This is a genomic window from Hyphomonas oceanitis SCH89 (assembly GCF_000685295.1).
GTDB lineage: Bacteria > Pseudomonadota > Alphaproteobacteria > Caulobacterales > Hyphomonadaceae > Hyphomonas > Hyphomonas oceanitis.
Map to the genome: position 1 here is coordinate 1 of NZ_ARYL01000008.1, position 55,027 is coordinate 55,027.

Here is a 55,027-nt window from a genome sequence, read left to right on the forward strand (position 1 = left end):
AGCCTGTACCGATCATCGCAACGCGCATGGATTAGTCCTTTTCGAAAGCCCGCCCGGTTTGGCGCAGGGGGTGCGATTTTTGGGCCGTCAGGTCAAGGCAAGTGCACTGTGACGTATATATACAAACCCAGCACCCGTAACCGGAGACACTATTGACGACGAAGTGAATTCGGGGCACGGGCACGTCATGCATTATGTTCCCCGCATTCTCGTCACCGGCGGCGCCGGCTTCATCGGCTCCTTCCTGTGCGAACGCCTGCTCGAAACGGGGGCGGAAGTGCTCTGCGTCGACAATTTCTTCACGGGCCGGCGCACCAATGTCGCGCACCTGCTGGATAATCCGAAATTCGAAGTGATGCGTCACGACGTGACGTTTCCGCTCTTTGTGGAAGTCGACCAGATCTACAACCTGGCCTGCCCGGCAAGCCCGATCCACTATCAGTTCGACCCCGTTCAAACGACCAAGACCAGCGTGCATGGCGCCATCAACATGCTGGGCCTCGCCAAGCGTACCCGGGCACGCATCCTTCAGGCCTCGACATCCGAGGTCTATGGCGATCCGGCGATCCACCCGCAGACTGAAGACTATTGGGGCAATGTGAACCCGATCGGGATCCGCTCCTGCTATGACGAGGGCAAGCGCTGCGCCGAAACGCTGTTTTTCGACTATCACCGCCAGCACAAGGTGGAGATCAAGGTCGCGCGCATCTTCAATACCTATGGCCCGCGCATGCATCCGAATGATGGCCGGGTCGTCTCCAACTTCATCGTGCAGGCGCTGAAGGGCGAGGACATCACGCTCTATGGCGACGGAGAGCAGACGCGCAGCTTCTGTTATGTGTCCGATCTTGTGACCGGTCTGGTGTCGCTGATGGGAACGGGACCTGATTTCGTGGGCCCGGTGAATATCGGCAATCCGGGCGAATTCACGATCCGGCAACTGGCCGAGCGCGTGATTGCGCTGACCGGGGCGAAGTCCAAGCTCGTGCACCGGCCGCTCCCGCAGGATGATCCCAAGCAGCGCCAGCCGGACATTTCCCTTGCGCAGGAGAAGCTTGGCTGGGCGCCAACGGTATCGCTGGACGAGGGACTCAAGCCTACGATTGCCTATTTCGAGGAAGAAATCCGGGCGATGAGCTGATTGGGTTTGCCAGTGGGCCCGGCAGGACTCGAACCTGCGACCAAACCGTTATGAGCGGTCCGCTCTAACCAACTGAGCTACAGGCCCCACTGAGCCCCCGGTTTAAGCGGGCCTAGAACCTGTGGCAATGGCGCAAATCACCCTCTTTGGCCATGTATTTGCATTGATGATAAATCATCGGTCAACCGAAACGCCGTAACGTGCTGGTTTGACATTGAATCAGCCGATTTGGGCTGCAAGGGTATCGTTATGAAGCAAGTTTTGGTGACCGGCGGAGCGGGCTATATCGGCACGCATACTTGCGTGGAACTGATGGCCCAAGGCTATTCGCCGGTTGTTGTGGACAATTTCTGCAATAGTAGCCCGGCTTCCCTGGACCGTGTGCGTCGCCTGACCAATCATGAACTGCCGTCTTATGAAGCAGACATTCGCGACACCGCGCGGATCACCGAAATCCTGAAGAAGCATAATTGCGAGTCGGTCATCCATTTTGCCGGCCTGAAAGCCGTGGGGGATTCCGTCGCCAAGCCGCTGGAGTATTACAGCGCCAACGTCATGGGCTCGCACAGCCTGCTGACGGCCATGATGGAAGCTGGTACGAAGCGTTTCGTGTTCAGTTCCAGCGCCACCGTCTACGGCGAGCCGGTTTTCCTGCCCTATACCGAAAGCCACCCGCTCAGCCCGACCAGCCCCTATGGCCAGACCAAGCTGGCCGTCGAGCAGATGCTGAATGACCTCGTGGCATCCGGTAGCATGACGGATGTGGCGATCCTGCGCTATTTCAATCCGATTGGCGCGCATTCCAGCGGTCAGATCGGCGAGGATCCGCACGGCGTTCCGAACAATCTAATGCCTTACGTGGCGCAGGTGGCGGTCGGGCGCCGAACGGAACTGAACGTCTTCGGCAATGATTATGACACCCCGGACGGCACCGGCGTGCGTGACTACCTGCATGTGGTCGACCTTGCTCGCGCGCATGTGCTGGCGCTGCAGCGGTTTGAACGTGAGCCCGGTGCGATCACGGTGAACCTCGGAACGGGGCAGGGCACGTCAGTGCTGGAACTGGTCAAGGCCTTCGAGGCGGCCAGCGGACGCCCGGTTCCGCTCAATTTCGCGCCGCGTCGCAGCGGTGACATTGCGGCCTTCTGGGCAGATCCTGCCCAGGCGGAATCCCTGCTCGGATGGCAGGCTGAATATGATATCAGCGATATGTGCCGCGACCAGTGGGCCTGGCAAAGCCAGAACCCCAATGGATTTGAGACGACCTGATATCGCTGTCATTTTTCCAGTCTGAGGCAACTTTTGCCGTGTTGCGGCCTTAATCCTTTGGGACACAGGGCCATCAACAAGAATGGAAATCCAGACATGCTGAAACAGACAAAACTGATCGCTGCGATGGGTGCCTGCATGCTGGCGCTTGCGCCAGCTGCCTGCGCACAGATGCCAACGACGACAAAGGGAGCCTCAATGACAACGATGGGGCAATCTATGATGAATCACAATTCGATCCAGCCTGAGACGACGCTGGATGTTTCTGCCGAAGGCGAAGTCATGCGCGCGCCTGACATCGCATACATCACCGCAGGCGTTCAGGCAGATGCCGCCACGGCGCAGGAAGCCATGCAGCAGCAGGCCAATTCCATGACCGGCGTTTTCGATGCGCTCGCCAAGGCCGGTGTCGAGAAAAAGGACATGCAGACGTCCAACTTCTCGCTGCAGCCGCGCTACACCTATGTCGAAATCGACGAGGGCAAGGGCCGCACACGGGGCGAGCAACGCCTTGATGGCTATACAGCCTCCAACCAACTGACCGTGAAGGTTCGCGACCTCGACAACCTTGGCGCCACGATGGACAGCCTTGTCTCTGCCGGCGGCAACACGTTCTCGGGCATCAGCTTTGCCCTCGACAATGATGACGAAGTGCGCGCCGAAGCGCGCCGCAAGGCCGTCACCAACGCGCTGTCGAAAGCAGAGCTCTACGCGACCGCAGCTGGCATGAAGGTTGGCCGGATCGTGACCATGACGGAAGGCGGCGACTATAGCCCGCAGCCAATGGCCATGATGGCCCGCAGCAAGGAAATGGCGATGGACGCCTCGACCCCGATTTCGGGCGGCGAAGTGGGCTACACCGCGCGTGTGAACGTGCAGTTCGAGCTGGTGAAATAAGCCTCGGGCTTCAGCATTTCAGACAAACGGCGGTTCCTTGGGGAGCCGCCGTTTTTGATTCAGGCTAAGGCCTAGACGTAACCTTCGGCGAGGAGGTCCTTCATGTCGACGATGCCGATAGGGCGGCCATCTTCGACGACAAAGGCGTTCGAGATGCGGTTATCGCTGAGCCGTTTTATGACCGTTGCGAGGCGCTCGTTGGGGGCAACCGTGCGCGGACCGGGCGTCATGACGGAGGCTGCGTCGCCATCGAGCTTGCCGGCGAGCATGGCGCGGCGAAGGTCACCATCCGTGACCATGCCGACAATGCGCCCGTCATTGCCGAGGACAGCCACGCACCCCTTGCGGCCCTCGGAGACGGCGAGGATGACTTCCTGCACGTTCGCATCGGTTGAGACCGAGGGGATGTCGTCGCGGCGGTCGGAAACATAGTCCCCCGCTGTTTGCAGCGAGCGGCCAAGCTTGCCGCCGGGATGGCGCGAGCCGAAGTCTTCCCGGCTGAAGCCACGCCGGTCCATCAGGAGGATGGTCAGCGCATCGCCAAGGGCGAGAGCCATGGTTGTGGATGAGGTGGGCGCGAGGCCATTCGGGCAGGCCTCAGCGACGGTGGGCATATGCAGAACGACGTCGGAGAGGCGCCCAAGGGTCGAATCGGGGGCGCGGGTCATTCCGATGACCGGAATGGCATTGCCGCGGCAATAGCGCAGCAGGTCGACCATTTCACGGCTTTCGCCGGAATAGGAGATGGCAAGGAGCACGGAGCCCGGCACGATCATGCCGAGGTCACCGTGGCTGGCTTCGGTCGGGTGGAGAAAGAAGGAGGGCGTGCCTGTCGACGCGAGGCTGGCGGCGATCTTCTGGCCGATATGACCCGACTTGCCGACACCGGCGACAATCACATAGCGATCGGTTGCCATGACCAGGTCTGCCGCGCGGATGATGGTCTCATCAATACCCGCTTCAAGCTTCTCCAGCGCGTCGCGCTCGATGCGGATGACATTACGCGCAAGTTCGATTTCTGACTCGGTTTTCAAGGACGACTCCCTAGAGGCTTTGCGCATAGGCGTCTGCCCGAATGGGAGTGTTCGTCAAGCCTTGGGCGTGTGTTCGGCTGCGCGCGAGCCTAGTTGCCGAACTGGCGCGCCTCGTACTCGCCGACCGTAAAGGCGGGGCGACCAGCAGGAATAACAACCGTGGCGCCGACAAAGCTCGTCGGGGTCGCGTCACCCTGTTCGAACTCCATGGATTCGTCAGAAGCCGGTCCGGCATCGGCCATCAGGATCTCGCTGGCATCTTCAGCGGTTTCTTCATCCTCCTCCACGGCCACTTCGACGACTTCTTCCACTTTCGCTTCAGGCGCCTTTGGTGCGGCGGTCAAACCGCGCAGTGTGGTCGTGGTTGGCTGAAGGGCGCCCAGCGGCTTGCCGTTCAGCATGGGTACTGCTGCGCCATTCGGGTTTGCGGTAGTCGTATTGAACTCCGAGAAGGCCATTGCGATGCGGCGACCCGGATCGGCTGGATCAGCCGGGAGTTCATAGCTCTTGAACGCCGCTTCGACGAGTGCTTCGACATGGGCGTTACGCGACTTGGACGTGCTGCCGCCGAGCATGATGGCGATGATGCGGTGACCGTCGCGCTTGGCTGAGGTCATCAGGTTGAAGCCGGAAGCGCGGGTGTAACCCGTCTTGATGCCATCAACACCATCAACAGAGTCGAGCAGTTCATTGTGGTTCTTGTAGGTCTTGCCAGCCCAGGTGAAGCGGGGGCGCGAGAAATAGTGATAGGACTCGCCATGGTCGTCGATCATGGCCTCGGCCAGAATGGCAAGGTCACGGGCGGTGGTAATCTGGCGGTCGTCGGGCAGGCCGGAGGCATTCACGAAACGTGTGTTCTGCATGCCAAGGCTTTTGCCTTTGACGGTCATCAGCTGGGCAAAGCGGCTTTCAGAGCCGCCCAGGCGTTCGGCAATGACAACGGCCACATCATTTGCGGATTTCGTCACGAGGGCGCCGATGGCATCGCTGACGCTGATGGTCGAGCCGGGCTTGAGCTTGAGATTGGACGGCGCCTGGCTTGCGGCGAAGCGCGAAACGGTCAGTTTTTCGTCGAGCGAGACGTCGCCGGCATTGATCGCATCGAACAGCATGTAGAGCGTCATGACCTTGGTCAGGGACGCCGGATAGCGCGGATCATCAGCGTTGCGGGCGTGGAGAACTTCGTGAGTGTCTTTGTCGATCACAATGGAGGCGTACTTCTCGGCGAAGGCCGCTGGCGCACTGAGGCCGGTCACAACGAGCATTGCCGCTACGGCAAGCGTTCGGATCGCCAAGCCCCAAGTATGCTGTCTCATTGTGGTCTACCTCCGCGAAAGTATGAACCCCGAACCGCCCAAGGTTTACGATAGAGTCCCAAAAATGCGTTGACCACACCTTAACACAGGCAAAGCCATCAAATTTTGGCAATCCTTGGGTACCTGTGCAAAAAGCGTGCAGGCTTGCTTATGTTGCAGCGCACAATTTTTGTTGCGAACGCGAATAAAATGTACTATATAAGGCGAACACGAGGAAAAAGGATTCGCCCCATGGCCAAGTCACCTACATCTGCTTCGAAGTCCAAACCCGCTCCAAAGGCCACTAAAGCCGAGGCGCATGCAACGGAAGCCGCGACCAAGATGCTGGATGACGGCATGGAAAAAGTCTCCGACATGGCCAGCAAATTCGGCACATATGCTGAAGACGGCATGAAGAAGATGGCTGAACACGCCTCCGCTTCGACAGAAGTGATGCGCACGATCGGCAGCCGCAACATGGACTTCTTCACCCGCACGCTTGAGCAAAGCGTTGAGGCAACCCAAGCCATGACCGGCGCGAAAGATCCGCGCAAGGTCGTGGAAATCCAGACCGGTTTCGCAAAATCCATGATGTCTGCCTATACGTCAGAGATGAGCGCGCAGGCTGAGCTTTGCATGCTCGCATGGCGTGACGCGGCAAAGCCTTTCACGAAAGTCTGGGCAACGAAATAACTCCCTTACGTTCAGACGGAGTCCACGCCGTCTGACTGTTGAGTGAGTATAATGAAGAGCCGGGCCTTTTTGGTCCGGCTCTTTGTTTACTGGGAGGCATGTTTTTCGCGTGGCTTCTGCCCTGAAGCAGATTACCATGCTTCACATGACCGATTTTATCGATTTCCAGACCTTCAAACGCCCAGCGAAGCCAAATAATTGGCTCGTCGCTCCCGATGGCTTCATCGACGCTGCGCTACCTGACGAGTCGTCCCCGGTCTACGACCGTACGCCTGACGCCCTGTTCAAGGATGTCATGGAAATGATCGCCGCGCGGAGCGACTGGAAGATAAAGGCGTCCGATCCATCAACGGGTCGCATCAGTTTCATCGCCGTCACGAAAATTCTCCGGTTCAAGGATGACGTGGATATTCTCGTGCTGCCCGTTGAGGCGCATGACGCGCAATCGACGCTCACGGTATACTCCCGTTCGCGGGTCGGTTACTCGGATCTCGGTACAAATGGGAAGCGGGTGAACGCACTCCTCAGTGCGCTCGCCATGCCCTAAAAGCAGGCATGACATGCTTTTGCCTCGCTTCGTCCCTTCAAACTCACGCAGGAACGTATATCTTATGGCCATGAGCGAATTGTCTGAACACGTCCGGATGAGCGATCCGAACCTGCCGGGGCCACCGGCGGGAACGCCGCCAGGCGGTGGTGACGGCATCGGTGTCGACATCGACACCCAGACGCGGATCAAGACGAAAAAGCCTTCGCTTTACCGGGTTCTGCTGCTGAACGACGACTACACGCCGATGGAGTTCGTCGTCTACATTCTGGAGCGATATTTCAATCGCTCACGCGAGCAGGCGACCCGCATAATGCTACATGTCCACCAGAAGGGCGTGGGGCTGTGTGGGGTCTACACCTACGAAGTGGCTGAAACAAAAGTCGCTCAGGTGCTTGACCTTGCCAAACGCCATGAACACCCTCTCCAATGCGTTATGGAGAAAGAAGACTAGTTTTTATCACCCCCGACCTGAAAGGTCTGACACGTGCCACGATTGTCCCACTCTCTCGAAACCGCTCTCGAAAAGGCGCTCACACTCGCGTCCGAACGCGACCATGAGTATGCCACGCTTGAGCACCTCCTTCTGGCCCTTACGGAAGACGAGCATGCCCGCGAAGTGATGGGGGCCTGCAAGGTTGATATTGAAGCGCTGACCGCTGAGCTCGTGCGCTATATCGACGAAGAACTTTCCAGCCTCATTCTTGAAGAGAGCGAAGGCCGCGTTCAGCCGACCGCTGCGTTCCAGCGCGTCGTCCAGCGCGCGATCCTGCATGTCGAAAGCTCGGGCCGAGATGAAGTGACGGGGGCCAACGTGCTGGTCTCGATCTTCTCTGAGCGTGAAAGCCACGCTGCCTACTTCCTGCAGGAGCAGGACATGACCCGCTATGACGCGGTCAACTTCATCTCGCATGGCGTGGCCAAGCAGCCCGGCATGTCCCGCCCCTCCAGCCCGCGTGGCGCGGAAGGTGGCGAAGAAGAAGCCGTCAAGCAGGGCCATGAGGCGCTCGATGCCTATTGCGTCGATCTCAATGCCAAGGCCCGTGCCGGCAAGATCGATCCGCTGATCGGCCGCGACGCCGAAGTGAACCGCTGCATCGAAGTGCTTTGCCGCCGCAACAAGAACAACCCGATCCTCGTGGGCGATCCCGGCGTTGGCAAGACGGCGATAGCCGAAGGCCTCGCCAAGAAAATCGTCGACGGCGAAGCCCCTGAAATCCTGGACGAAGCGGTCATCTGGTCGCTCGACATGGGCGCATTGCTCGCAGGCACGCGCTACCGCGGTGACTTCGAGGAACGCCTCAAGTCCGTGATGAAGGAACTCGAGCAGCAGGAAAAAGCGATCCTGTTCATCGACGAGATCCACACGATTATCGGCGCCGGCGCGACATCTGGCGGCGCAATGGATGCCTCGAACCTCTTGAAGCCCGCGCTTCAGAATGGCGGCCTGCGCTGCATGGGTTCGACGACGTTCAAGGAGTATAAGCAACACTTCGAGAAGGACCGCGCGCTTAGCCGCCGGTTCCGCAAGATCGACGTGGTTGAGCCGACTGTGCCGGATGCCATCAAGATCCTGACGGGCCTGAAATCCCGCTTCGAGGATTTCCACGGCCTGCGTTACACCAATGATGCCATCAAGGCGGCCGTTGAACTGTCGGATCGCTACATTACTGACCGCAAACTGCCGGACAAGGCGATCGACGTGATCGACGAAGCCGGCGCGGCCCAGTGGCTGCTGCCCGCCAACAAGCGCAAGAAGCAGGTTGGCATTAAGGACGTGGAAGCCGTGGTCGCCAAGATCGCGCGCATCCCCCCGAAACAGGTGTCCAGCGACGACATGATCGCGCTGAAATCACTGGAGACGGACCTGCAGCGTGTCGTGTTCGGTCAGGATGCCGCCATTACGGCGCTCTCGGCTGCGATCAAGCTGGCACGCGCGGGCCTGCGCGAACCGAACAAGCCCATCGGCTCGTATCTCTTCACCGGCCCGACCGGCGTCGGCAAGACCGAAGTGGCCAAACAGCTCGCCTCGATCATGGGCGTCGAAATGCTGCGCTTCGACATGTCGGAATATATGGAACGACACACCGTTTCCCGCCTGATCGGCGCGCCTCCGGGCTATGTCGGTTATGATGAAGGCGGCCTGCTGACAGACGGCGTGGACCAGCATCCGCACTGCGTGCTGCTGCTCGACGAAATCGAGAAGGCCCACCCGGACCTGTTCAACATCCTGCTCCAGGTCATGGACAATGGTGCGCTGACGGATGCGAATGGCCGCAAGGTCGACTTCCGCAATGTCATCCTGATCATGACGACGAACGCGGGCGCTTCCGATGCCTCCAAGAACTCGATCGGCTTTGGTCGCGGCAAGAAGGACGACGAGCAGGAAGAGGCGCTCAAGCGCCTGTTCACGCCGGAATTCCGCAACCGTCTCGATGCAACGATCACGTTCGGCGGTCTCACACCTGCCATCATCGACCGTGTTGTCGAGAAGTTCATCCTGCAGCTGGAAGTCCAGCTGGAAGATCGCAATGTCTCGATCGAGATCACCAAGGCGGCCCGGGACTGGCTGGCCAAGCGCGGCTTCGACCCCGACATGGGCGCGCGGCCTCTGTCACGTACGATCCAGGAGCACGTCAAGAAACCGATGGCCGAAGAGCTTCTTTTCGGGAAGCTGCAAAAGGGCGGCGTAGTCAAGATCGACGTGGACAAGAAGGACGAGGAAAAGCTCGCTTTCAAATACGTCGCGGAACCTGCCAAGAAGCGCTCCGCCAAGAAGGACGATGCCGAAGAGCCGGCCTGATAGGCGTCAAAAATTGAAACGAATTAAGGGCCGCTCGCAATGCCGGGCGGCCCTTTTGATTTGCGACTGACTTGGAGCGTTTTGGGCATGGAAATACCTCATTGTGTTTCCATGCTTCCAATCTAAGCATGTCGCGATTGGCCCCCATCTCAAACGGCTGGGCCTCTTCCCAATTACCAAGCAAGGATTGTTTGAATGAACCGTATGTTGATTGCTGCGCTCGCCCTGACGTCATTGGCGGCCTGCGACAAGGGCGGGGCGAAGGATGCGCCCGAAGCCGCGCCTTCCGAGATTGTCGCTGCAACACCTGTTGCCGAAATCAATGCGATTGCCGGAACCGACGGGAATGACACGCTCGACGGCACAGAAGGGCGCGACTCAATCGAAGGCGGTGCCGGGAAAGACAAGTTAAATGGTCTGGGCGGCAATGATATCCTCAAGGGAGGGGGCGGCGCTGACACGCTGGACGGAGGGCCTGGTAAGGACGTTCTGATCGGCGGGGCAGGGAACGACACGCTGACAGGTGGCGCGGGGAAGGATACCTACCGTTTCACCAAAGGCTGGGGAATGGATGTGGTGACGGATTTCGAATCCAAGGAACGTCTGGATATGGCGCGCCTGCGCCTGCAGTCCGACACGGAAACGCCGGAAGCCACTTTCGCCAAATTGTCCATCACCGCTGACGGTACAGACACGCTGATCAAGATCACTGGCGATGATGCAAACGTAATGCGTTTGCAGGGCGTGAAACCTTCGGCGCTTTCCGTCGCCAATTTCAGGTTCAAATAGCGCGTCAAGTCTCCAGCATTGCGTCTGATTGGCGTGGACATTGATGTTCGCGTGGTTCTAATTATGCCCAAGCGTCAGCCGTGCCGTTCCTGGCGTGAGCAGAACGGCGCAATGGGAGAGACGAAATGGCTGGCATGGTCAAAGGCAAGTGCGACTCGAAATTCGGCGCGCTGAAGGAAGAATTCGAACGCAATTTTGCGGAGCGAGGCGAAGTCGGCGCATCGGTTTGCCTCTCGGTGAATGGCGAGACTCTGGTCGACCTCTGGGGCGGAAAGGCCAACCCGGAAACCGGCGAGGACTGGCAGGAAGATACAATCTCGATTGTCTTCTCGTGCTCAAAGGCCGCGACCTCCGTCTGCGCCCATATCCTGATCGACCGGGGGGAGTTGAAGCCGTCTGCGCTCGTTTCGGACTACTGGCCGGAATTTGCCAAGAACGGCAAAGAGAAGACCACCGTCCAGATGATGCTGAACCATGAGAGCGCGCTGCCGACGCTGCGCGATCCGGTCAAGCCGGGCGGCTATACGGACTGGGACTATATGATCAAGCGCCTCGAGGATGAGGAAGCTTTCTGGGAGCCGGGCACGCGCAACGGCTATCACATGATCAATTTCGGCTGGACCGTCGGTGAACTTGTCCGGCGTGTATCAGGCAAGTCGCTCGGCACTTTCTTCCGCGATGAAGTGGTGGCAAAGACAGGCGCGAAATTCTGGCTCGGCCTGCCGGAAGACGAAGACGTCCACATCGCGCCCATCCACACATATGCACCGCAGCCCGGCGATGTGCCGACCGAGTTCACGATCAAGCTGATGACGGAGCCGGACTCGATCCAGCACAAGTCGTTCATGAACAGTGGCGGATGGGACTTCAACGACCGCAAAAGCCAGGCAGCCGAGATTGGTGGCGGTGGTGGTCTTTCCAATGCGCGCGGACAGGTAGCCATGTACACGCCGCTCGCCTGCAATGATGGCAGCCTGGTCTCGAAGGACCGCGTTGCCAACATGAGCATGGTGTCGACCGCGACCCAGCGCGATGCGACCCTGCTCATCCCCACACGTTTTGCCTCCGGTTTCATGAAGTCGATGGACAATCGCGCGCTGAACCTCGGCCCGGGCACCAGCGCCATCATGGGTGACAAGGCCTTCGGCCATGTCGGCGCCGGTGGCTCCATCGGCTTTGCAGACCCCGAATGCGGCATGGCCTTCAGCTATACGATGAACCAGATGGGCGGCGGCCTCTTGCTGAACGATCGCGGCCAGCCGCTGATCGACGCGGCCTACAAAGCGCTTGGCTATCGCACGAATGCGCCGGGGGCCTGGGTGAAGTGAAGTTCGGGCCGGAGACCTTTGGCGAACTTAACGCCGAGGACTATGACGCCCTCCACGATCCTGGCACGACTGAGGAATCCGTTGCGCTGATCAGCGAGATTGCGGCGGGTGGGCGTGTGCTGGAACTCGCCATAGGCACGGGCCGCGTGGCCCTGCCACTGGCGGCGCAGGGGCTGGAAGTTCATGGTATCGAAGGCTCACCTGAAATGGTGGCCAAGCTGCGTGAGAAGCCCGGCGGCCATGCGATCCCGGTCGTCATCGGCGACTTCGCGGATGTCGCCATAGAAGGCACGTTCGACCATGTATTCCTGGTCTTCAACACGCTGTTCAATCTCACCACGCAGGAAGCGCAGGTGCGGTGTTTCGCCAATGTGGCCAAGCGCCTGGCGCCGGGCGGCACATTCCTAGTCGAGACATTTGTACCCGATGCCGAAAAGGCGCGTAGCGGCCAGAACGTGCGCACGATGAAAGTGGGGTTCAGTTCTGTCTGGATCGAAGCGGCGCTGCACCACCGTGTCGAACAGCGAATCGATTTCCAGCGCATGCGCATCACGCAGGATGGCATCCGCATGGTGCCGCTTGTTATGCGCTATGCTTGGCCCGCCGAAATGGACCTGATGGCGCAGCTTGCCGGGCTCAGCCTAAAGCATCGCTGGGGTGGCTGGAAGCGAGAGCCGTTCACAGCCGAGAGCGGCATGCATGTATCGGTGTACGAAAAGCCCGCTCACGCAGGCTAGGCCTTCCGCCATTGGCCCGTTCCGAGTCCGTTCAGAGTCCATTCGCCGACCTGTGCACGGATCAGGCGGAGGGTTGGGTGGCCAACCGAGGCGGTCATGCGGCGAACCTGCCGGTTGCGGCCCTCGGTGATGGTCAGGCTGATCCAGCTGTCGGGCACGGACTTGCGCACGCGGATTGGCGGATCACGTGGCCAGAGGTTTTCTGGTTCGGGGATAGCCTCGGCCTTGGCAGGGGCGGTCTTGCCGTCCTTCAGGGTGACGCCGGTGCGCAGCGCCTTGAGGGCCGCCTCGTCGGGCACGCCTTCGACCTGGACCCAATAGGTTTTCGGCTGCTTGAATTTCGGGTCGCTGATGCGGTTCTGTAGCTGGCCGTCATCGGTGAGGACAAGCAGGCCTTCACTGTCCTGGTCGAGGCGGCCCGCAGCATAGACGCCGGGCACTGTAATGAAGTCCGACAGGGTCTTGCGCGGCGAGCCTTCGGTGCCCTTGTCGGTGAACTGGGACAGCACGCCGAAGGGCTTGTTGAAGAGGATCAGGCGGGGCATCGGCCTATCCTTGCTGGATGACCTCATGGATCGCTTTCAGCTGAGCGAGCAGCGCGCGGGCACCGGAGACAGGCAGGCAGCTCGGCCCGTCGCAGAGGGCGGCGTCCGGGTCCGTGTGGAATTCGAGGAAGACGCCATCGGCGCCAGCGGCCACAGCGGCCTTCGCAATGATCGCGACGCCATCGCGGCGACCGCCGGTGGACGCGCCAGCGGTGCGCGGGTCAGCGCCCGGCAGCTGTACGGCGTGGGTTGCGTCGATGGTGACCGGGCAGCCGAGTTTCTGCATTTCGGGAATGCCGAGCATGTCGACCACGAGATTATTGTAACCGAAGCTGGAGCCGCGCTCGCAGAGGATGACGCCGACATCGGCGGCTTCGCCAATCTTGGTGACGATGTTCTTGGTGTCCCAGGGCGCAATGAACTGGGCTTTCTTGACCTGCACGATGCCGCCGGCCTTGGCCGTGGCGCGCGCTGTGGCGACAACAAGGTCTGTCTGGCGGCAAAGGAAGGCGGGTATCTGCACGATATCGGCAATGGCAGCGACCGGCTCGGCTTGCTCGGCCGTGTGCAGGTCTGTGCAGATTGGCACGTTCAGCTCGGCCTTAACGGCTTTCAGGATCTTCAGGCCTTCCTCAAGGCCGGGACCACGATAGGAATGGATGGAGGAGCGGTTGGCCTTGTCGAAGCTGGCCTTGAAAACATAGGGCAGGCCAAGGTCGGCGCAGATGGCCTTCAGCTCGGCACCGACGGTCAGCGCCAGCTCCTTGCTCTCCAGAACGTTGAGACCGGCAATGATCGCCAGCGGTTTGCCCTTGCCGATGGTCCAGCCGGATTTTGCATGCGTCAGCGCCGTCATCGTCATCTCTCCTGAAAGTGTCTTTGCACGGGAGATAACCCTGTTTCGGCGGCAAGGTAACCCGCGTCCTTCAGGTCGCAGAATCAAAGAAGCCGCCCTGTCGAGGGGCGGCTTCCGTGAGCCCATGGGGCTAGTCAGGTCCGGGCGGCGTTACAGCGGCCCTACCGCGTCTCTAGGTGTTGATTGGAGGCTGCTCCAGCCAGACACCATAGGACACAGACCCAACGGCCTCACCTGGTTTCTCACTCGACATGGATCACCTCCTTTCAAACGTGCTGCTTGCACGGACTTTGTCCCGGACCATCCAGAACAGGACGAAGTTAAGCATGATTTGCGCCAACACCAAGTTAAGAACGCGCTTTTTGCGTGAACTTTTTGGTTGAAAAAGAAAAACGCCCGGACGTGACGTCCGGGCGTGAATCAAGTGATGAAATTTCAGGCACTTAGCTAGTTTGTACCGATCACTCCAATGGCGAGGCCGATGATGGCGCCGGTCGCCACGGAGGCGAGAATCGCATCGCCCCGGTCATAATCGCGGGCCCAATAGTAACCTCGCGGCGGGTCATAGAGGCCGTAGCGGCCATAGTCGCGGATATAAACGGTCTGCGGATGGGGGTGATAATATCCCCCAACGGCATAGCGCGGGACGTAGCGCGGCGGTGGCGCATAGTAGCGTGGCGGGGTGTAATAGACGCGTGCTGGTGCCCGACCGTAATAGCGAGGGCCGCTATAGTGGTTATGGTAGTTGTTGTGACCGCGGTAGTCACGACGGTCATCGCGGCGATGGTGACGCCTGTCGTCACGGCGGTCATCCCGGCGACCATCGCGCCTGTCATGGCCACGATAATCATTCTTGCCGGAATAGTGGCCTCCGCGGTCATCATGGCCGCGTCGGCCCTGGTCGGCGCTGGCCATAGGGGCGATCAACAAGCCAACCGCTGCAGTCGCCGCTACAAGACGGGAAATACTCTTGAACAGTTTCATGGCACTCTTGCCTCCGATGTTCGGCCGTCCTGACCAATGCCGGAACCGCCGATAAGTTGCCGCACACCTGCGCGACCTTGAAGCAAGAATTAAGCCTTTCGGGCTGAACTGTGCCTGAACACCATGTTAAGGAACCGCCATGGCAGATTTCGGCGATCTTCACGTATCAGGCGAGTTGACGGTTCCTGCCTGGGAACTGAGCGAAGCCTTCGTGCGGGCTTCGGGCCCGGGTGGCCAGAACGTCAACAAGGTTTCGTCGGCGGTTCAGCTGACCTGGGTTGTCGAGGCATCGTCCATTCCGGCAGAGGTCAAAGCGCGGTTCGCCAAGCTCTATGGCAGCCGGATGACGAATGATGGCCGCATCATTGTTGAAGCCAGCGAACACCGCAGCCAGCCGATGAACAGGGAGGCCGCCCGCAAGCGCCTCGCGCAAATGATCCAGAAGGCGTCCATCCGCCCCAAGCGCCGCATTGCGACACGGCCAACGGCTGGCAGCGTGCGCCGGCGCATCAAGGCCAAGAAGCGCCGGGGCGAGATAAAGTCGCTGCGAGGCGATGTAACGCCGGAGGACTAGCTTTCCAGCTCGGCCTTGATGGCAGCATCCAGCTTTGCCATGTCAGCGCCCTCGATATGAGTGCCGCCAACGAAGAAGCCTGGCGTTCCGCCGACTTCGAGCTTGCGGCCCAGGTCTTTCATGTCGGAGAGCTGTTTCTGGATTTCCATCGACTTCATGTCGGCGCGCATTTTCTGCACGTCGATACCGAGTGATTCGGCGATTGCATCGATGCGCTTGTCGGTGAGGTCGTCGTTCGACTTCAGCTCCATAAGGGCGACGTGCATCTTGTTGTACTTGTCCTGCTTGCCTGCGGCGAGCGCGGCAAGGGAGGCAGTCTCGCTGACACCGCCGAAGATCGGCAGTTCCTTGAAGACGACACGCACCTTGCCATCATATTGGGCTGGCAGGCCCTGAACGGTCTCGACCGAGCGTTTGCAATAACCGCAGCGGTAATCAAAGAATTCGACAACCGTCACTTTTGCATCGGCCGGGCCGATCGAAGGATCGCTGGCAAGGTTGTAGAGCTTGTCTTTCTGGCTCGAGATGGCTGCTTGCTGCGCGGCGGCTGCGCTAGCGCGCTGTTTCTCGCCGAGCGCCACGAGGGCGTCTTCGATGACTTCGGGATTCGCGACGATGTATTCGTGCACGATCTCTTCGATCTCGGCCTTGCTCATTTGGCTGGTTGGCTTGCCCTGCGCGCAGGCTGGGGTCAGGGCAATGGCGGTCATCGCCGCTGCGGTGAACAGTTTGCGTATCATGGGGTGGGCCTTTTCAGTATTCAAATACAATGTCGTCGCTAACCGCCATGTATACGGCCAGCGCGGGCAGCGTCCATCACTCCTGACAGAAAGTTGATCAGCGCCGGTCTGTCGTGATGTCGGTTGCGAAATTGCCGAAAGGCATGTCGCGACCGTTGCTCTGGATGGACAGTCGTGGGCCCCGGTTGGCGCGGTCATAGAAACTGCGATTGTCCGGATTGTTTGGATCGGTGATCAGCATGATGTCGTCCGCCCTGCGGAAGTTAGGCGTACCACGCTCAAGCTGGTCGGCAGCGCGGTGGGCAAAGGCATTGGCCCTGACGATGTCACCGATTGCGTAAGCGGATTCTGCCGTGGCGAGCTGTGCCTCGGCGCGGCGACCCTGTTTGTCCAGCGTAATGGCGAGCTGCGCCCAGGCGAAGGCATTATCTGGCTCGGCGATCAGTGCGTCGCGCAGGGAGGCTTCGGCGGCTTCCACATCGCCCGGTTCATCGCGGGCATTGAGCGAACGGGCATAGTTGATGAGCAGCAGCGGCTGGCCGGGTTTCAGCTCCAGCGAGCGCTTGTGCGGGGCAACCGATTCAGCCGTGCGACCGCTCTCGAACAGGATCTGGCCTTTCAGCTCGTGGAAGTAAGGATTATCCGGTTCGCGCTTAAGAAGGATGTCGACCTCTTTCAGGGCAACATCGATGTCTGAGACCTGCAGTGCTGCGATGGAGCGGGCATAGTGCGCCGGCTCGCCGTCATCGGTGGCGGGATATTCGTTACGTACCTTGTTGGCCGTATCGAGGAAGCCGATCAGCTTGGCGCGCATCATGTCATACTGATACTGCTCGTGCTCGGTCGGCGGTTCGTCCATCAGGCCGGATTGCTCGGCCAGTTGGCGCACGGCGCGGATACGGTCAGAGGCCAGCGGGTGGGACCGGAAATAGGGGTAACGGCGGGCGTTCGAGAGGACTTCCTGGTAACGGAACTTGTCGAAGAAGCGGACGATGCCGCCCGTCGATTCGTGCAGCTGGCTCAGGTATTCCACGGCAGCGGCGTCGGCCATGGATTCCTCGGCGCGCGTGTGGACGAAGAAGTTCAGCGCGGCGAATTGCTGCGAGCTGCCGATCAGGGCTGCGCCGGCGCCGCCCTCACCTGCGGCGAGGGCAAGAATGCCGAGGCCGATCGAGATGAGCGCGGGGCGCGAGGCGATCTCGGCGGCGCGTTGGCGGCTGACGCTGTGGCCACACGCGATGTGGCAGGTTTCGTGCGCGATGACGCCCTTGATCTCGTCAGGCGAGTCGGCGGCGATAATCAGGCCGGTATGGATGTGGATGTTCTGGCCGTTCGCCACGAAGGCGTTCAGGCTGGGATCGTTGATGATGTAGAAGCCAACATCCTTGGGGTTGAGGCCCGCGACGGTCAGGATCGGGTCGGTCCATTCGCGCAGGGTTTCCTCGATTTCGGCATCACGGATCAGGCTCTGCGCCGATGCGGTGAAGGCAAAGGCGGCAGCGGCAAGGCTCGTGGCAGCAAGACGCAGCAATTGTCGCGCCATGTCAGGCGTCTCCTCTTCGTGGAACCAGACACCCTGAGCTTAAGCAGCTACGCCAGTATTGGCGAGGGGGTAGGCACATCCATGACAGTAATGTCAGGAATTACCTGAGGCGAATATGAATGAAAGCTCGGGATCAAGCTGGATGCCTGTCTCGGCCCCGGCGGGTAGGGACAGCGCACGCGGCACAAGGGATGTCAGTTGCAGGTCGCCGACATTCATGATGAGACGCGCCATTGGCCCGGTCAGTCGGCTGGAAACAACAGTGGCACTTACAGGAGAGGTGGCATCAGGGATGACGCCTTCGGGCCGGATGACGATGATGGCGTCCGGGGCGATGGCGTCGCTTAGCAGGCCTGCGGGAAGGTCATGGCCCGCGATAATGTTCACGGGGCCCAGCGCTGCGGCAATGTCGGCGCCCTGAGGCTTCAGGTAGACATCTGCGGCTTTGCCCTGCTGCAGGATGCGGCCGGATTTCATGATCGCGATATGATCGGCACTTTCCAGCGCTTCGGCGGGGTCGTGGGTCACCAGCAGGGCAGGCACGCCCGCGGCGCGGATAGCGTCGAGGGCTTCGTCGCGCACGGTTCCACGCAGCGACGGGTCCAGGCCCGAGAAGGGTTCGTCCATCAGGATGGCCGCCGGGCGCGGAGCGAGGGCGCGGGCGATGGCAACACGCTGTTGCTCGCCGCCTGAAAGCTCATGCGGATAGGCGCCGCTGCGGGCACCAAGACCGAGACGTGAGAGCCATTGGGTTGCAATGGCGCGGGCCTCATCCTTCGGCAGGTTGGCGAGGCCAAAGGCGACATTCTGGAGGGCGGTCAGGTGTGGAAACAGCGCGAAATCCTGGAAGATCAGGCCGATACGCCGCTTCTCTGGCGCCAGTGTGTGGCCGGGTTCCGAGAGGATGATATCCCCGAGACAGACCTTGCCTGTGTCGACCGGCTCAAGGCCTGCGAGCAGGCGCAGGAGTGTCGACTTGCCGGCGCCGGAGCCGCCGAGCAGGGCCGTGATGGCGCCTGGCTGCAGGTCCAGCGACACGCCGGATACGACGGCGAGACCGTCATACACGCGGCTGATATTCTGCGCCGAGAGAGGGGTTGGGACGAGGGTCATTCAGGGGCTCCGGGGCGCGCGCGGGAAAGGCGCCAGGACAGGAAGATGACGGGCACAAGTCCGGCCAGCGTGATCAGGAGGGCGGGCAAAGCGGCGGCGGCGAGGCGCTCGTCGGTGGCATAGGCGTTGGCGCGTACCGCCAGCGTATCCCAGTTGAAGGGGCGAAGCATGAGGGTTGCAGGGAGTTCCTTGAGGGATTCCACAAACAGGATGAGGGCGCCGGCTGTTGCGCCCGAGAGGGCAATCGGCAGATCAACTTCGCGGGCCCGGCGCAGGGGCGAGGCGCCGAGACTGCCAGCGGCCTGACTAAGCGAGGCAGGCGCGCGGGCGAGAGCGGCGACCATCGGCTCGGCCCCGGCAGCGGTGAAGCGGCTGGCATAGACCCATGCCAGTGCGATGAGGGCTGACGCGCCGGTCAGCGTAAATGGCAGCAGGCCGAGCACGACCAGCGCACCCATGGCGAGCACGGCGCCGGGAATGGCATAGCCTGACGAAGCGGTAAGCCGGGCAAAGCGCGGCAGCAGGCCGGAAGCGCGCTGGGACAGGGCGATTACAAGGGCCAGCACGAAGGCGAGTGCGGCGCCTGCGCCTGCGAGGATCAGCGTGTTCATCAGCGCAGGGCCAATTGGGGCAAGCGTTTCGCTCGTTTCCACGCTGCGCCAGATGAGGCGACCGACAGGCAGGCCAAAGGAAATCAGGAAGATCGCGATGCAGAGCGCAGTCGCCCCGGCAGCGGCCAGTGGCGTGAGGGGCGCGCGGGCGACGGCGCGCCAGCGGCGGGAATTCTGCTCGCTGCCCCGGCGTCCCCGGCTCCATCGCTCGAACAGGACGAGGCTCAGCACGAGCGATAGCAGGACGAGCGCGAGACGGGCAGCGGTGGCGGGTTCGCCGAAGCTCGTCCAGGCGCGCACGATGCCATAGGTCAGTGTCGGCACGCCGAGATATTCAGCGGCGCCATAGTCAGCGGCGGCTTCCATCAGCGACAGCGACAGTCCGGCCGCGATGGCCGGGCGTGCGGCGGGCAGGGCGACGCGCCAGAAACTGCGGGCGGCACTAGCGCCGAGGCTGCGGGCCGCTTCAAGCGAACAGACCGACTGAGAGATGAAGGCCGCGCGGGCGGTAAGGTAGACATAAGGATAGAGGGTCAGCGCCAGAACGAAGGCGAGACCGGGCAAGGAATGGATGTCCGGGAACCAATAGTCGCGGGCGCGCCATCCGGTCGCCGTCCGAAGGGCGGCCTGGATCGGCCCACCAACGCCCATCAGGTCACCATAGGCATAGGCCAGCACATAGCCCGGCGCGGCGAGGGGCAGGATCAGCAGCCACTCGAATACGGCCCGGCCCGGAAAGCGGTACATGGTGACGAGCCATGCAGCTGGAACGGCGAAGGCGAGAATGAACAGTCCGGTCAGCGCGAGCGTGCCGATTGTACCTAGCAGATAACCCGTCAGGAGCGTCGTACGAATATGGTCCCACGCGTCGCCGCCACCAAAGACCAGCCCGGCCACAAGCGTGGCGGCGACTGGCACTGCAATGACAAGGCCCGCCACAAAGGCGGGCCCGTCACTTGCGCGAATGGCAAGGTTTCGGAAGGGAACGACGCGGGCCAATTGGTTCAGTTCCAGCCGGCCCGGTCGTAGATTTCCTGCGCTTCGGCCTGGTGCTCACCGAGTTCCTGCAGCGGGAATTCGCTCGGCTTGAAATCGGGAAGCTGTTCAAGCCCAGCGGGCAGCGGCATGCCGGCAACCATCGGGAATTCCTTGGTGGCGCTGGTCAGCATCTGCTGGCCCTCTGCGGTGGTCAGCCATTCGATGAAGCGGATGGCGTTCTCCTTGTTGGGCGCATGTGCAGCGACGGCAGCGCCGGATACGTTGATGTGCGTGCCGACGCCGTCCTGCTCGGGAAAGGATAGCGCGGTCTTTGCCGTGACGGCTTTCTCGGCGTCTGTGCCTGTGGCCATGCGCACCCAGTAATAATGGTTGATCAGGGCGGCAGAGCATTCACCTGCCGCGATGGACTCGATCTGCGTCGTGTCACCGCCCTGGGGTGGACGGGCAAAGTTGGCAACGACGTTGCGTGCCCACTCAGCCGCCTTGTCAGAGCCCCATCGACCGATAAATTCGCCCATTAGCGAGAGATTGTAGACATTGGAGCTGGAGCGCATGCAGATTTCGCCGTGTAGCGTGCCGTCGGCCAGATCCTGATAATGGGCAACCTCTTCGGGCTTCAGGCGGGTCGGATCGTACACGATGATCCTGGCGCGCCGGGCGAGGCCGAACCAGTTGCCTTCGGGCTCGCGGAAATGCGGCGGGATCAGCGATTCCAGTGTCTCGGAGCGAATGCCTTGGGTGAAGCCGCCTGCCTGAAAGCGGTAGAGCGTGCCTACATCGGAGGAAATGATGACGTCAGCGGGGCTTTTGTCGCCTTCGGCCTTCATCGTTTCGATCAATTCAGGTGCACCAGACTCGCGGAAACGGACATGGATGCCGGTTTCCTTCTCAAACATATCGTACATGACCTTGTCGGAATCATAGTGCCGGGCGGAATAAACATTCAGCACACCGGCGCTGGGAACCGCAGGCGCAGCAACGGGTTCAGCTTTTGTTGCCGCAGGTTCAGCCGGTTTGCCGCAAGCGACCGCGAACAAAGCGATAGCGGTGAGTAATACGGGAAACTTCATGAGATGGAACGATCCTTGTCTGGCTGGCGACTATCAAACATAATTGAGAATGGATCGCAACAAGTGAGGGTAGCGACGTTTTGCCCGAATCTTGCACAGGACGGTCAAGGAATTGGTTTTTCAGCCGAAATGACTCCGCACAGGCCGTCTTCTTCGGTAAATCAGGGACTAACTCCGGTCAGAATAACAGGGGTGGTGGGACATGAATGACATCGTATTGGACCTGGATCTGGGAACGCCAGAGGAACAGGCACTTTGGGAAATGGCTGTCGACTTCTTCGTCAACATGCTCAGTTCCAACGACAATGCCGTGGGTGGGGATGCCCCGGAAATGATGGTCCATACGGCTTTCAAGCCGAACGGACGCATCACCAAGAAGCTGATCTTCCAGGACAGGACATGGGCAGACGCCTTTGTTCGCTTCTGGGAAGAGCAGAAAATGCAGGCGGCCGCCGCCTAGGCGTTTCGCTTGACGGCCAAGTCGCCTAGAGAGCCGGGATGAGCCCGAACCCCCGTTCTGCGCATGTCGCCATTATTGGCGCTGGCATTATCGGCCTCGCCTGTGCCTGGGAACTGGTACAGCGCGGCGCGCGCGTGACCCTCTATGATACGCAAACGCCCGGGCGCGGGGCGAGTTGGGCCGCTGCCGGCATGCTGGCACCCGCCTTCGAGGCCGCAGCCGAAGACGGCGCGCATCCGCGGCTGTTCGATCTTTGCATGGAAAGCGCGGCGCTCTGGCCGGGCTTTGCCGCCTCTGTCAGCCAGGCATCAGGGCGCGATCTTGGCTTTTCGCCGGGGCCGTCGCTGGCGCTGGCCTTTGACGGGGCCGAGGCGGCTGGCTTGCACCGTCTCTCAGCCGCCCTGACGCGGCATGGCGTGCAGAGCGACATGCTGCTGCCCGAGGCCGTATGGGACATTGAGCCTGCCGTTTCACGCGGCGTGCATGGCGCGCTGAGGCTGCCAACTGACGGACAGGTGGACAATCGTGCCATCGTCACGGCCCTGATTGCGGCCCTTGGTGAGCATGAGGCGGTCCGTTTTGTGACCGTTCCGGCACCGCTCGAAGACCGCGACGGGCGCCTCTTCATCGAGGGGCATGACATGATCCTCGCTGCAGCGGGCTGGAACACGGCGGCTATCAAGGTGCGCCAGAATGGCGATGATTTCAGCCTCGTGAACTGGGACACGGCGCTTGACGAGATCGATTGCTATGGCGGGCAGATGCTGTCGGTGTCGCGTGAGCCGGGCCTGCCAACCATGACGCTGCGCTGCGGCAGCATCTATATTGCGCCAAAGCCTGACAGGGTAATCATCGGCGCCACGATGGAGCCGGGCCGCGCAACGCTTGAGCCTGACGAGGGCGCGATTGCCGAGCTGCGCGCGGAAGCGGTGCGGCTGTGCCCGGCGATTGCCTATGCGCCCGAACTGGAAACGTGGGCCGGTGTGCGGCCTGGCACGCTGGATCACGCGCCGCTGCTTGGGAAAACGCGGGCTGAGGGGCTGTTCGTCGCCTCAGGTCACTACCGGAACGGCATCCTGCTCGCGCCGATAACCGCAAAGATCATGGCGGATGCGATGCTCGACGGGAAAACCGGCGAACTGGCGGCGGCATTCAGCCCGGCCCGCTTTGCGGCTGCGACCGCCTGACGCCGCGCTCATGCTGGACGGGCGCCCCTGCCGCGCCTAAGTCTCCTGACAAGCAGGAGGAAACGCATGCACCAGATCGCCCCCATGAGCGAAGACCAGATGGCCATCAAGGACGCCGTCGCCAAGACGATTGCGCCTTTCGATGACGAATACTGGGGCAAGACGGACGAGACCGGCAAATGGCCGGAAGAGTTCTGTGATGCCATGGCCAAGGGCGGCTGGCTGGGCATCACCTTCCCGGAAGAATATGGCGGCGCGGGCCTCGGCCTGACCGAAGCGGCCTTGATGATGCAGACGGTGACGCGCTCGGGCGCGGGCTATTCCGGCGCGTCGGCGATCCACCTCAACATATTTGGCCCTAAGCCGCTGGAGAAATTCGGCACAGCGGAACAGAAGCAGGAAAACCTGCCCAAGATCATCTCGGGCAAGGAGAAGATGTGCTTTGCCGTGACCGAGCCGAACTCCGGGCTGGATACGTCGTCGCTGGAGACCAAGGCCGAGCGGACGAATAATGGCTATGTCATCAATGGCCGGAAAATCTGGACCACGGGCGCGCAGCGCGCCGACAAGATCCTGATCATCGCCCGCACGACGCCGAAGGACCAGTGCGCCAAGCCCTATCTTGGCCTGTCGCTCTTTTATACGGACCTGAACCGGAACAAGATCGAGGCCAACCCGATCCCGAAAATGGGCCGCAAGGCGGTCGAGTGCAACACGCTGTTCATTGACGGGCTGGAAGTGCCCAAAGAGCACCTCATCGGCGAAGAAGGCGCGGGCTTCAAATACCTGCTGCAGGGCCTGAACCCGGAACGCGTCCTGTTTGCGGTTGAGAGCGTCGGCCTCGGCTTTGCCGCGCTGGAGCGCGCCGCGCGCTATGCGCAGGAGCGTGTCGTGTTCGGTCGTCCGATTGGCCAGAACCAGGGCATCCAGCATCCGCTGGCACGCAGCTGGGCGGAGCTCTCGGCGGCAGAACTGATGGCTTACAAGGCGGCAAGCCTTTACGACGCCGGGCAGGATTGCGGTGCAGAGGCTAATGCCGCGAAATATCTCGGTACCGAAGCTGGCTTCACCGCCTGCGAAACCGCTGTGCTGACGCATGGCGGCATGGGCTATGCCAAGGAATACCATGTCGAGCGCATGATGCGCGAAGCCATGCTCGCCCGCATCGCCCCCGTCAGCCGCGAAATGATCCTGAACTTCATCGCCGAACGCGTGCTGGGCCTGCCGAAGAGTTACTAGCTGGCCTAAGGCTACATCCCGTCTGCGTCCTTCATGTGCTGGAAGAATTCTTCCTTGCTGTTGGTGCGCGGATAGGGGGTGAGCGGAACGGGGACTTCGAGAAAGGCGCAGAGCGGGCCCCAGCCGTCCTTGGCGGAATGCACGAGCAGGCGTTCGGGTGGCACGGTGGCTTTCACGTTTGCTTCGTGCGCGTGGAAGGTGGCGATCAGTTCGTCCTTTTCCCGGGCGTCGCCGAAGCTGCGCTTCAGGACCTTGCTGACCATTGTGAACCACTCGGTCGCCTGCGGTGGCCATGTTTCGGGCGCCCAGACCGTGGCGAGGATGGTCTCGGAGATGCTGGTATACCAGCTTTCGGCAGAGCGCGTTGAGAGGATGATCCTGGCATCCGGATAGGTCTCGGCGACGTCCTGCCAGAAGGCGGCGGTTGGCCAGTCCACGGCTGATTTGTAGCCATCATAGATGGCCGCATAGTCGGACTTGCCGGCCAGTGCAGCGTTCCAGAGCGGGACTTGCGCCTCGCCATTATGGATGACTTCGATCATATGATGGCACGGGCCGAGGCCCAGTTCCTCAAGCGCCAGCTTGAGCGACATTGTGCCGGTGCGGCCGAATCCGGCGCTGATAACAGATAGTGTCATGTGTCCCTCCCACGCCCGGTTCTCCGGGTCTCATTCAGGAGGCTAGCACGGTTACGGAGCATTCTATAGCGGAGCCTTCGTCCTTCTTCCGGCGGAGGCGGATAGGGAACTTGGCGCTCTACGTGCTGATTGGCTTTCTCAAACCTGCAATTCGGACTAGGCTCTGCAAAAGCCTTGGGAGGGCGTTTGCATGCTTTATTTGATACTCGGTCTGGTCGTCTTCTTCGGGGCGCACCTGTTCACGACTTTCAGGTCGCGGGAGCCGGACAAGGATATCAAGGTCAAGCTTGGCTATCCGACCTATATGGGGCTTTACAGCCTTGTTTCGATTATCGGTTTTGTGCTGATCTGCTACGGGTATGGCGCGTCGCGCGGGGCGGGTATCCTCTATACGCCGCCGAGCTGGGGCAAGCATGTGAACATGCTGTTGATGCTGCCGGCACTGATCCTGCTGGTGGCCTCGCAATTGCCGACCGGGGCGATCAAGAAGGCGGCAAAGCACCCGATGCTGGTGGCTGTGAAGCTCTGGGCCTTCGGGCATTTGCTGGCCAATGGCGAGTTGAACTCGGTCATCCTGTTCACTGTTTTCCTGGCCTATGCCGTGATTGACCGGATCGCGGTCAAGAAGCGCGGTGACTTGGGTCCGGCCAAGGATGCGCCGTCTTCGGTGATGGCAGATGTCGGGTCTGTGCTGATCGGGGCAGGGGTCTACGTGGGCTTCGTGCTGTGGCTGCACCAGATTCTGATCGGCGTGCCGATTGTTTGATAATTCGCGGTGAACCCACCTGTTTGGCGGGTTTGGCTCACTATTCGCGTAAAGCCTGCAGGAGTGTGACCCATGAATTATGACTTCAATTACGCCCTTGCGGTGTTTCTCAACAATGTAATGAACCGCTATGCGGCCTTCGACGGTCGGACCAGCCGCCGGGAATTCTGGCATTATGTGTCCATCGCCTTCATCATCTCGATCACGCTGAGCATTCTCTCTGAGATTCCGTATCTCGGCGCGATTTTCAGCCTGTTGAGCCTGCTCATCAGCCTCGCCCTGCTGCTGCCGGGCATCGGCATTGCCATCCGGCGGATGCACGATATCGAGCAGAGCGGCATCATGGTGCTGATCCCCATCTACAATATTTACCTTGCCTGCCAGCCGGGAACGCCGGGAACCAACCGTTTCGGACCGGAACCTGCAAAGGCCTGAACAAGCCCCTGCGCGTTGACTTGTCTTGCTCGCCGGGCGCGGTCAGGCTAAGTCGCGGCCCATGTCGAAACAAACACAGACCCGTCGCAAGACCGTCAAAGACATCGCCGCTGCCAAGGGGAAGACGCCGATTGTCTGCCTCACGGCCTATGATGCGCCCATGGCGAGCCTGCTGGACCCGCACGCCGACCTTCTTCTCGTGGGCGATAGCGTGGGCATGGTCGTCCATGGCCTGCCATCCACCGTTGGCGTGACGATGGAAATGATGATCCTGCACGGTCAAGCTGTAATGCGCGGCGCCGAGCAGGCGCTTGTCGTGGTCGACATGCCGTTCGGGTCGTACGAGACGAACAATGATGATGCCTTCCTGAATGCCGCCCGCATCATGAAGGAAACGGGCTGTCAGGCCGTGAAGATCGAGAGCGGCACCTATGCGGCCGGACAGATTGCTCACCTTGTGGAGCGCGGCGTGCCGGTGATGGGCCATATCGGCCTGCGCCCACAGGCGGTCAATGTAGATGGCGGTTTCCGCGCCAAGGGCCGCACCAATGCCGAGCGCGACCGGGTGATTGCCGAGGCCCGCGCCTCCGCCGATGCAGGCGCCTTTGCCATCGTGATTGAGGGCGTCGCTGAAGACCTCGCGGCCGAGATTACGGCTGAAGTGAGCTGCCCGACCGTCGGTATTGGCGCATCAGCGGCCTGTGACGGGCAAGTGCTCGTGACGCATGACATGCTGGGCCTGTTTGACTGGACACCGAAATTCGTGCGCCGCTACGCCGATCTCAGCAAGACGATCAGCGAGGCGGCAGCGGCCTATGCCGACGATGTCCGCACGCGCCGCTTTCCCGGAGATGCTGAAACCTATGCCCTGCGAAAACCTGACCCGGAACAGCGCTGACACGTTGCAGCCTGCCAATAGCGCGTCTAGGTTCCTGACCGAGTCACCAAACCCACCGGAGCGACTGAATTGAGCGATATTTTCGGAGAAGTCGACGAGAGCCTTCGACAGGACAAACTGGAAGGCTGGTGGGGTCGCTACCAGTATTTCGTGTATGGCGCCTTTGGCCTCGTACTCGTCGCGGTGGCCGTGAATGAGTTTGTGCTCATCCCGCGCACGGAGGCGGCGCGTGCCGCACGCGCCCTGGAAATGGAAAAAGGCCTGTCAGAGCTGCACAATGGCTCCTATGTCGAGGCCCAGTCGGCGTTTTCAGACCTTGCCGAGGGTGGCAGCAAGATGGCGCCGCTCGCAGCGAACTATCTGGCCCAGACGCTCTATGAGGGTGGCGGTGATGCCAAGGGGGCTGCGGATGCCCTGGCTGCGATCGGAACGGTCGAGGGCGGCCCTTATGAGCGCCTGGCCCTGCTGAAGAATGCCTATTTCCTGGCTGACGGCCAGTCCATGGTCGAGCTGGAAGCCACTCTGGGCAGCTTGGTTGATGATGAAGGTCCGCTGGGTGCCCTGGCGCGCGAACTTGTTGCCGCCAAGGCGTTTGCGACCGGCGACACGGCCCGCGCCCGTACGGAATTCAACCGGCTGCGTTACGACGCAGCTGCACCTGAAGGCGTCAAGCGCCGCGCAGAGCTTGCATTGGCCGCCATTCCTGCCGGCGCCGAAACGCTCGAAGCGCCTGCGGAAGCCGCGCCTGAAACACCTGACACAGTAACCGAAGCGCCGGCTCCCGCGCCCGCCCCTGCAGAGTCTGAGGAGACTGGCCAATGAGCTCATCGCGTAAACTGGCTGTCGCCATCGCCCTTGGCGCGACGCTGTCGCTTGCTTCGTGCAGCAGCTTCCCGAGCTTTGGCGGCAACAAGGCCAAGGAAAAATCGGCCGAGGACAAGGCTGGCCGGATCACGATGGTTCTGACCGATGAGGCCGTAAAGCCAAACCCTGAACTGGCGGACGTCGCCATCGAGCTGCCGGAGCCACAGGTCATCAAGGCCTGGACCGAGGCCGGCTCCAATGCCACGAAAGTGGTCGGCAATGTCGCCGCCGGTGCGGATCTGAAGATTGCATGGAAAGCCGATGTCGGCGCCAAGTCCGACAAGAAATCGGCTATCACCACGCCGCCGGTGACCAATGAAACCACCGTGTTCACGATGGACGCCGACCAGACCGTCGTCGCGACAAACCTGTCGAACGGCAAACAGGTCTGGAAGAAAAAGCTGAAAGGCCTCACCAAGCGCGACAAGCAGGCGCTCGGCGGCGGTCTCGCCGTGACGGGTGATACGCTGATCGTGGCCAGCGGCTACGGCTTCGTTTCGGCGCTTGATGCCGCTACGGGCACGGAAAAGTGGAAGCGCGAGATGGGCGCACCGATGACGGGCGCGCCGACCATCAAGGATGGCCGCATCTTTGTCGCCTCGAACAATAACGAGATTTTCGCGATGTCGCTGGAAAACGGCGAGACCGAGTGGAGCGATCAGGCGATTTCGGAATCGGCCCGTGTACTTGGCAGCTCCAGCCCGGCTGCCGTCGAAGACTTCATCATCGCACCTTATTCTTCGGGCGAAATCATCGCCTATCTCGCCTCCAACGGTCGCCGGCTCTGGACGGATGCGATCTCTCAGGCTGGCCGGTTCACGCCAATTTCCGAGATCAACGATATTGGCTCGCGGCCCATCCTGTCGGGCGGGCTCGTTTTTGCATCCAGCCAGTCGGGCGTGACGGTTGCCATTGACGGTCGTAGCGGTACGCGGATCTGGTCCATTCCGACCGGTTCGACACAGGCCCCGGCGCTTGCGGGCGAGTTCATGTTCCTTCTCGGGACCGATGATACGCTCTCGGCGATCAACCCGGCCAATGGCGAGGCCTATTGGGTCACCCCGCTGCGGAAGTTCAAAAAAGAGAAAAAGAAGAAGGGCCGGATCAGTTATGCCGGGCCGATCATCGCCTCCGGGCGCATCGTGATTGTCTCGTCGCTGGGAGAACTGCTTGCCTTTTCGCCCCAAACCGGGCAGCAGACCGACTCTGTCAAGCTGGGGTCGACCGCTTATCTCGAACCGATCGCCGTACAGGACAAATTGCTTATCCTCACCGATGAGGCCAAGCTGATCGCCATCCAATAGGGCGCACGGCCCCCAAAGCCCGCCCGTAACTTAGTGAACGGGCAGGCTTATGCCGCTGAAACTCGCCATTCTCGGGCGTCCAAATGTCGGAAAATCGACGCTGTTCAACCGGCTTGCCGGCAAGAAAATCGCGCTGGTCGATGACCAGCCGGGCGTTACGCGTGACCGCAAGCAGGCCGAAGGGCGCCTTGCCTCGCTGCCGCTGATCCTTGTTGACACGGCTGGCTATGAAAACGTGCATGATGACAGCCTGCAGTCGCGCATGCGCGAGCAGACCGAAGCGGCGATTGCCGAGGCCGAAGTGGCGCTGTTCCTGATCGATGCGCGCGTTGGCGTGACGATTGAGGACCAGAGCTTTGCCCAGCTGCTGCGCAAGGCCAATATCCCCGTCGTGCTGGCGGCGAACAAGGCCGAAGGCAAGGCGGGCCGCGATGGACTGAACGAGGCCTGGGAACTTGGTTTCGGCGAGCCTGTTGGCCTTTCGGCCGAGCATGGCGAAGGTATGGCTGACCTCTTTGAAGCGATCCGTCAGGCGCTGGGCGAGGAAGCCTTCGAGCGCGCGCTGGAAGAGGCCGAACCTGATTATACGCGTTTCGGCGGCGAAGACATTCTCGAGAAACTTTCCCATATCGACATTGATGACATGTCGCTGTCAGACGATGATCTCGTCGCCGCCATTGAAGAGGCAGACGTTGATATCGAGCCAGAGCCTGTGCGGCCCGACAAGCCGATCAAGCTGGCCATTGTGGGCCGCCCGAACGCTGGCAAGTCGACCCTTATCAACCAGCTTCTGCAATCAGATCGCCTGCTGACCGGCCCTGAAGCGGGGATTACGCGCGATTCCATTTCCATTGACTGGGAATGGGAAGGCCGCCGCATCCGCCTCGTCGACACGGCGGGCCTGCGCCGTAAGGCACGAGTGCAGGAAAAGCTGGAGCGCATGTCGACCGGCGAGACCATACGCTCGCTCAAATATGCCGACATCGTTGCGCTGGTCATGGACGCCGACGAAGCGATGGAGAAACAGGACCTGCAGATCGCCGACCTCACGCTTCGCGAAGGCCGGGGCATCGTGCTGGTCATCTCCAAGTGGGACAAGGTGAAGGATCCGGACGCGGCAGCGAAGCATATTCGCGACCTGTCCAGCCGCCTCATGCCGAATGCCGGTGGGGCGCCAATCGTGTTCCTGTCGGGCCTGACCGGGCGTAATATCGAGAAACTGATGCCGGCCGTCGTGAGCGTTTATGCCAACTGGACAGCGCGGGTGAAGACCGGCGACCTGAACCGCTGGCTGCGCCATACGGTGGAGCGCCACCCGCCGCCATCGGTGCACGGCAAGCGCATCAAGCCGCGCTACATGGCCCAGATGAAGGCGCGTCCGCCGACGTTCGTGCTGATCGCCTCGCGCGGTGAGCAGATGCCGGATCAGTACAAGCGCTACCTGGTGAATGGTGTGCGGGATGCGTTCGACATGAACGGCGTGCCGATCCGCCTGTTCGTGCGGCAGGGGAAGAACCCCTATGCCGACAAGGCCGCCGCGCAGACGCCAGCGAACCGCTACAAGGCCAAGCCGAAGACCAAATTCTAGGGCTTTGGCGGGCGCTAGGCATCGCCCGCCAAATTACAAGACTTGGACGGGGGCGCTTCCTGCGTGTAGGCATGCGCAAAATGCAGTCATGACAACACATAAGGGAGACACAGATGGCGTCCAATGTTCCGACCAAAGGCTTGCAACTTCGCTCACACGTAAAGTCCGGCGGGGAGCTTGAGCTCTCACTGGTCGAGGTGGACATTCCGGCGCCCGGCCCGGACGATGTGATCGTGCGTGTCGAAGCGACACCGATCAACCCGTCCGACCTTGGCCTCCTGCTCGGCGCTGCTGATATGAGCACGGCAACTGCCTCAGGCACGGCGGATCGGCCTGTTGTTACAGCCAAGGTTCCGGCTGTCGGAATGCGTGCCATGGCACCACGGGTCGATGAGTCCATGCCTGTCGGCAATGAAGGTGCAGGCACGGTCGTGGCTGCCGGGTCGTCCCCGGCGGCGCAGGCGCTGCTCGGCAAGACGGTCGCTGGCCTTGGCGGCGAGATGTATTCCCAGTACCGCACGCTCAACGTGGCCCAGTGCATGGAGCTGCCGGAAGGTGCAACCGCGCGCGATGGCGCCTCGTGCTTCGTGAACCCGCTGACATCGCTCGCGATGACGGAAGTCATGCGCATGGAAGGTCACAAGGCCCTGCTGCACACGGCGGCGGCCTCTAACCTTGGCCAGATGCTGAACAAGATATGTATCGCTGACGGCATCGATCTCGTGAACGTGGTCCGCTCTGACGCGCAGGAGAAAATCCTGCGCGATCTCGGCGCGAAACATGTTGTCAATTCCACCTCGCTTGGCTTCATGAACGACCTGATCCAGGCGCTGGCCACGACGGGCGCAACGCTTGGCTTCGACGCTATCGGCGGTGGCCCACTGTCCGGGCAGATCCTCGTCGCGATGGAAGCGGCGGCGAACATGAATGCCAAAGAATATAGCCGCTACGGTTCGGCGACGCACAAGCAGGTCTATATCTATGGCCGTCTCGATATGAGCCCGACGACGCTGCCACCGGGTGTTGGCATGGCATGGGGCGTGGGCGGGTTCCTGCTTACGCCGTTCCTGCAGAAGGTGGGCGCCGAAGGCCGTGCCAAACTGCGCGCCCGCGTGGGCAAGGAACTCAAGACCACGTTTGCCAGCCATTACACGTCCGAAATCTCGCTGGCCGAGGCCCTGCAACTGCCCGTGATCGAGGCCTATAACCGCCGCGCAACGGGTGAAAAATATCTCATCAATCCGAGCAAGTAGACGCCCGGAACTTTAGCGAAGGCAGATGGCAGGCGAGGTATACGGTATGGCAAAGCTTCACGTATTGATCGCGATGACCGCCCTTCTGGCGGCCTGTTCCAAGGCGCCCCCGGCACAAGACGTGTCGGAGGCGCCTGTCGCCTGGCGTCCGTTCACCGATGATAGTCCGTGGAATATGCCGATTGCTGCCGACGCTGTGGCTGACGCGGACTCGGCTGAAATGATTGAGGCGCTTGCCGAAGCTGGCAGCCTTTTTATCAATATCGATCAATGGTCTGTGCCGGTTTATTATATCGACATGTCAGAGACGCCGACGCAGACGGTCTATGATTATTATCCGGGTGAATATGGTCGCGGTTTCGAAATGCCGCGTGAAATTCCGATCCCGGAAGATATGGCCACGCAGAAACCCAGCGCGGGCTATATCGCCATTGTCGACAAGAAAAGCGCCCTCGAATGGGACTTGAACCAAGCAAGCAAGAACGATGACGGCAAGTGGATGACCGGCTTTGGCGTGGTTTCCAGCTTGCGCGGCAAGGGTGTTTATCCGGCCTGGAATGAAGCGGAGACGCCCAATGAGGCCGCCAGTGCGCTGCCGTCCGGATTTCCGCTGGTGGCGGGTTTGATCCGTGTCGACGAAATAGAGAGCGGGCGCATTCCGCATGCGCTGATGATCGCCAGCCCGACTATTCGCTCGGACGTTTTTGTTCGACCTGCCAGCACGGCGCGCCTGCAGCGCAGCGGTTTTACGCCCAGCACGACCGGCCTGCCGCTTGGCGCACGCCTCCAGCTCGATCCGGCCTTCAATATCGAAAAGTCAGACCTGTCGCCGACGGGCAAGATCATCGCGCGCGCCCTGCAGACCTATGGCGCCTTTGTCGGGGATCAGGCCGGCGCCAATGTCCTGTTTGCCGAGGCGGGGCCGGAGCAGCTGGCCGAGTGGCCCGGCCTGTTGAAAGCGGATGAGCTGGCAGCCGTCTTCTCGCCAGAGATGATGGCGAAGCATTTCCGTGTCATTGATATGGGAGAGGCCCTGCCGGCAGAGCCTGTGCCTGCGCAGCCTTAGCTCGGCAGCGAGGTGTCATAAGGGCTGTCGAGCGAGAAGACCGGAATGGTCGCCACAATCTCGAAACCGCTTTCATCCTGCAGGTCATATGTGCCGCTCATCATGCCTGATGGTGCGGCAAGCGGCGCGCCGGACGTGTAGCTGAAACGCTCGCCGGGTTGTAGTGTTGGCGTCTGGCCGATCACGCCTTCGCCATCGACGGCCTGCATGCGACCTTGCGCATCGACGATCTGCCAATGGCGGCGAACGATGGTCCAGGCCTGGTCGCTCTCATTCTCTACGTCGACCGTATAGGACCACATGAAACGACCGCGAGAGGGCTCGGATTCGTCATGCATGAACTTCGGGCGGACGCGAATGCGCACGCCTTGCGTGATGTGTTCATAGAGCGGGGGAGCGTGTCGCCTGGCCATCATGTGAAATTGATCTGAATTCCTTCACACACTGTTAAGAGCGTTAACAACATCGGCTTCAAGATCGTCAGGATCTTCAAGGCCAACCGAGAAGCGGATCCAGCTGCGGTCGAGGCCCATGGCGGCCTGCTCTTCGTCGGTTAACGCGCGGTGTGTCGTGCTGGACGGGTGGCAGGCGAGGGACTTGGTGTCGCCGAGATTGTTGCAGATATCGACAAGCTCCAATGAATTCAGGAACTTGAATGCCGCTTCCTGGCCGCCTTTGACGGACAGGGCGATCATCGTGCCGCCGCTCGTCATCTGGCGCTTGTGGACTTCGTAGTGCGGGTGGTCCTTGCGGTGGGGGTAGCGCACGGCCGCGACGTTCGGATGAGCCGCAATTACGTCAGCGATACGGGCCGCGCTGGCGCTTTGGGCATCGACGCGCAATTTCAGGGTTTCGAGGCCCTTGAGCACGACCCAGGCGTTGAACGGCGCAGCGGCCGGGCCAACATGGCGCAGGTACGGATCGTACACTTCTTCCATATATTGGGCGCTTGTCAGGATGGCGCCGAGCATCACGCGGCCCTGACCATCCATGTGCTTGGTGCCGGAATAGACGACAACATCGGCGCCAAGCTCCAGCGGCTTTTGCAGGATGGGCGTTGCGAACACATTGTCCACGACCAGAACGGCGCCGGCTTTCTTGCACAGTTTCGACACCGCTTCGATATCGACACCGTCGAGCAGCGGGTTGGCCGGGCTTTCGATCAGCACGAGCTGGCAGCCCTTGGCGATCTCGCGCTCCCAGGCCTCAAGGTCCGCGCCGTCGACGAACACCGTTTCGATCCCGTATTTTGGCATCAGGTTGGCAATGATCCAGCGGCACGAGCCGAACAGGGCTGTCGCCGCAACGACGCGATCGCCAGACTTGAGGGGCGCGAGAATCGCTGAGGAAATGGCGCCCATGCCGCTTGCCGTGACGCGGCAGGTTTCCGCATTCTCGATCAGGGCGATGCGCTGTTGCAGCATTTCGCAGGTCGGGCTGCCATAGCGGGAATAAACGAATCCCGGCTCTTCGCCCTTCATGCGGGCCATGGCCTGTTCCGCGCTGTCATAGGCATAGCCGGACGTCAGGTAGAGCGCCTCGGAGATCTCGCCATGCTCTGAACGCATCAGGCCGCCGCGCACCGCTTTGGTTGCTGCTTTCCAGCTGGCCTTGCCTGATGAGTCTGACCCGTTTGCCATGGTAGTATAGTCCTTGTCTTTCCTGTACCGGGTCTTATGCCTGAGAGCACAAGGGGTGCAAGTGATGGTGCAGGAAACGGGCGTTTTGCCCGACCATGAAATTGAGGCGCTGGTCGCCGAAGGTGCAATCCGCAGCGACCTAGCGCTGGAGGTGGGGCAGGTGCAGCCTGCGAGCCTCGACCTGCGACTTGCGCAGGATGCCTACCGCCTGCGCGCAAGCTTCCTGCCTGGCAAGGACCGGACGGTGGCCGAGATGCTGCAGGAGCCCGGCGTGCATATGCACCGCATCGACTTGACGGAAAAAGGCGCTGTTCTGGAGACAGGCTGCGTCTATCTTGTGCCCCTGCAGGAGCACCTGCGTCTACCAGCCGGTATCTCGGCGCGGGCGAACCCGAAAAGCTCCACCGGCCGCATCGACGTGTTTACGCGACTGGTGACGAACCGGGGACGGGCGTTTGACGATGTACCTATGGGCTATTCCGGGCCGCTTTACCTTGAAGTGAGTCCGCGCACCTTCCCGATCATGGTGCGGCCGGGCGACCGGCTGGCGCAGGTGCGGTTCAAGCGCAAGCGTCCGGATGCGCTGAAGGAACGGGTCGTCTCGATTGATCTGGAGCCGCCTGCAGGCCAGCCAGCAGGTTACCGCGCCAAGCTCCATTCCGGTGTGGTCGATTTGCGCGGGATTGGCGCACATGAGGCGGGCCAGTTCTGGGAGCCGGTCTATCCGCGCCATGGTCGCATCGTGCTGAACCCGGAAGACTTCTACATCCTCGTCAGCCGCGAGACGGTGAAAGTGGCCGCTATGGAAGCGGCCGAGATGGCCCCCATTGCGCCCGAGCTAGGGGAGTTCCGGGCCCATTATGCAGGCTTTTTCGACCCGGGCTTTGGGGTGAACAAGGGTGGTAGCCGGGCCGTTCTGGAAGTCCGCTCGCGCGACGTGCCGTTCATCCTTGAGCACGGTCAGCCGGTCGCCAAGCTGATCTATGAGCCGATGGCGGCCAAGCCGTCAGGCCTCTATGGTGGCAAGGGCTCCAATTATCAGGGCCAGGGCCTGAAACTGTCCAAGCATTTCGCGCTCTAAGCTTCGCCCCACAGCCGCATCAGGTTGGCGATGGATTTCGACAGCGTAAGATATTCGGGCGAGCGCACGTCATGCGTCTGGCCGATTGTGGCGCGCAGGTTCTCCAGATCGAACAGGATTTCGCGCGCGGCGGAATCACGGATGCTGCTCTCGATCCAGCCGACGCAGACAATGCGCCGGCCGGATGTGACGGGCCGCACCTGATGCAGGCTGGTTGAGGGATAGAGGACCAAGTCGCCTGCGGCTGCCTTGGCATGGTGCGTGATGCCGGCATGGTTGATCTCCAGCTCGCCGCCTTCGTAGCTGCCCGGCTCTGACAGGAAGAGCGTGAAGGAGAGGTCTGTGCGCAGTCGCGCCTCGCCTGTGCCCATGAACGGGTTATCGACATGCAAGCCATACGTACCGCCATCCTGCGTGCGGCTGACGAGCAGCGGCGAGAAGCGACGCGGTTGGGCGGCGGCGGCCAGCACGGGATGCGCGCGGATCGCTTCGCCCAGCATGTCGCGCAGCTTCGCGCCGGTGCGGGAGGAGAGGTCTGCCTGCTCATTGTGCTTCACGGCGCGAGCTGCAGAGCCAGCCGTGGCGGCGCCGTCTACCCAGCGCAGTGTGGCGGCGAGTTCGGTGGCTGTGGCCAGTTGGCCTGCGTCAAGAACGCCCGAAAGGGTAAGAAACATGCTCTTCCTACTTGCGAATGAGTTTCATTTCTGTAAGGCGTGTAGCCCATTACGAGGACGCGGGTAAGGGTCGCAAATGCCACACATCTATCACAGCTGGACACGTCTTGGACTGGGCGCCCTGATGGGCACCACCGCGCTCGCCGGTTGCGGCCAGTCGGCCTCAACGCCGACGCCTGCTGCTGAACCGGCGGCGGTCGAGGCGCCAGCTGTCGCAGCTGAGACGCTCGCGGCAGATCCAATGCCCGTCGGCTCCGTTGGCGGCGAAGGCGAGGGCGGCGTGGCGATCGAGCAGGCGGCGACAGACCCGGTCGTGTTCAATATCGCGCTGGCTGTCACCGAAGCTCATATCCTGGCGGCGCGTGATGCCTATGCCGATGGCGAGACTGAAGCGGCGGCAGAAATGTTTGCCCATCCTGTGAGTGAAGTCCTGTTCGACATGGAGCCTGTGCTTGAAGCGCGCGGCGTGACACTTTTCGACGGCTTGCTGACGGATGCATCCATGGCCGCTTCGGCTGGCGAGACGCCGGAGCAGATTTCGGCCCGCACGGATGCCATCATCGCGGCCCTGCGCGCGGCAGCTCTCAAGGCGCCTGAAAATGGCACGGCGCCCGCCGATATTAAGATGCACGTCATTGCCGACATGATCGAACGGGCCGTCGCCATGTATCGCAGCGCCGCAGCGAGCGGCGTTTATGAGCCATATCTCGACGGCTATGGCTTTCACAAAGTGGCCGAGACACAGTTTGCTGCGGCGAGGGACGAGATCGCGGCGAGCAATCCGGAGGCGGCTGCATCCATTGGCAATGCCATCGCGGCGCTGGCCGAAGCCTATCCTAGCGCTGCCCCGCAGGACGCGCTCATGGCCGATATTTCGCAACTCACGGTGCTAGCCTCCGACGTGACCCTGTCGGTCAACTAGTATCTTAAGGATGCGGGATCGGGATACCGTGGCGGCCTGACAGGGCGCGCAGTATGGCATCCTTGTCGTCGATAAAGGCGACATCGCCGTTGTGTTTTACGTCCTCATGATCCGCTGTTTCGCCCGTAAGGATCAGCACCGGGCATGACTGGTTATCCGGGCCAAGCAGGCGCACGAGTTCGGTGCGCGGACGTGGCCACGCGATACGGTGCACGTCGATAAGCGCAGCGAGTTCGGGGAACGAAGCCAGCAGGCCTTCCATCAGCGCGCAATGCCAGCAATAAAAAACGTCACCGGGATAGGCGGGGTCTGAAAAGCCCGGCTGCAGCAGGAACAACTGATCTTTCCTACTCATCGAGATTAAGCCTCATCTCCACGATGTGCTGGGTGAACCCGGCCTTCTCATAGGCGCTGATTGCGGGCGTGTTGCCGGAATAGACGGTGAGGCGCACTTCCGGCAGGCCCTTGGCTTTTGCCCAGTCAAAGAAGTGGGCCATCAGCAACTTGTTGAGGCCCTGGCCGCGATAGTCCGGGCGCACATACATGAAGCCGAGATAGGCGTGGTGCGTGTCCTGTACGTATGACTTGGACTCTTTCGTGCGGGCATATCCCGAGGCGACGAGTTGGCCATCCACGTCCACCACCGCGACTTCAGCATCATCTGAATCGATCAGCTCACCGATATCATAGTAATTCACCGGATCGGGCTTGATCGTATGATCATAGGGGCGTTCGGCGGCGATGATGCCCTGTTCGAAGGCCTTCAGTGTTTCGAGGTCGTCACGCGTGGCGGTCCGGACTTTCACAGGGGAGCACTCCCTTACGAGCGGGCAGCGACCAGTTGCCGGTAGGCGATGCGCTGTCCAGTGCGGGTCTCATCCGTCGAGACCAGTCTAACCAGTTCGGCGGCGACTTCGTCCGGTGACGGCAGGGTCATCGGGTCTTCGCCGGGTTTGGCCTTGGCGCGCATGTCGGTGCGCGTGCCGCCGGGATCGAAGATATTGATCTTCAGGCCCATGTTCTCGGTCTCGTCAGCCCAGCCCATGACCATGGCCTCAAGGCCTGCCTTGGACGCCTGATAAGGGCCCCAGAAGGCAACGGGCTTGGCGGCAACGCTGGACGTGACAAAAACGGCGCGCGGCGCAGGCGACTTGCGCAGCGAAGGAGAGAGCACAGAGATGAGACGCCAATTGGCTGTCAGGTTGATCTCGATCGTTTCCTCGAAGCTGCGCGGACCGACCGATTCCAGCGGGCCGAGCGTGCCGAGGATGCCAGCATTGGCGACGAAGCCATCGAGCCGGCCAAACCTGTCGGCGATCACCTTGCCGAGCGTGTCGATGCCCTTGGCATCTTTCAGGTCCATCGGCACGAGGATCGCTTCATTGCCCATGGCGCGGATCTCGTCGTCGAGCTTTTCCAGCGCCGCTTTCGAGCGGGCGATGGCAATGACGAGGTCGCCTTGCCGCGCAAGATGGAGCGCAGCGGCGCGGCCGATACCGCGCGAGGCGCCGGTGACGAGAACGAGTCTGGGTTGGTCAGTCATGCCGGGCCCTTAGCGCAGGGCCTACGTGTCGTCCAGCAGGGAGAGCTGGCGTTCCTTGTCCGACTCGTCGTGCTGGTGGTCGACAAGTGGGGTCGGATAGTCGCCCGTGAAGCAATGGTCGGCAAACTGGGGCTGCATGTTGTTGCGCACGGGTTCGCCAATGGCCTTGTAGAGGCCGGGCACGGAGAGGAAGCCGAGGCTGTCGACTTTCAGTTCCGCCACCATTTCTTCGTGCGTGTGGATCGCGGCGAAGAGTTCGGACTTGGCCGCCATGTCGATGCCGTAGAAATCAGGGTTCACGATGGGCGGGCTGGCCGAGCGGAGGTGAACCTCCTTGGCGCCGGCTTCGCGGACCATCTGGACGATCTTCTTCGACGTGTTGCCGCGCACGATGGAATCGTCGACCAGGATTACGCGCTTGCCTTCGAGTACGGCCCTGTTCGGGCTGTGCTTCTTGGAAATCGCGGCCTGGCGGCCAATCTGTGTCGGCTGGATGAAGGTCCGCCCGACATAGTGATTGCGGATGATGCCCATGCCGAACGGGATGCCTGAAGCTTCAGAGAAGCCGAGCGCAGCCGGCACGCCGCTGTCCGGCACCGGCACGATCACATCGGCATCCGCCGGTGTTTCCATCGCGAGCTGGTGGCCCATGCGGCGGCGGACTTCATAAATGGAACGGCCCTGAACAATACTGTCAGGGCGCGCAAAGTAGACGTATTCAAAGATGCAGGGGCTGGAGGCGCGGGGCGGGAAAGCCCGGATCGACTCAATGCCGTCGTCGGTAATGACGACCATCTCGCCATTCTCGACTTCGCGCACGAATTGGGCGCCGATAATGTCGAGCGCGCAGGTTTCCGACGCGAGCACATAGGCCGTACCAAGCTTGCCGATCACGAGCGGACGCAGGCCGATCGGGTCGCGTGCGCCGATCAGTTTCTTGCCGGTCAGGCCGACAAGGGCATAGCCGCCTTCGATCTGTTGGAGGGCGTCAACGAGGCGATCCATGAAGCGCGGCTTGGGGCTGCGCGCGACGAGGTGAAGGATGACTTCGGTATCCATCGTCGACTGGAAGATCGCGCCATCGCGCACCAGCTGGTGGCGCAATTCGCGGGCATTGGTCAGGTTGCCATTATGCGCAACGGCGAAACCGCCGAAGGACAGGTCGGCAAAGATGGGCTGGATGTTGCGGAGCATCGGCCGGCCCTGCGTCGAGTATCGGTTGTGACCGATCGCGGCATAACCGGGCAGGCGGGTGCGCAGATCGCCGCCGAAATGGTCTCCGACGAGGCCCATATGGCGTTCCGATGGGAAGCGCTTCCCGTCATATGTGGTGATACCGCAGGCTTCCTGTCCGCGATGCTGGAGGGCGTGGAGCCCTAGCGCGGCGTAAAGACTGGCTTCTGGATTGCCGTAGATTCCGAAAACGCCGCACTCTTCACGGGGTTTGTCATCGTCATGATCGAACAGGATCATATGAGACCGGAGCCTCCTTTTTGCGTGACAGGTTCGTGACGTCTATTGGCCTGTTTCGGCCTTTGAGGGAAGGGTCGAATGCACATCCTGACCGACTTTCGTGGCGTTCTCGTTCACATAATCGGCAACACTGCTGAGTACGGGGTAGCAGGCTGCGTTCTGAATGAAGCCGGGAACCCGGCTCTCATCGAGCGCGAGGTGGAGAAGGACCACGAAGAATACAAGGGCTATTGCGCCGCGCGCGATGCCAAAGGCGAGGCCCGCGAAATGGTCGAACAGGCCTATGCCTTCGGCGCCCTGGATGTTCTTGGACAGCCGCTGCCCGAACCAGGCCACCAGGACATAAACGCCGATGAAGGCGGTCACGATCAGCACGGCATCTGCCAAGGGGATGGTGAATATGCCGAGATCCAGCTGGGCCAGGTTTTCCGGCAGCATGGCTGTTAAAGGGGCGCTGAAAAACTTGCGCGCATAGATAGCTGCTGTGAGCGCGCCGATGAAGGATCCCATTGTCGCGATTTCGCGCAGGAACCCCCGGGCAAACGCCATAATCGCGGAAATGACGATAACAGCGACGGCGATGGCGTCGAAAGCTGTAACAGAATCAAGCATTAAGGGCGTCCGGGGCGAGCAATTCTACGAGTTCGATAAGCCTCTTAATCGGTATGATCGTCAAGCCATCGACTGCCGCAGGGCTGCCTTCGGGCACATAGGCGCGGGCGAAGCCGAGCCGCGCAGCCTCTTTCAGACGCTGCTCGATACGGGCCACGGGCCGGATTGCCCCAGAAAGGGACACTTCGCCAAAGAAGACGGAGCGTTTCGGCGCGGCATTGTCAGATAGCGACGTGAGCAAGGCGGCAGCGGCGGCAAGGTCGCCGGCGGGTTCGCCGATGCGGTAGCCGCCAGCGACGGAGAGATAGACGTCCATGCCCGCAAAGCCGATGCCGCAGCGGGCTTCCAGAACGGCCAGCAGCATGGCGAGGCGGCCTGTGTCCCAGCCGACAACGCTGCGCCGGGGCGTGCCATAGGCGCTTTTGGCGACAAGGGCCTGCACTTCGGCCAGCACGGGGCGCGAGCCTTCCATGGCCGCGAACACAGCGGCGCCACCTTCTGCGCCGCCGTCTGACGACAGGAAGAGAGCCGAGGGCTCCTTGGCGGGGGCGAGGCCATATTGGTGCATCTCGAAGATGCCGATTTCGTCGGTCGGGCCGAAGCGGTTCTTCACGGCGCGCAGGATGCGGAACTGGTGGCCGCGCTCGCCTTCGAAATAGAAGACGGTGTCGACCATATGCTCGACCACGCGCGGGCCGGCGATTGTGCCTTCCTTGGTGACGTGGCCAACCAACACAAGCGCTGCGCCGGATTTCTTGGCCCAGCGCGTGAGTTCCTGTGCACAGGCGCGGACCTGGCTGACCGAACCGGGGGCCGCTTCGAGACTGTCGGACCACATGGTCTGGATGGAATCGATGACGACGAAATCAGGCTGGGCGGCCTTTAGCGCCGAGAGAATCTTGCGCAGGTCGGTCTCGGTGGCGAGCTGGACGGGGCTTTCAGCCACCTTGAGCCGGACGGCCCGTTCCTGGATCTGGGCGGCGGCTTCCTCGCCCGACACGTAGACCGTTTTGAGTCCGTTCCGTGCCAGTCGTGCGGCCACTTGCAGGAGCAGTGTGGATTTACCGATGCCCGGGTCGCCGCCAATCAGCGTCGCGGATGAGGGAACGAGCCCGCCGCCAAAGGCGCGGTCGAGTTCTTCCACGCCCATGACGATGCGCGTCGGCGCTTCGGTCTTGTCATTGAGGGCGACGAATTCTGTCTTGCTGGAACGCTTGGTGCCGACCTTGGCCGGGGCGAGGCCGCCGGGCACCGCCGCGACGGCTTCCTCGACGAGCGTGTTCCACTCGCCACAGCCATTACACTTGCCGGTCCACTTGGAATGGACCTCGCCGCAGGACTGGCAAATGAAGGCGGAGGTGGGAGCTTTGGCCATGGGTGAGACCTAGCGGTGTTTGGCCGTCAACGGAACGGGCCAGCGAACACAAAGTAGGCACCAGCTGCTATCAGGCCGAAGCCGATGGCATGGTTCAGTGTGAATGCCTCCCTGAGGTACAGCACCGAGAACACGGCGAAGACGACGAGGGTGATGACTTCCTGCATTGTCTTCAGCTGGGCCGTGGACCAGACCGCGTGACCGATACGGTTGGCGGGCACCGCGAGGCAATATTCAAAGAAGGCGATGGACCAGCTGACAAGCACGACCAGCCAGAGGGCCTTGTCGGTATGCTTGAGGTGGCCGTACCAGGCGAAGGTCATGAAGACGTTTGAGGCGAGCAGGAGCCCGATGGGGGCGAGGGCGGGCCATGACAACAGGTTGGGCATTGAGCAAATCTCCGGGAAGGGCCGAAGATTCATAGACCGATACGCGGCGCGCCGGAATGGAGCAAAGTCTACTGGCGCTTTCCAATGGCTCTCGTGCAGCAGAACGAGAACATGCCGGCGGCGATGATCATCGATGGCAGGAGAAGGAGCGGATTAATCTCGCTCGAAGCGCCAGACATCCGACTCAGGACAAGCGCGATAAAGCCGAAAATGCCGATCATCAGGGACAGAATCCCGTAGATCAGCCATCTCGTGGATTTGATATACATCGCTGCAGTCTCGCGTTTTGCTTCAGGTCCGTGGCAGCTTTACTGACCTCTTTTCTTGCGCGCTATCATATTGTCCATGCACAGGGTCAGTTCTTCGATCGTGTCTTCGTCCTGGCATTCGAGTTTAATCCGCGGTGCAGGTGATTTTTCAAGGCATTCGCTATAAGCCGCGAAGGACTGGTTCTTGGCGCTGTCACACTCAGCCTGCGCTGTGCCGGGCTTTGGATCAAAGGCCGTGTTTGGCATCCACGCATATTTCACAAGCCAGTCGTCATCGAGATCAAGTGCGCATTCGCCCCACCCCCCATCTGATGGCGCCTTGTCACAGGCGCTGAGAGAGGTTTGTTCGCCGCCGGTATAATGAAGTGATGCGTTGACGAAATAGTCACGCGCGGGCCAGCTCAAGCCCATTGAGATGACTTCGCCATCTTCTTTGACAAGTGCGAACACCCAATCGGGAAAGTCGAGATCGGCGATAGCCTTTGTGTAGAAATCGCGTTGGCCTTGCAGGACGCTTGGCGAATAGCTGCGCGAAATTGCGCTTGGCTTTGCGGCCATGCAGGATGCTTTCAGGCATAGGTCGTTTTCACCCAGAGGCGGCGCGACATCGAGCTGCTTTGCCAAGACAGCAAACTCATCTTTGTGGAAATTGTAGTGAGATTTTAAGGACATGGCGCTTCGGAAGAAACGTGCGTCATTGTCCCAGCGATCAACGACCATGAACGCAATGAAGATAAAGCCGCCGATACCGATCAGCATCAGCAGGGGGTTCTTGGTCATGTGCAAGCCTCCACAACAAGGGGCAGGCCGAACCTTTGGCCCCATTTCATTGCGCGCCTAAGTTGCGCAATTTCGTGAAGATATTGTTTCTATTCCGGGTTGATTTTGTTTTATATGTCGAAAGTCGGGAAATGCTACATCGCTGGCTGGATCGGTCCGCTCGCGCGGCCGTGGACGAACTGGTCGACATATTCATTGCCGCTGTGTTCGACGTCCGAGGCCTTGCCGCGCCAGATGATCTTGCCTTCGAACAGCATGGCGATCTCGTCGGCGATCTTGCGGGCCGACGGCATGTCATGCGTGATCGAGACGGCAGCGGCGCCAAGCTCGCGCACTTGTTCGAGGATCAGGTCGTTGATGGCATCGGCGGTGATCGGGTCGAGGCCGGTCGTCGGCTCATCGAAGAAGATCAGGTCCGGCTCGGAAATGATCGAGCGGGCGAGCGAGACACGCTTTTGCATGCCGCCGGAAATCTCTGCCGGGTAAAGCCCGGCAACTTCGGAGCCGAGGCGGACCTTCTTCAGCGTGGCGATGGCGCGTTCCTTTGCGTCGCTGCGCTTGAGACGCTCCTTGTGAATGAGGCGGAAGGCGACATTTTCCCAGACGGTGAGACTGTCGAACAGCGCGCCTGACTGGAACAGCATGCCGACACGCGAGCGCATCATCTCACGCGGCTTGCCGGTGGATTGGGTCACGTCCTGGCCGTCAAAGAAGACCTTGCCGGAATCCGGCGTCATCAGGCCGAGCGCATTCTTCAGCATGACCGACTTGCCCGAGCCCGACCCGCCAATGACGACAAGGCTCTGGCCGGGGGCGACATCAAGATCGACGCCGCGCAGCACTTCATTCCGGCCGAATGACTTGACGACATTCTCGAGTTTCAGGATCGGCTCGCTCACAGGCCCAGCTCCGCAAACAGGTTGGACATGATGTAATTGGTCGCCAGAACCAGAACGGCGGCGCCAACCATGGACAGCGTGGCCGCGCGGCCGACGCCTGTGGCGCCTGCCTGTGATCGGTCACCCTGGTAGCAGCCCATAATGGCAATCACGGCGCCGAAGACGACCGCCTTGGTGAGGCCGACGATAATGTCGTCAGTCGTCACGAAATCGAGCGTATTGCGCAGGTAGGTGGCCGAATCGAAGTCCAGGCTGAACACGCTGACCAGCCAGCCGCCCATGACACCGATAATGTCTGAGGCTGCCACAAGGATGGGCAGCGAGATGATGGCGGCCAGAAGGCGCGGTGCGTAAAGGTAGCGGAACGGAGATGCGGACAGGGTTTCCAGCGCGTCGATCTGCTCGGTGACGCGCATGGCGCCGATCTCGGCGGAAATGCCTGCCGAGACGCGCCCGGCCAGCATCAGCCCGGTGATCACGGCGCCAAGCTCGCGCGTGATGCCGAGCACCACGATGTTCGGCACGAACTGTTCGGCGCCGAAGCGGCTGCCGCCACTATAGATGTTGAGGGCGAGCGCGGCGCCGATAAAGACCGCCGACATTCCTACGACCGGAAAGGAATAGAAACCGATCTGGATCATCTGGCGCCAGATCTGGCCGAAGAACCAGCGCGGTGTGACAGCTGCGAAAGCCATGCGCCCGGCGAAGGTCGACAGGCGGCCGATTTCGGCGAAGGTGCCGAGCACGCCAGCACCGATCCAGCGCAGGGGATTGGGGAAGCCGCTTTTATGCGTAGACACGTTCGACACGATTGCTCAGTCCCGTCAGGAGTTCATAACCAAGCGTGCCCGCGCGGGCGGCCTGATCTTCGAGTTTGGCATGCTCGCCGATGAATTCAACGCGCGCGCCTGCTTTTGCCTTATCCTGTGCCTTTGAAACATCAATGGTGACAAGGTCCATCGAAATCCGGCCCAGCACGGGGCAGGCAATACCGTCGAGATAGGCTATCAGGGCGTTGGCGCCGCCGCGCAACAGGCCGTCTGCATAGCCGATGCCCACTGTCGCCAGTACGGCATCCTGCGCCAGCGTGTGCGTGGCCCCATAACCAACCTTTTCCCCCATTTCGGCGTCAAAGACGGTCATAATGGCCGCATCAAGGGTCAGGCCGGCATTGATCCGTAGGCCTTTGGGCGGCCGGGTGCCGCCATAGAGCGCGAGACCGGGCCGGATGAGGTCATAGCCATAGGCCTTGCCAAGATAGCAGCCATCGGAATTGCAGAGGCTCGCCGGCGTATCGGGGAAGACGTCGCTTATGCCGCTGAAGGCCTTTTGCTGGGCGGCATTCATCGGGTTGGCTTTATCGTCGGCACAGGCGAGATGGCTCATCACCAGAACGGGTTGCAGCTTGTGAAGTGCGGGCAGGGCGGTTGCCAGTAGCGACGGTTTCAGACCCAGCCGGTTCATGCCGGTATCGAAATGCAAAGCAGCGGTGCCCTTGGGCGCATTGGCCCAGGCTTTCACATGGTCCGGCGAGGAGAGGACAGCCGTCAGGCCAGCCGTGACATAGGCCGACATTTCCTTCCGCGTCGGCCCGTTGAGCACGAAAATGCGCGGGCCGAGGCCCAGCGTCTTGCGCAGGGCGAGGCCCTCTTCAAGATAGGCCACGAAAAAGCTGGAACAGCCGGCGCGCATCAGGGCCCGCGAAACGGGCCCGGCGCCGAGACCGTAACCGTCAGCCTTGACGACTGCGGACGTTGTCGCGCCCGGATGGAGCCCGTCCAGCGCCCGCCAATTGGCGACGATATTGGACAGGTGGATCGTGGCGCGAGGCAATTGGCTCATTGTTGCGATTTAGAACGCTTCGCGGCCTAAGTCACTTCCTCGCGGCGTGCTCTTTCCAAGCCTCGCCCTTCATGTTCCAGACGGGCGTGAAGAAGACCATCCAGAGAATGATCAGTGTCATGCCGCCAGCCGGGACAATCGCGATCTTCTGCGGGCCGAATATATCGACCAGCGCGCCCATCAGGGCCGCGCCGAATGGTGCCCCGGCCATGAAGCCGAGCTGGTAGATGGAGAGCACGCGGGCGAGCTTTTCCTTCGGGGCGGCATCCTGAACGATCGACCGGCTCATCGCGATCGAAATGCCGGCGGCAAGGCCCCAGACGAAAACGATGGTGAGAAAGCCCCAGTGCGGAATATCCCACATCATCGCGAGGATACTGCTTGAGCCGAGGAATTGCGCAATCAGCAACAGGCGGCCCTGGCGTTTGATGCGTCGGAAGATCGACAGCACGACGGAGGAAACGAACGCGCCCAACCAGAAGGTCACGAACATGTCGCGGATGCCGTCGGAGCCGAGATGGTAGACGTCGCGATTGATAATGGGCAGCACGACGAGGAAGGCGCCGATCACGAAGATGCCGACGCCGAACATGAGGGCCGTCATGGCCCAGAGCTTTCCGTCAGCGCGTACGGCGCGGAAGCCCTCGGCAATGTCGCCGAATGTGGCGCTGATGCCGGTGCGTCCGGTGCGCACCTGACGGCCTCTCGCGAGGTTGAGTGCAAAGAGGGTGCCGACGGCGAGGACGATGCCTTGTGCCAGCAACAGCTTTTCGGCGGCGATGGGGCCGACGCCGAACCCGCCCATCCATTGCGGCATGCGGGTCATCTTGTCGGCATAACCGGCGAGGATCAGCCCTGCGATCTGCGCCAGGAATTGCGCCATCGTGGCGAGCGTCACGCCGAGCTGGAGGGTGACGCCCGAACCTACGCGCATGCGCCGTTCGACCACTTCGTTCACGATGGAATCGCGGGCCGGCATCATGAAGGCGCCGACCGTGCCGATGGTCAGGCCATAGATGATCATGCCGACATAGGTGAGCTGCCCGCGCGCCACGGCGACTGCCAGGAAAAGCGCAGGGATGGCGGCAAGCAGGTGGAGAATGATCAGCAGGCGGCGGCCGTCCGCGCGTTCGGCCACCACGCCGCCGATCAACAGAAAGATCACCGAAGGGCCAGACAGTGCCATATTGGCGAGCCCGAGGGCCAGTCCGTCGAGATGGAGATGGTCGCGGCCCGTAATCAGGTAGGGGAACAGAACCATCTGCAGGCCGAAGGCCATGAACCAGCTGCACTGAACCATCAGGTAGGCAGGCAGTTCGATCTTCACGCCGCGGCGCAGCTGTTTCGCGCGCCAGTGTGTTGCCGTGGACAGGAGGGAGGCGCCTGCACCGAGCGCTTCGCTGACGCCGCTGACCGGGGAGGTCACGTCACCGGCTGCACCCTCGGCCATATCGTCGACGAGTTCTTCGATCCTGTCGCTCATATCGGCTCCCATGGACGATAGCGACTGTATCTACGGCGTCGGGTGGGGGAAAGTAAATCAGCCTGCATCGCTAGTCAGCAGATGCAGGCTCAACCTTTTTTTTGTTCAGCAGCCTTGATGCGGTCAATGAGGCTTTGCAACTTGTCAGGAACCGGTTCGTTGAGCGCTTCCTGATAGCGCTCACGCAGGGCGTCCCTGAGTCGCTTGGACACGGCGCTGCCGTCTGCGTGGAACGGAGCAACTCCGCCTCGCTTTGGGGTCTTGTCCTGATCGTTGCTCACTTCAGCGCCATGTGTCTATTCATCCCCGGCAGTCCTTTAGCGGCAGGGATGCGATTACTCAACTCGCCTTTCGGGGAATTTGAATATTCAGCGTCTACATTGTGTCATGATAAGTAATAAAATACAGAAAAAGCATTAGATGCTTTACCTGCGCGCAGGTTATTGAGTACTGAACATTATTGTCCGGTGTCTGAAGAATATATTCCCGGATTTACTTTCAGTATTTTGGACAAATCATGTAACGTCATATGCGTGATGACCTTCGTTTCGACGCCGCTACTCAGGTGAATCGCGTGTAAGTTGTTGTGCTTTGTTACATCCAGAAACTGAAAGAATCGGGCTTCAAGCTCAGCCATGCCTACGCGCATGTTCGCCGGGCTGGTGGAAATCATCGATTCCAGAAATTGCGAGATAAGCTCGTCCTCAGGTCTGCCGTATCTGTTCAGGAAACCCGTTATCGCGCGGAAATGTGGCAGGAGATGAGCCGCGGCGTCTGAGAGTGTCCGGACCGGCGCCGCAGACGAAGCAGATCGGCTGACGCCTGCATATGTTGCTACAGAATCGGATGCAGAGGCGCCGGCCACGGCTGGCTCCTTCTGGTTTCGGGGCCAGTTACCCTCAGAGATATGATGATCTGTCTTTTTTCCGGGCATTGGTTCGACTGTCCAGGGTTGCATACGCTGGATTGCACCTCATAATTTTTGGCTATCCGTGATCAACTTGTGACGCATGCGTTTGTTCCCCGGTCTGCGCAGTCCCTGCCTGCAGCACCTCTTCTTTTGCCCGCTCATTACTTTAGCAAGTGCGGTGCGGACGATCAGGGCGGTCAAGGGTGAGTTGCCTTGCCGCCTGAGTGTTTGTAGCCTTCGAGTTGGCGCGTTGCCTCAAGCAGATGCCAAGGGTGGAGTATCATGAGACTGTTCAGGCACCTCGTTAGTTGGGCGCTCGCCCTGTTTCTGATTGTCATGTTCGTGCAGGCGACGATCTATCCGCTGCCGAACCCGCCTGAGGGCTCAGTAAAGTTCTTCGATCCGCCTGGAACCAATATTGTTTTCCAGACCCTTGCCGAGCGTTCGGGCCAGACACTGTTCGAGCCTGCGGGGCGCATTCTTACGGGTGTTCTGGAACTCGTTGCAGCGCTGTTCCTGCTTTTCCCCTTCACACGGCGCTTTGGCGCGATCATCTCGGCCACCATTCTGGGCGCCGCCGTGGCATTTCACCTGTCACCCTGGCTTGGCCGAGAAGTTCCACTTTCACTGGCACGGGGCGAAACGGCGACGGATGGCGGCATGCTTTTCATGCTGGCGATCATCATGCTGGTCTCCAGTCTGCTTGTGCTGGTGGTGCATCCCGGACGGCCCGAGTGACCTCATGAATTGATATCTGCGCCTGTACGGGTCGTTAACGGTTTGCGTTCAATCTAACGGCGTTGCGACGCAGGCAAGCCGATGGACGATATGGAAGCGCAGATGAATTCGCCTAAAGGAGGGCGTGCCCGGGACGCCTTGTTCAGGCGGCTGCTGGACCTTGTTGCCATGCCAGCCTCCCGTCTTGCTCACCAGGACCGTAACATGGTGGGCGATATCCTGCTGGACATGTTGTTTCATGCTACGACAGAGGAGCGCAGCCTTTGCGCCAGTCGGCTGGCGACGAGCCGCGAGGCCCCACGCCGTCTTTTGCGCTATCTGGCGCAGTGTTCCTTTGAAATTGCCCAGCCGCTGCTGGAGCAGAATGAGGCATTCGACGCCTGCGACCTGAGCGAGATTGTCGAGTCCACGTCGACCGAGCATCGTATGGCTATTGCCCGCCGCAAGGTCGTGGCGCCGGGTGTTAGCGCGGCACTGGCCGAGCATGGCGAGCCGCACGTGGTGCGCGAACTGGTGGCGAATCCGGGCGCTCTCCTGCCAGAATCTGCTCTCGACAAGCTGCTCACGCGGTCGCGCGACGAATCCCAGCTTTGCGCGCTTATGGTCGAACGGCTGGAGCTGCGTCCGTCGCAGGCAATGGCCATGTTCTGGTGGTCCGATGGCGCCACGCGCCGCAAGATTCTCCAGCGCCACGCAGCTGATCGCCTTGAAGTCATCGAGACCTGCAAGGATGTATTCGAGATGATGGCGGCGGAGAAATGGGCTGACCCGGTCGCGCGCAAGGCCCTGCAGCTGATTGAAAGGCGCCAGCGCAATCGTGAAGCGCTTGAGCGCAGCCCGTTCGACAGCCTGGAAAGCGCGATCAATTCAGCCGCCATGGAAGGCATGAATGCCGAACTTGCCCAGGAAATCGGCTACCTCTGCGGCATCAAACCGGTGACGATTGCCAAGATACTCTCCGACAATGGCGGTGAGGGGCTCGCCGTGCTATGCAAGGCGACCGGCGTGAAGCGCGACTTCCTGCCTGTTCTCTGGGCATCGCTGCGTCGTCCGCTAGAAATCGACAATGACGAGATGCATCCGCAGTTTGCCATTGTCGCGGAAACCTACGAGATTTTGACCGTCGCCAAGGCCCAGACCACCTTGCGTTACTGGAACTGGTCACTGTCCTCGGCCTTCTCACCGCAGGCATTGCGCGAAGCGCAGGCATCAGGCGCTCCGGCGAACGAAGAAGCGGCGTTCTCGACGTCCCAGCGCACGGCCCGACTGGTTTTTGGTAGCTAGGCTGCGAAAAAGTATCAAAGAGGCTTCCCAAGGGGCCTCCAGCCATTTAGGTCAGGCACTCGTGGATTGGGTTGATACGGGAGCTGAGACGCATAGTGGCGTACTTTCTAGGGCTTTTGTTTGCACTGGTTGCGTTCTGGATCGGCATGTCCGGCCATTTCGAACCCCTCCTGCTGGGACTTGGCGTTGTATCGCTGGTTCTCACGATGATCCTCGCTTACCGGCTTGATATCCTTGACCGCGAAGGTGCGCCCTATGTGCGCGTTATCGGCTTTGCGATGTATTTTCCCTGGCTGATGAAGGAAATCGTCAAGGCCAACTGGACGGTCATCCGGGCCTGCCTGCGCGCAGACCTTGATATCGCGCCGACGCTTGTGAAGCTGAAGACGATCTGCACGTCAGACCTCGCCAAGGTGACGTTCGCCAATTCCATCACGCTGACGCCCGGCACCGTTACGGTCGAGATCGATGGCGACAAGCTGCTCGTGCACGGTCTCTACGAACAGGATTCCCAGCCAGAAGCCTTCACCGAGATGGACCGCCGTTCGGCGCGCGCCATTGACGGCAAGGGAGCCGCCGCATGACCGCCGCCGCCTTGATCGCCATCCTGCTTGGCATGATCCTCCTGCTTATTCGCACGCTGATCGGACCAACGCTTTATGACCGCGTGCTCGCGGTGAACTCATTCGGCACGAAGACGGTGCTTGCGCTCGGCCTGCTGGGTTATGTCATGGGGCGCCCTGAGTTTCTCGACATCGCGATCCTCTACGCCATGATCAACTTCGTCTCGACGATCGCGATCCTCAAATTCTTCCGCTACCGTTCCTTCCAGGTGCCGCTCGTGCGCCGCGGTGGTGCCCAGGGAGGCAAGCGCTGATGTCTGACCTGCTCGCCAACCTGCTGCAATTCTTTGAGATGGTGCGCTATCCGGCCGGATCCGCCCTGTGCCTCGTCGGCGCCATTCTATGCGTTATCGGCACCATCGGCGTGATGCGCTTTCCCGATTTCTACACGCGCATGCATGCGGCCAGTATCACCGACACTTCCGGCGCAACGGTCATCCTGATCGGTATGGCGTTGATGGCGCCGGGCTGGCTGATCGTCGCCAAGCTGGCCACGATTTTCTGGCTCCTGTTCCTGACCAGTCCGGCAGCGTCACACGCTGTCGTCAATGCGGCGCACACGGCGGGCCTCCAGCCCCTGATTGGCCGGATCGGCAAGAAGGCCGATGACGAGGAGGGCGCAGCATGACCGGCGTGCTTGAGGGCGATATCGGTATCGCATTGGTCAATATCCTGCTTCTGGCAGTTCTGTTCGTCGTCGCCATCTCGATTGCGCGCCTGCGCAACCTGTTCGCCATCGTCATGCTGTCGGGCATCTATTCGCTTGTTTCGGCGACATGGTATGTCGTGGTCGATGCTGTCGACGTGGCTTTTACCGAGGCTGCTGTTGGCGCCGGCATGTCCACAGTCGTGCTGCTGGGCGCCATGCTGCTGACCTCGCGCACCGCCAAGCCGGACAAGAAATTTGCCCGTCTCGGGCCGCTTCTCGTTGTTATCGCGACAGGCGTGATGCTGATTTATGCGACCGTTGACCTGCCGGCGCTGGGCGACCCGAACTCGCCCGTGAACCAAGGCGTTGGCCTCACCTACATGCAGATCAACTGGGCCGACACGGGCATCCCGAACGTCGTTACCTCGGTTCTGGCCAGCTACCGGGGATTCGATACGCTCGGCGAAACCACGGTTGTGTTCCTGGCCGGTCTCGCTGTTGCGTTGCTGCTGGGCTTCGGTGAGCGCTCGCTTGCGGAATCGATCAAGCGCGAAGGCAAGCTGCCGGGAAGTAACGGCAAGTCTGCTTCTGAAACCGGCAAAGAGGAGGACGCTTCGTGAACAGTGATCATCACGTCATTCTTCGTGTTGTGTCGAAGATGCTCATACCGATCATCATGATGTTTGCGTTCTATACGCAATTCCACGGTGATTTCGGCCCCGGTGGCGGTTTTCAGGCCGGCGTGATCGTCGCTGTTGCGGTCATCCTGTACGCGCTCGTCGCGGGTGTTCCGGCCGCCATGCGCGCCGTGCCACCAGCTTTCACCCGCTCGCTCGCCGCTATTGGCGTCATGATCTATGCGGGCGTCGGCTATTGGGCGCTCTTCAAGGGCGGTCATTTCCTCGAATATCAGGCGCTCTTCAACGAGCCGCCGGGGGAACATCACGGCCAGCATATCGGCATCATGCTCATCGAACTCGGCGTCCTCTGCGGCGTGTCTGGTGCCATGTTGACCATCTTCTATGCCTTCGCCGGCCGCGTTGCCGAAATCCGCGACAAAGACTGGTAAGCCATGCTGGAATTCATTCTCGAACGGGCAAACTACTGGGCCATCATCGGATTGATGATGATCGGCCTCTACATCACGTTTGCCAGCGGAAACCTCATCAAGCGCCTTGTCGGCCTGTCCCTGTTCCAGACTTCGGTCTGCCTGTTCTACGTGACGCTGGGCAAGGTTGCCGGTGGCACCGCGCCGATCCTCTATGGCGAAGACGCCGTCGAGCATGGCGGGGGGCACGGCGCAGAGGCCGCGCATCATGCGACGGAAGTCGCCGGCGGCCACGCGCTCGGCAATGCCAGCGCGCCGGTGGAGCTGGTCCACACCTATTCCAACGTGCTTCCCCACGTTCTGATGCTGACGGCTATCGTTGTTGGCGTGGCCACGCTGTCGGTTGGCCTCGCACTGATCGTTCGTATCCGTGAAGCCTATGGCTCGATCGAGAGCGACGAAGTCCGCGAGATCGACCTTGAGACGGCACTCGCGCAGGAAGCCGAGATTGACCAATGGCTCCATGAGGCGGGCGCATGATCGAAATACTGTTGAGTTCCGCGCCGCAATGGGCGCTGATGCATGCCGCGCCGCTGCTCGTGATGGTGCCGCTGATGCTGGCCCCGCTGCTGGCGCTTGTGCCGAGCGGCCGCGTGGCCTGGCTGGTCAGTGTTGCCGCGACCGCGATATCGCTGGTCTTCGCGCTTATCCTGCTGGGCATTGTCCAGTCGCCTGAGTCGGGCGGAGCGATCCGCTATGCCATGGGCAACTGGATGCCGCCGCTTGGGATCGAGTTCCGCATTGATGCGCTGAACGCGATGATCCTGGTCCTGGTCACGACCATCGGCCTGCTGGCATCAATCATGTCTTATCCGACGGTTCTGGCCGAAGTGCGCAAGGAGAAGACGGCGCTGTTCTACTCCGCTTTCCTTGCCTGTTTCGCAGGCCTTTGCGGCGTGGCGAGCACGGGGGATGCGTTCAACCTTTTCGTCTTCCTTGAAGTCAGCTCAATCTCGACTTACGTGCTTGTGGCGCTGGGCGCCTCGCGCGACCGCCGCGCTCTTCATGCGGCCTTCAACTACCTGATCATGGGTACGATTGGCGCGACCTTCTTCATCATCGGCGTCGGCTTCCTTTATGCCGCGACCGGCACGCTCAACATGGTCGATATCGCCTCGAAACTGCCGGCCCTGCAGGGCAGCCGCACAGTGCAGGCAGGCTTTGCTTTCATCGTGGTGGGCCTTGGCCTGAAGGCCGCCATGTGGCCGCTGCACCAGTGGCTGCCGAATGCCTATTCCTACAGCCCCAGCTTCGTCACCATGTTCCTTTCGGCCACGGCGACCAAGGTGGCACTCTATGCCCTTATTCGTTTCCTCTTCTTCGTATTCAGCCCGACCTTCGCCTTCGAGCATGCTGCCTTTACGGCGCTGCTGATGCCGGTCGGTATTGCGGCCATGGTGGCGTGCAGCTTCCAGGCCGTGTTCCAGACGGACGTGCGCCGCGTGCTGGCCTATTCGTCGGTCGCGC

62 protein-coding genes and 1 tRNA gene (1 of these 63 cut by a window edge) are annotated in these 55,027 nt (G+C 61.0%); 33 read left to right on the plus strand and 30 right to left on the minus strand.

Annotation, left to right across the window (positions count from 1 at the left end; all coding sequences use genetic code 11):
- Positions 1-187 precede the first annotated feature (187 nt).
- Positions 188-1,141: a UDP-glucuronic acid decarboxylase family protein gene (locus tag HOC_RS06660; protein ID WP_035536958.1), complete on the plus strand. Its 954-nt coding sequence runs from the start codon at positions 188-190 to the stop codon at positions 1,139-1,141.
- 13 nt (positions 1,142-1,154) lie between these two features.
- On the opposite strand, the gene HOC_RS06665 is transcribed toward HOC_RS06660, so the two are convergent.
- Positions 1,155-1,228: transfer RNA gene (locus HOC_RS06665), tRNA-Ile, on the minus strand.
- Positions 1,229-1,390: 162 nt separating this feature from the next.
- Here HOC_RS06665 and galE point away from each other — a divergent pair.
- The gene (gene galE / locus HOC_RS06670; RefSeq protein WP_035536961.1) at positions 1,391-2,410 is read left to right on the plus strand and encodes a UDP-glucose 4-epimerase GalE; all 1,020 of its coding nucleotides are present in this window, start codon (positions 1,391-1,393) and stop codon (positions 2,408-2,410) included.
- A 96-nt stretch (positions 2,411-2,506) separates the two neighbouring features.
- The gene (locus tag HOC_RS06675) at positions 2,507-3,307 is read left to right on the plus strand and encodes an SIMPL domain-containing protein (protein WP_035536963.1); all 801 of its coding nucleotides are present in this window, start codon (positions 2,507-2,509) and stop codon (positions 3,305-3,307) included.
- 71 nt (positions 3,308-3,378) lie between these two features.
- On the opposite strand, the gene HOC_RS06680 is transcribed toward HOC_RS06675, so the two are convergent.
- Positions 3,379-4,341 (minus strand): KpsF/GutQ family sugar-phosphate isomerase, encoded by a 963-nt coding sequence (locus HOC_RS06680; RefSeq protein WP_035536964.1) that lies wholly within the window; start codon positions 4,339-4,341, stop codon positions 3,379-3,381.
- Between the two features lie 89 nt (positions 4,342-4,430).
- Entirely contained in the window at positions 4,431-5,657 is a 1,227-nt protein-coding gene (locus tag HOC_RS06685; protein ID WP_084146176.1) for a D-alanyl-D-alanine carboxypeptidase family protein, read from the minus strand.
- A gap of 231 nt (positions 5,658-5,888) precedes the next feature.
- Between HOC_RS06685 and HOC_RS06690 the strand changes: the two genes are divergently transcribed.
- The 7 genes from HOC_RS06690 to HOC_RS06720 all read left to right on the plus strand — a co-directional run bounded on the left by HOC_RS06690 (position 5,889) and on the right by HOC_RS06720 (position 12,533).
- A complete protein-coding gene (locus tag HOC_RS06690; RefSeq protein WP_035536967.1) occupies positions 5,889-6,329 on the plus strand; it encodes a phasin family protein in 441 nt (146 codons plus the stop codon).
- A gap of 136 nt (positions 6,330-6,465) precedes the next feature.
- The gene (locus tag HOC_RS21110; RefSeq protein ID WP_156950407.1) at positions 6,466-6,876 is read left to right on the plus strand and encodes a DUF1499 domain-containing protein; all 411 of its coding nucleotides are present in this window, start codon (positions 6,466-6,468) and stop codon (positions 6,874-6,876) included.
- A 97-nt stretch (positions 6,877-6,973) separates the two neighbouring features.
- Positions 6,974-7,330: an ATP-dependent Clp protease adapter ClpS gene (gene clpS / locus HOC_RS06700; protein ID WP_051624617.1), complete on the plus strand. Its 357-nt coding sequence runs from the start codon at positions 6,974-6,976 to the stop codon at positions 7,328-7,330.
- A gap of 33 nt (positions 7,331-7,363) precedes the next feature.
- Positions 7,364-9,679 carry an ATP-dependent Clp protease ATP-binding subunit ClpA gene (clpA, locus tag HOC_RS06705; RefSeq protein WP_035536970.1) on the plus strand — a complete coding sequence of 772 codons (2,316 nt, stop codon included), beginning with the start codon at positions 7,364-7,366 and terminating at the stop codon, positions 9,677-9,679.
- Positions 9,680-9,874: 195 nt separating this feature from the next.
- Positions 9,875-10,468 carry a calcium-binding protein gene (locus HOC_RS06710; RefSeq protein ID WP_084146178.1) on the plus strand — a complete coding sequence of 198 codons (594 nt, stop codon included), beginning with the start codon at positions 9,875-9,877 and terminating at the stop codon, positions 10,466-10,468.
- Positions 10,469-10,593: 125 nt separating this feature from the next.
- On the plus strand, positions 10,594-11,796 hold the full coding sequence (locus tag HOC_RS06715; RefSeq protein WP_035536973.1) for a serine hydrolase domain-containing protein: 1,203 nt from the start codon (positions 10,594-10,596) through the stop codon (positions 11,794-11,796).
- Complete coding sequence (locus tag HOC_RS06720; RefSeq protein ID WP_035536975.1) at positions 11,793-12,533, plus strand: class I SAM-dependent methyltransferase; 741 nt, start codon at positions 11,793-11,795, stop codon at positions 12,531-12,533. Before HOC_RS06715 ends, HOC_RS06720 begins: the two co-directional genes overlap by 4 nt.
- Here the strand turns inward: HOC_RS06720 and HOC_RS06725 are convergent.
- From HOC_RS06725 to HOC_RS06735, 3 genes are all read right to left on the minus strand, one after another.
- Positions 12,530-13,078: an rRNA large subunit pseudouridine synthase E gene (locus tag HOC_RS06725; protein WP_035536976.1), complete on the minus strand. Its 549-nt coding sequence runs from the start codon at positions 13,076-13,078 to the stop codon at positions 12,530-12,532. The genes HOC_RS06720 and HOC_RS06725 overlap by 4 nt on opposite strands.
- A gap of 4 nt (positions 13,079-13,082) precedes the next feature.
- Positions 13,083-13,934: a 3-deoxy-8-phosphooctulonate synthase gene (gene kdsA, locus HOC_RS06730; protein ID WP_035536977.1), complete on the minus strand. Its 852-nt coding sequence runs from the start codon at positions 13,932-13,934 to the stop codon at positions 13,083-13,085.
- A 447-nt stretch (positions 13,935-14,381) separates the two neighbouring features.
- A complete protein-coding gene (locus tag HOC_RS06735) occupies positions 14,382-14,918 on the minus strand; it encodes an RcnB family protein (protein ID WP_035536978.1) in 537 nt (178 codons plus the stop codon).
- Between the two features lie 139 nt (positions 14,919-15,057).
- On the opposite strand from HOC_RS06735, the gene arfB reads away from it, so the two are divergent.
- Positions 15,058-15,492 (plus strand): alternative ribosome rescue aminoacyl-tRNA hydrolase ArfB, encoded by a 435-nt coding sequence (gene arfB, locus HOC_RS06740; RefSeq protein WP_035536979.1) that lies wholly within the window; start codon positions 15,058-15,060, stop codon positions 15,490-15,492.
- On the opposite strand, the gene HOC_RS06745 is transcribed toward arfB, so the two are convergent.
- The 5 genes from HOC_RS06745 to HOC_RS06765 all read right to left on the minus strand — a co-directional run bounded on the left by HOC_RS06745 (position 15,489) and on the right by HOC_RS06765 (position 21,568).
- Positions 15,489-16,232 carry a DsbA family protein gene (locus HOC_RS06745; RefSeq protein ID WP_035536981.1) on the minus strand — a complete coding sequence of 248 codons (744 nt, stop codon included), beginning with the start codon at positions 16,230-16,232 and terminating at the stop codon, positions 15,489-15,491. The two genes, arfB and HOC_RS06745, sit on opposite strands and share 4 nt — an antisense overlap.
- A 97-nt stretch (positions 16,233-16,329) precedes the next feature.
- Complete coding sequence (locus HOC_RS06750; RefSeq protein WP_035536982.1) at positions 16,330-17,775, minus strand: M48 family metalloprotease; 1,446 nt, start codon at positions 17,773-17,775, stop codon at positions 16,330-16,332.
- Positions 17,776-17,868: 93 nt separating this feature from the next.
- A complete protein-coding gene (locus HOC_RS06755) occupies positions 17,869-18,888 on the minus strand; it encodes an ABC transporter ATP-binding protein (protein ID WP_035536984.1) in 1,020 nt (339 codons plus the stop codon).
- Positions 18,885-20,498, minus strand: coding sequence for an ABC transporter permease (locus HOC_RS06760; protein ID WP_241766938.1), 1,614 nt, complete (start codon positions 20,496-20,498; stop codon positions 18,885-18,887). Before HOC_RS06760 ends, HOC_RS06755 begins: the two co-directional genes overlap by 4 nt.
- Positions 20,499-20,503: 5 nt before the next feature.
- Positions 20,504-21,568 carry an extracellular solute-binding protein gene (locus HOC_RS06765; RefSeq protein ID WP_035536985.1) on the minus strand — a complete coding sequence of 355 codons (1,065 nt, stop codon included), beginning with the start codon at positions 21,566-21,568 and terminating at the stop codon, positions 20,504-20,506.
- A 202-nt stretch (positions 21,569-21,770) separates the two neighbouring features.
- Here HOC_RS06765 and HOC_RS06770 point away from each other — a divergent pair, with 202 nt between their 5' ends.
- The 3 genes from HOC_RS06770 to HOC_RS06780 all read left to right on the plus strand — a co-directional run bounded on the left by HOC_RS06770 (position 21,771) and on the right by HOC_RS06780 (position 24,454).
- A complete protein-coding gene (locus HOC_RS06770) occupies positions 21,771-22,028 on the plus strand; it encodes a hypothetical protein (protein ID WP_035536987.1) in 258 nt (85 codons plus the stop codon).
- 38 nt (positions 22,029-22,066) lie between these two features.
- The gene (locus HOC_RS21115) at positions 22,067-23,215 is read left to right on the plus strand and encodes an NAD(P)/FAD-dependent oxidoreductase (protein WP_051624602.1); all 1,149 of its coding nucleotides are present in this window, start codon (positions 22,067-22,069) and stop codon (positions 23,213-23,215) included.
- Between the two features lie 66 nt (positions 23,216-23,281).
- Positions 23,282-24,454: an acyl-CoA dehydrogenase family protein gene (locus HOC_RS06780; RefSeq protein WP_206741546.1), complete on the plus strand. Its 1,173-nt coding sequence runs from the start codon at positions 23,282-23,284 to the stop codon at positions 24,452-24,454.
- Positions 24,455-24,465: 11 nt separating this feature from the next.
- On the opposite strand, the gene HOC_RS06785 is transcribed toward HOC_RS06780, so the two are convergent.
- A complete protein-coding gene (locus HOC_RS06785) occupies positions 24,466-25,092 on the minus strand; it encodes a sulfotransferase family protein (RefSeq protein ID WP_035536990.1) in 627 nt (208 codons plus the stop codon).
- A 190-nt stretch (positions 25,093-25,282) separates the two neighbouring features.
- Between HOC_RS06785 and HOC_RS06790 the strand changes: the two genes are divergently transcribed.
- The 8 genes from HOC_RS06790 to HOC_RS06825 all read left to right on the plus strand — a co-directional run bounded on the left by HOC_RS06790 (position 25,283) and on the right by HOC_RS06825 (position 33,266).
- Complete coding sequence (locus HOC_RS06790; protein ID WP_035536992.1) at positions 25,283-25,858, plus strand: NnrU family protein; 576 nt, start codon at positions 25,283-25,285, stop codon at positions 25,856-25,858.
- 72 nt (positions 25,859-25,930) lie between these two features.
- Positions 25,931-26,293, plus strand: coding sequence for a DUF805 domain-containing protein (locus tag HOC_RS06795; protein ID WP_051624603.1), 363 nt, complete (start codon positions 25,931-25,933; stop codon positions 26,291-26,293).
- Positions 26,294-26,354: 61 nt separating this feature from the next.
- Complete coding sequence (gene panB / locus HOC_RS06800) at positions 26,355-27,191, plus strand: 3-methyl-2-oxobutanoate hydroxymethyltransferase (RefSeq protein WP_035536994.1); 837 nt, start codon at positions 26,355-26,357, stop codon at positions 27,189-27,191.
- Positions 27,192-27,260: 69 nt separating this feature from the next.
- On the plus strand, positions 27,261-28,013 hold the full coding sequence (locus HOC_RS06805) for a hypothetical protein (protein WP_035536996.1): 753 nt from the start codon (positions 27,261-27,263) through the stop codon (positions 28,011-28,013).
- Entirely contained in the window at positions 28,010-29,359 is a 1,350-nt protein-coding gene (locus tag HOC_RS06810; protein WP_035536998.1) for a PQQ-binding-like beta-propeller repeat protein, read from the plus strand. Before HOC_RS06805 ends, HOC_RS06810 begins: the two co-directional genes overlap by 4 nt.
- Positions 29,360-29,408: 49 nt before the next feature.
- Positions 29,409-30,947: a ribosome biogenesis GTPase Der gene (gene der / locus HOC_RS06815; RefSeq protein WP_035537002.1), complete on the plus strand. Its 1,539-nt coding sequence runs from the start codon at positions 29,409-29,411 to the stop codon at positions 30,945-30,947.
- 113 nt (positions 30,948-31,060) lie between these two features.
- Positions 31,061-32,200, plus strand: a complete 1,140-nt coding sequence (locus HOC_RS06820; protein ID WP_035537004.1) for a zinc-binding dehydrogenase — start codon at positions 31,061-31,063, stop codon at positions 32,198-32,200.
- Between the two features lie 46 nt (positions 32,201-32,246).
- Positions 32,247-33,266 (plus strand): hypothetical protein, encoded by a 1,020-nt coding sequence (locus HOC_RS06825; protein ID WP_035537006.1) that lies wholly within the window; start codon positions 32,247-32,249, stop codon positions 33,264-33,266.
- Here the strand turns inward: HOC_RS06825 and apaG are convergent.
- The gene (gene apaG, locus HOC_RS06830) at positions 33,263-33,682 is read right to left on the minus strand and encodes a Co2+/Mg2+ efflux protein ApaG (protein WP_241766939.1); all 420 of its coding nucleotides are present in this window, start codon (positions 33,680-33,682) and stop codon (positions 33,263-33,265) included. The genes HOC_RS06825 and apaG overlap by 4 nt on opposite strands.
- Positions 33,683-33,703: 21 nt before the next feature.
- Positions 33,704-34,906: an O-succinylhomoserine sulfhydrylase gene (gene metZ / locus HOC_RS06835; protein ID WP_035537008.1), complete on the minus strand. Its 1,203-nt coding sequence runs from the start codon at positions 34,904-34,906 to the stop codon at positions 33,704-33,706.
- Positions 34,907-34,970: 64 nt separating this feature from the next.
- Here metZ and HOC_RS06840 point away from each other — a divergent pair, with 64 nt between their 5' ends.
- On the plus strand, positions 34,971-35,987 hold the full coding sequence (locus tag HOC_RS06840; RefSeq protein ID WP_035537010.1) for a 2'-deoxycytidine 5'-triphosphate deaminase: 1,017 nt from the start codon (positions 34,971-34,973) through the stop codon (positions 35,985-35,987).
- On the opposite strand, the gene HOC_RS06845 is transcribed toward HOC_RS06840, so the two are convergent.
- A complete protein-coding gene (locus tag HOC_RS06845; protein WP_035537012.1) occupies positions 35,984-36,661 on the minus strand; it encodes a Fe2+-dependent dioxygenase in 678 nt (225 codons plus the stop codon). The genes HOC_RS06840 and HOC_RS06845 overlap by 4 nt on opposite strands.
- 76 nt (positions 36,662-36,737) lie before the next feature.
- Here HOC_RS06845 and HOC_RS06850 point away from each other — a divergent pair, with 76 nt between their 5' ends.
- Entirely contained in the window at positions 36,738-37,583 is an 846-nt protein-coding gene (locus HOC_RS06850) for a hypothetical protein (protein ID WP_035537013.1), read from the plus strand.
- A gap of 4 nt (positions 37,584-37,587) precedes the next feature.
- Here HOC_RS06850 and HOC_RS06855 read toward each other — a convergent pair whose 3' ends face one another.
- From HOC_RS06855 to HOC_RS06925, 15 genes are all read right to left on the minus strand, one after another.
- Positions 37,588-37,938, minus strand: coding sequence for a DUF3088 domain-containing protein (locus HOC_RS06855; protein ID WP_035537014.1), 351 nt, complete (start codon positions 37,936-37,938; stop codon positions 37,588-37,590).
- The gene (locus HOC_RS06860; protein ID WP_035537016.1) at positions 37,931-38,389 is read right to left on the minus strand and encodes a GNAT family N-acetyltransferase; all 459 of its coding nucleotides are present in this window, start codon (positions 38,387-38,389) and stop codon (positions 37,931-37,933) included. Before HOC_RS06860 ends, HOC_RS06855 begins: the two co-directional genes overlap by 8 nt.
- A 14-nt stretch (positions 38,390-38,403) precedes the next feature.
- Positions 38,404-39,126 (minus strand): SDR family NAD(P)-dependent oxidoreductase, encoded by a 723-nt coding sequence (locus HOC_RS06865; RefSeq protein ID WP_035537018.1) that lies wholly within the window; start codon positions 39,124-39,126, stop codon positions 38,404-38,406.
- 21 nt (positions 39,127-39,147) lie between these two features.
- Entirely contained in the window at positions 39,148-40,599 is a 1,452-nt protein-coding gene (purF, locus tag HOC_RS06870) for an amidophosphoribosyltransferase (protein ID WP_035537020.1), read from the minus strand.
- A 42-nt stretch (positions 40,600-40,641) separates the two neighbouring features.
- Positions 40,642-41,211, minus strand: a complete 570-nt coding sequence (locus HOC_RS06875; protein WP_035537022.1) for a CvpA family protein — start codon at positions 41,209-41,211, stop codon at positions 40,642-40,644.
- Positions 41,204-42,586 carry a DNA repair protein RadA gene (radA, locus tag HOC_RS06880; protein ID WP_035537024.1) on the minus strand — a complete coding sequence of 461 codons (1,383 nt, stop codon included), beginning with the start codon at positions 42,584-42,586 and terminating at the stop codon, positions 41,204-41,206. The genes HOC_RS06875 and radA overlap by 8 nt, the downstream gene beginning before the upstream one ends.
- Positions 42,587-42,612: 26 nt before the next feature.
- The gene (locus HOC_RS06885; protein ID WP_035537026.1) at positions 42,613-42,975 is read right to left on the minus strand and encodes a DMT family protein; all 363 of its coding nucleotides are present in this window, start codon (positions 42,973-42,975) and stop codon (positions 42,613-42,615) included.
- 68 nt (positions 42,976-43,043) lie between these two features.
- Positions 43,044-43,244 (minus strand): hypothetical protein, encoded by a 201-nt coding sequence (locus tag HOC_RS06890; RefSeq protein ID WP_035537027.1) that lies wholly within the window; start codon positions 43,242-43,244, stop codon positions 43,044-43,046.
- A gap of 39 nt (positions 43,245-43,283) precedes the next feature.
- The gene (locus HOC_RS06895) at positions 43,284-44,003 is read right to left on the minus strand and encodes a hypothetical protein (RefSeq protein ID WP_156950408.1); all 720 of its coding nucleotides are present in this window, start codon (positions 44,001-44,003) and stop codon (positions 43,284-43,286) included.
- Between the two features lie 155 nt (positions 44,004-44,158).
- Entirely contained in the window at positions 44,159-44,923 is a 765-nt protein-coding gene (locus HOC_RS06900) for an ABC transporter ATP-binding protein (RefSeq protein ID WP_035537029.1), read from the minus strand.
- Positions 44,920-45,732, minus strand: a complete 813-nt coding sequence (locus tag HOC_RS06905; protein ID WP_051624604.1) for an MlaE family ABC transporter permease — start codon at positions 45,730-45,732, stop codon at positions 44,920-44,922. The genes HOC_RS06900 and HOC_RS06905 overlap by 4 nt, the downstream gene beginning before the upstream one ends.
- Complete coding sequence (gene alr, locus HOC_RS06910) at positions 45,710-46,765, minus strand: alanine racemase (RefSeq protein ID WP_035537031.1); 1,056 nt, start codon at positions 46,763-46,765, stop codon at positions 45,710-45,712. Before alr ends, HOC_RS06905 begins: the two co-directional genes overlap by 23 nt.
- Before the next feature lie 31 nt (positions 46,766-46,796).
- Positions 46,797-48,248, minus strand: a complete 1,452-nt coding sequence (locus HOC_RS06915) for an MFS transporter (RefSeq protein WP_241766941.1) — start codon at positions 48,246-48,248, stop codon at positions 46,797-46,799.
- Between the two features lie 89 nt (positions 48,249-48,337).
- Positions 48,338-48,529, minus strand: coding sequence for a NepR family anti-sigma factor (locus HOC_RS06920; protein ID WP_035537032.1), 192 nt, complete (start codon positions 48,527-48,529; stop codon positions 48,338-48,340).
- A gap of 176 nt (positions 48,530-48,705) precedes the next feature.
- Complete coding sequence (locus HOC_RS06925; protein WP_156950410.1) at positions 48,706-49,113, minus strand: hypothetical protein; 408 nt, start codon at positions 49,111-49,113, stop codon at positions 48,706-48,708.
- A 327-nt stretch (positions 49,114-49,440) separates the two neighbouring features.
- Here HOC_RS06925 and HOC_RS06930 point away from each other — a divergent pair, with 327 nt between their 5' ends.
- From HOC_RS06930 to HOC_RS06970, 9 genes are all read left to right on the plus strand, one after another.
- Positions 49,441-49,896, plus strand: coding sequence for a DoxX family protein (locus HOC_RS06930; protein WP_035537034.1), 456 nt, complete (start codon positions 49,441-49,443; stop codon positions 49,894-49,896).
- Between the two features lie 102 nt (positions 49,897-49,998).
- Positions 49,999-51,180 carry a DUF2336 domain-containing protein gene (locus HOC_RS06935; protein ID WP_035537115.1) on the plus strand — a complete coding sequence of 394 codons (1,182 nt, stop codon included), beginning with the start codon at positions 49,999-50,001 and terminating at the stop codon, positions 51,178-51,180.
- Positions 51,181-51,275: 95 nt separating this feature from the next.
- A complete protein-coding gene (locus HOC_RS06940) occupies positions 51,276-51,764 on the plus strand; it encodes a Na+/H+ antiporter subunit E (RefSeq protein WP_035537036.1) in 489 nt (162 codons plus the stop codon).
- A complete protein-coding gene (locus HOC_RS06945) occupies positions 51,761-52,057 on the plus strand; it encodes an MrpF/PhaF family protein (RefSeq protein ID WP_035537037.1) in 297 nt (98 codons plus the stop codon). The genes HOC_RS06940 and HOC_RS06945 overlap by 4 nt, the downstream gene beginning before the upstream one ends.
- Positions 52,057-52,431, plus strand: coding sequence for a monovalent cation/H(+) antiporter subunit G (gene mnhG / locus HOC_RS06950; protein WP_084146181.1), 375 nt, complete (start codon positions 52,057-52,059; stop codon positions 52,429-52,431). The genes HOC_RS06945 and mnhG overlap by 1 nt, the downstream gene beginning before the upstream one ends.
- On the plus strand, positions 52,428-53,072 hold the full coding sequence (locus HOC_RS06955) for a DUF4040 domain-containing protein (protein ID WP_051624605.1): 645 nt from the start codon (positions 52,428-52,430) through the stop codon (positions 53,070-53,072). Before mnhG ends, HOC_RS06955 begins: the two co-directional genes overlap by 4 nt.
- Positions 53,069-53,521, plus strand: a complete 453-nt coding sequence (locus HOC_RS06960) for a Na(+)/H(+) antiporter subunit B (protein WP_035537038.1) — start codon at positions 53,069-53,071, stop codon at positions 53,519-53,521. The genes HOC_RS06955 and HOC_RS06960 overlap by 4 nt, the downstream gene beginning before the upstream one ends.
- Before the next feature lie 3 nt (positions 53,522-53,524).
- Entirely contained in the window at positions 53,525-54,040 is a 516-nt protein-coding gene (locus HOC_RS06965; RefSeq protein WP_035537039.1) for a cation:proton antiporter subunit C, read from the plus strand.
- On the plus strand, positions 54,037-55,027 hold the 5' portion of the coding sequence (locus tag HOC_RS06970) for a monovalent cation/H+ antiporter subunit D family protein (RefSeq protein ID WP_035537040.1). Its footprint extends 545 nt past the window's final position; only the first 991 of its 1,536 coding nucleotides appear in the window; the start codon lies at positions 54,037-54,039; its stop codon lies off the right edge, out of view. Before HOC_RS06965 ends, HOC_RS06970 begins: the two co-directional genes overlap by 4 nt.

What these genes read in the sequence shown, in the direction of transcription:
- HOC_RS06945 (WP_035537037.1), top strand. Translation starts at nt 51,761, where the DNA reads ATGACCGCCGCCGCCTTGATCGCCATCCTGCTTGGCATGATCCTCCTG.
- HOC_RS06885 (WP_035537026.1), bottom strand. Translation starts at nt 42,975, where the DNA reads ATGCCCAACCTGTTGTCATGGCCCGCCCTCGCCCCCATCGGGCTCCTG.
- HOC_RS06890 (WP_035537027.1), bottom strand. Translation starts at nt 43,244, where the DNA reads ATGTATATCAAATCCACGAGATGGCTGATCTACGGGATTCTGTCCCTG.
- metZ (WP_035537008.1), bottom strand. Translation starts at nt 34,906, where the DNA reads ATGGCAAACGGGTCAGACTCATCAGGCAAGGCCAGCTGGAAAGCAGCA.
- HOC_RS06785 (WP_035536990.1), bottom strand. Translation starts at nt 25,092, where the DNA reads ATGACACTATCTGTTATCAGCGCCGGATTCGGCCGCACCGGCACAATG.
- HOC_RS06780 (WP_206741546.1), top strand. Translation starts at nt 23,282, where the DNA reads ATGCACCAGATCGCCCCCATGAGCGAAGACCAGATGGCCATCAAGGAC.
- HOC_RS06855 (WP_035537014.1), bottom strand. Translation starts at nt 37,938, where the DNA reads ATGAGTAGGAAAGATCAGTTGTTCCTGCTGCAGCCGGGCTTTTCAGAC.
- HOC_RS06845 (WP_035537012.1), bottom strand. Translation starts at nt 36,661, where the DNA reads ATGTTTCTTACCCTTTCGGGCGTTCTTGACGCAGGCCAACTGGCCACA.
- HOC_RS06850 (WP_035537013.1), top strand. Translation starts at nt 36,738, where the DNA reads ATGCCACACATCTATCACAGCTGGACACGTCTTGGACTGGGCGCCCTG.
- der (WP_035537002.1), top strand. Translation starts at nt 29,409, where the DNA reads ATGCCGCTGAAACTCGCCATTCTCGGGCGTCCAAATGTCGGAAAATCG.
- HOC_RS21115 (WP_051624602.1), top strand. Translation starts at nt 22,067, where the DNA reads ATGAGCCCGAACCCCCGTTCTGCGCATGTCGCCATTATTGGCGCTGGC.
- HOC_RS06715 (WP_035536973.1), top strand. Translation starts at nt 10,594, where the DNA reads ATGGCTGGCATGGTCAAAGGCAAGTGCGACTCGAAATTCGGCGCGCTG.
- HOC_RS06710 (WP_084146178.1), top strand. Translation starts at nt 9,875, where the DNA reads ATGAACCGTATGTTGATTGCTGCGCTCGCCCTGACGTCATTGGCGGCC.
- HOC_RS06765 (WP_035536985.1), bottom strand. Translation starts at nt 21,568, where the DNA reads ATGAAGTTTCCCGTATTACTCACCGCTATCGCTTTGTTCGCGGTCGCT.
- HOC_RS06685 (WP_084146176.1), bottom strand. Translation starts at nt 5,657, where the DNA reads ATGAGACAGCATACTTGGGGCTTGGCGATCCGAACGCTTGCCGTAGCG.
- HOC_RS06935 (WP_035537115.1), top strand. Translation starts at nt 49,999, where the DNA reads ATGAATTCGCCTAAAGGAGGGCGTGCCCGGGACGCCTTGTTCAGGCGG.
- HOC_RS06660 (WP_035536958.1), top strand. Translation starts at nt 188, where the DNA reads ATGCATTATGTTCCCCGCATTCTCGTCACCGGCGGCGCCGGCTTCATC.
- HOC_RS06930 (WP_035537034.1), top strand. Translation starts at nt 49,441, where the DNA reads ATGAGACTGTTCAGGCACCTCGTTAGTTGGGCGCTCGCCCTGTTTCTG.
- kdsA (WP_035536977.1), bottom strand. Translation starts at nt 13,934, where the DNA reads ATGACGGCGCTGACGCATGCAAAATCCGGCTGGACCATCGGCAAGGGC.
- HOC_RS06955 (WP_051624605.1), top strand. Translation starts at nt 52,428, where the DNA reads ATGACCGGCGTGCTTGAGGGCGATATCGGTATCGCATTGGTCAATATC.
- HOC_RS06865 (WP_035537018.1), bottom strand. Translation starts at nt 39,126, where the DNA reads ATGACTGACCAACCCAGACTCGTTCTCGTCACCGGCGCCTCGCGCGGT.
- HOC_RS06795 (WP_051624603.1), top strand. Translation starts at nt 25,931, where the DNA reads ATGAATTATGACTTCAATTACGCCCTTGCGGTGTTTCTCAACAATGTA.
- HOC_RS06915 (WP_241766941.1), bottom strand. Translation starts at nt 48,248, where the DNA reads ATGAGCGACAGGATCGAAGAACTCGTCGACGATATGGCCGAGGGTGCA.
- alr (WP_035537031.1), bottom strand. Translation starts at nt 46,765, where the DNA reads ATGAGCCAATTGCCTCGCGCCACGATCCACCTGTCCAATATCGTCGCC.
- HOC_RS06965 (WP_035537039.1), top strand. Translation starts at nt 53,525, where the DNA reads ATGCTGGAATTCATTCTCGAACGGGCAAACTACTGGGCCATCATCGGA.
- HOC_RS06895 (WP_156950408.1), bottom strand. Translation starts at nt 44,003, where the DNA reads ATGCTGATCGGTATCGGCGGCTTTATCTTCATTGCGTTCATGGTCGTT.
- HOC_RS06745 (WP_035536981.1), bottom strand. Translation starts at nt 16,232, where the DNA reads ATGATACGCAAACTGTTCACCGCAGCGGCGATGACCGCCATTGCCCTG.
- galE (WP_035536961.1), top strand. Translation starts at nt 1,391, where the DNA reads ATGAAGCAAGTTTTGGTGACCGGCGGAGCGGGCTATATCGGCACGCAT.
- panB (WP_035536994.1), top strand. Translation starts at nt 26,355, where the DNA reads ATGTCGAAACAAACACAGACCCGTCGCAAGACCGTCAAAGACATCGCC.
- HOC_RS06820 (WP_035537004.1), top strand. Translation starts at nt 31,061, where the DNA reads ATGGCGTCCAATGTTCCGACCAAAGGCTTGCAACTTCGCTCACACGTA.
- purF (WP_035537020.1), bottom strand. Translation starts at nt 40,599, where the DNA reads ATGATCCTGTTCGATCATGACGATGACAAACCCCGTGAAGAGTGCGGC.
- apaG (WP_241766939.1), bottom strand. Translation starts at nt 33,682, where the DNA reads ATGATGGCCAGGCGACACGCTCCCCCGCTCTATGAACACATCACGCAA.
- HOC_RS06755 (WP_035536984.1), bottom strand. Translation starts at nt 18,888, where the DNA reads ATGACCCTCGTCCCAACCCCTCTCTCGGCGCAGAATATCAGCCGCGTG.
- mnhG (WP_084146181.1), top strand. Translation starts at nt 52,057, where the DNA reads ATGTCTGACCTGCTCGCCAACCTGCTGCAATTCTTTGAGATGGTGCGC.
- HOC_RS06735 (WP_035536978.1), bottom strand. Translation starts at nt 14,918, where the DNA reads ATGAAACTGTTCAAGAGTATTTCCCGTCTTGTAGCGGCGACTGCAGCG.
- HOC_RS06725 (WP_035536976.1), bottom strand. Translation starts at nt 13,078, where the DNA reads ATGCCCCGCCTGATCCTCTTCAACAAGCCCTTCGGCGTGCTGTCCCAG.
- HOC_RS06750 (WP_035536982.1), bottom strand. Translation starts at nt 17,775, where the DNA reads ATGGCGCGACAATTGCTGCGTCTTGCTGCCACGAGCCTTGCCGCTGCC.
- HOC_RS06825 (WP_035537006.1), top strand. Translation starts at nt 32,247, where the DNA reads ATGGCAAAGCTTCACGTATTGATCGCGATGACCGCCCTTCTGGCGGCC.
- radA (WP_035537024.1), bottom strand. Translation starts at nt 42,586, where the DNA reads ATGGCCAAAGCTCCCACCTCCGCCTTCATTTGCCAGTCCTGCGGCGAG.
- HOC_RS06690 (WP_035536967.1), top strand. Translation starts at nt 5,889, where the DNA reads ATGGCCAAGTCACCTACATCTGCTTCGAAGTCCAAACCCGCTCCAAAG.
- arfB (WP_035536979.1), top strand. Translation starts at nt 15,058, where the DNA reads ATGGCAGATTTCGGCGATCTTCACGTATCAGGCGAGTTGACGGTTCCT.
- HOC_RS06810 (WP_035536998.1), top strand. Translation starts at nt 28,010, where the DNA reads ATGAGCTCATCGCGTAAACTGGCTGTCGCCATCGCCCTTGGCGCGACG.
- HOC_RS06840 (WP_035537010.1), top strand. Translation starts at nt 34,971, where the DNA reads ATGGTGCAGGAAACGGGCGTTTTGCCCGACCATGAAATTGAGGCGCTG.
- HOC_RS06675 (WP_035536963.1), top strand. Translation starts at nt 2,507, where the DNA reads ATGCTGAAACAGACAAAACTGATCGCTGCGATGGGTGCCTGCATGCTG.
- clpS (WP_051624617.1), top strand. Translation starts at nt 6,974, where the DNA reads ATGAGCGATCCGAACCTGCCGGGGCCACCGGCGGGAACGCCGCCAGGC.
- HOC_RS21110 (WP_156950407.1), top strand. Translation starts at nt 6,466, where the DNA reads ATGCTTCACATGACCGATTTTATCGATTTCCAGACCTTCAAACGCCCA.
- HOC_RS06875 (WP_035537022.1), bottom strand. Translation starts at nt 41,211, where the DNA reads ATGCTTGATTCTGTTACAGCTTTCGACGCCATCGCCGTCGCTGTTATC.
- HOC_RS06770 (WP_035536987.1), top strand. Translation starts at nt 21,771, where the DNA reads ATGAATGACATCGTATTGGACCTGGATCTGGGAACGCCAGAGGAACAG.
- HOC_RS06790 (WP_035536992.1), top strand. Translation starts at nt 25,283, where the DNA reads ATGCTTTATTTGATACTCGGTCTGGTCGTCTTCTTCGGGGCGCACCTG.